The 57,457-nt window shown below is 72.7% G+C and carries 45 protein-coding genes and 5 pseudogenes (1 of these 50 cut by a window edge); 27 read left to right on the top strand and 23 right to left on the bottom strand.

The window, feature by feature from the left end:
* The first annotated feature begins 481 nt into the window (after positions 1 to 481).
* The gene (locus tag OV079_RS19625; protein WP_267770362.1) at positions 482 to 1,072 is read left to right on the top strand and encodes a hypothetical protein; all 591 of its coding nucleotides are present in this window, start codon (positions 482 to 484) and stop codon (positions 1,070 to 1,072) included.
* 48 nt (positions 1,073 to 1,120) lie between these two features.
* Here OV079_RS19625 and OV079_RS19620 read toward each other — a convergent pair whose 3' ends face one another.
* The gene (locus tag OV079_RS19620; protein WP_267770361.1) at positions 1,121 to 1,663 is read right to left on the bottom strand and encodes a GNAT family N-acetyltransferase; all 543 of its coding nucleotides are present in this window, start codon (positions 1,661 to 1,663) and stop codon (positions 1,121 to 1,123) included.
* Between the two features lie 433 nt (positions 1,664 to 2,096).
* Here OV079_RS19620 and OV079_RS19615 point away from each other — a divergent pair, with 433 nt between their 5' ends.
* Together OV079_RS19615 and OV079_RS19610 are read left to right on the top strand one after the other, a co-directional pair.
* Complete coding sequence (locus OV079_RS19615) at positions 2,097 to 3,860, top strand: choice-of-anchor L domain-containing protein (protein ID WP_267770360.1); 1,764 nt, start codon at positions 2,097 to 2,099, stop codon at positions 3,858 to 3,860.
* A 306-nt stretch (positions 3,861 to 4,166) separates the two neighbouring features.
* Complete coding sequence (locus OV079_RS19610; protein WP_267770359.1) at positions 4,167 to 4,790, top strand: cysteine hydrolase family protein; 624 nt, start codon at positions 4,167 to 4,169, stop codon at positions 4,788 to 4,790.
* Between the two features lie 117 nt (positions 4,791 to 4,907).
* Here OV079_RS19610 and OV079_RS19605 read toward each other — a convergent pair whose 3' ends face one another.
* On the bottom strand, positions 4,908 to 5,555 hold the full coding sequence (locus OV079_RS19605) for an NAD(P)H-dependent oxidoreductase (RefSeq protein WP_267770358.1): 648 nt from the start codon (positions 5,553 to 5,555) through the stop codon (positions 4,908 to 4,910).
* A gap of 70 nt (positions 5,556 to 5,625) precedes the next feature.
* Between OV079_RS19605 and OV079_RS19600 the strand changes: the two genes are divergently transcribed.
* Positions 5,626 to 6,534: a LysR family transcriptional regulator gene (locus OV079_RS19600; protein WP_267770357.1), complete on the top strand. Its 909-nt coding sequence runs from the start codon at positions 5,626 to 5,628 to the stop codon at positions 6,532 to 6,534.
* 280 nt (positions 6,535 to 6,814) lie between these two features.
* Here the strand turns inward: OV079_RS19600 and OV079_RS56075 are convergent.
* Positions 6,815 to 8,607 (bottom strand): annotated as a pseudogene (locus tag OV079_RS56075) (acetyl-CoA hydrolase/transferase C-terminal domain-containing protein).
* On the opposite strand from OV079_RS56075, the gene OV079_RS19590 reads away from it, so the two are divergent.
* The 4 genes from OV079_RS19590 (at position 8,578) to OV079_RS19575 (ending at position 11,227) form a co-directional block, all read left to right on the top strand.
* Complete coding sequence (locus OV079_RS19590; protein ID WP_267770355.1) at positions 8,578 to 8,721, top strand: hypothetical protein; 144 nt, start codon at positions 8,578 to 8,580, stop codon at positions 8,719 to 8,721. The pseudogene OV079_RS56075 and the gene OV079_RS19590 sit on opposite strands and share 30 nt — an antisense overlap.
* Positions 8,722 to 8,844: 123 nt before the next feature.
* Entirely contained in the window at positions 8,845 to 9,705 is an 861-nt protein-coding gene (locus tag OV079_RS19585) for an NAD(P)-dependent oxidoreductase (RefSeq protein WP_267770354.1), read from the top strand.
* 20 nt (positions 9,706 to 9,725) lie between these two features.
* The gene (locus OV079_RS19580) at positions 9,726 to 10,481 is read left to right on the top strand and encodes a hypothetical protein (RefSeq protein WP_267770353.1); all 756 of its coding nucleotides are present in this window, start codon (positions 9,726 to 9,728) and stop codon (positions 10,479 to 10,481) included.
* A gap of 242 nt (positions 10,482 to 10,723) precedes the next feature.
* Entirely contained in the window at positions 10,724 to 11,227 is a 504-nt protein-coding gene (locus OV079_RS19575) for a VOC family protein (RefSeq protein WP_267770352.1), read from the top strand.
* A gap of 123 nt (positions 11,228 to 11,350) precedes the next feature.
* Here the strand turns inward: OV079_RS19575 and OV079_RS19570 are convergent, their stop codons facing one another.
* Together OV079_RS19570 and OV079_RS19565 are read right to left on the bottom strand one after the other, a co-directional pair.
* A complete protein-coding gene (locus tag OV079_RS19570; RefSeq protein ID WP_267770351.1) occupies positions 11,351 to 11,962 on the bottom strand; it encodes an RNA polymerase sigma factor in 612 nt (203 codons plus the stop codon).
* Positions 11,959 to 13,695: a serine/threonine-protein kinase gene (locus OV079_RS19565; protein ID WP_267770350.1), complete on the bottom strand. Its 1,737-nt coding sequence runs from the start codon at positions 13,693 to 13,695 to the stop codon at positions 11,959 to 11,961. Before OV079_RS19565 ends, OV079_RS19570 begins: the two co-directional genes overlap by 4 nt.
* A gap of 449 nt (positions 13,696 to 14,144) precedes the next feature.
* Between OV079_RS19565 and OV079_RS19560 the strand changes: the two genes are divergently transcribed.
* The 4 genes from OV079_RS19560 (at position 14,145) to OV079_RS19545 (ending at position 19,372) form a co-directional block, all read left to right on the top strand.
* Positions 14,145 to 14,699 (top strand): hypothetical protein, encoded by a 555-nt coding sequence (locus OV079_RS19560; protein ID WP_267770349.1) that lies wholly within the window; start codon positions 14,145 to 14,147, stop codon positions 14,697 to 14,699.
* Positions 14,696 to 14,929 carry a hypothetical protein gene (locus OV079_RS19555; RefSeq protein ID WP_267770348.1) on the top strand — a complete coding sequence of 78 codons (234 nt, stop codon included), beginning with the start codon at positions 14,696 to 14,698 and terminating at the stop codon, positions 14,927 to 14,929. Before OV079_RS19560 ends, OV079_RS19555 begins: the two co-directional genes overlap by 4 nt.
* A gap of 135 nt (positions 14,930 to 15,064) precedes the next feature.
* Positions 15,065 to 16,975: a TIGR02996 domain-containing protein gene (locus OV079_RS19550; RefSeq protein ID WP_267770347.1), complete on the top strand. Its 1,911-nt coding sequence runs from the start codon at positions 15,065 to 15,067 to the stop codon at positions 16,973 to 16,975.
* Between the two features lie 756 nt (positions 16,976 to 17,731).
* Entirely contained in the window at positions 17,732 to 19,372 is a 1,641-nt protein-coding gene (locus OV079_RS19545) for an NAD(P)/FAD-dependent oxidoreductase (protein WP_267770346.1), read from the top strand.
* A 186-nt stretch (positions 19,373 to 19,558) separates the two neighbouring features.
* Here OV079_RS19545 and OV079_RS19540 read toward each other — a convergent pair whose 3' ends face one another.
* The 5 genes and pseudogenes from OV079_RS19540 to OV079_RS56070 all read right to left on the bottom strand — a co-directional run bounded on the left by OV079_RS19540 (position 19,559) and on the right by OV079_RS56070 (position 26,695).
* Entirely contained in the window at positions 19,559 to 20,947 is a 1,389-nt protein-coding gene (locus OV079_RS19540; protein WP_267770345.1) for a sigma-54-dependent transcriptional regulator, read from the bottom strand.
* A gap of 91 nt (positions 20,948 to 21,038) precedes the next feature.
* Positions 21,039 to 21,575: pseudogene (locus tag OV079_RS58200) on the bottom strand (ATP-binding protein); the annotation flags it as partial.
* A 1,404-nt stretch (positions 21,576 to 22,979) separates the two neighbouring features.
* A complete protein-coding gene (locus OV079_RS19530; RefSeq protein ID WP_267770343.1) occupies positions 22,980 to 25,736 on the bottom strand; it encodes a serine/threonine-protein kinase in 2,757 nt (918 codons plus the stop codon).
* A gap of 12 nt (positions 25,737 to 25,748) precedes the next feature.
* Entirely contained in the window at positions 25,749 to 26,078 is a 330-nt protein-coding gene (locus tag OV079_RS19525) for an ADYC domain-containing protein (protein ID WP_267770342.1), read from the bottom strand.
* Positions 26,075 to 26,695, bottom strand: coding sequence for an ADYC domain-containing protein (locus tag OV079_RS56070; RefSeq protein ID WP_267770341.1), 621 nt, complete (start codon positions 26,693 to 26,695; stop codon positions 26,075 to 26,077). Before OV079_RS56070 ends, OV079_RS19525 begins: the two co-directional genes overlap by 4 nt.
* Before the next feature lie 649 nt (positions 26,696 to 27,344).
* On the opposite strand from OV079_RS56070, the gene OV079_RS19515 reads away from it, so the two are divergent.
* Both OV079_RS19515 and OV079_RS19510 read left to right on the top strand, forming a co-directional pair.
* The gene (locus tag OV079_RS19515) at positions 27,345 to 27,536 is read left to right on the top strand and encodes a hypothetical protein (protein WP_267770340.1); all 192 of its coding nucleotides are present in this window, start codon (positions 27,345 to 27,347) and stop codon (positions 27,534 to 27,536) included.
* Between the two features lie 470 nt (positions 27,537 to 28,006).
* Positions 28,007 to 28,807 carry a PAS domain-containing protein gene (locus OV079_RS19510; protein WP_267770339.1) on the top strand — a complete coding sequence of 267 codons (801 nt, stop codon included), beginning with the start codon at positions 28,007 to 28,009 and terminating at the stop codon, positions 28,805 to 28,807.
* A 41-nt stretch (positions 28,808 to 28,848) separates the two neighbouring features.
* Here the strand turns inward: OV079_RS19510 and OV079_RS19505 are convergent, their stop codons facing one another.
* A complete protein-coding gene (locus OV079_RS19505; RefSeq protein ID WP_267770338.1) occupies positions 28,849 to 28,971 on the bottom strand; it encodes a hypothetical protein in 123 nt (40 codons plus the stop codon).
* A gap of 923 nt (positions 28,972 to 29,894) precedes the next feature.
* Between OV079_RS19505 and OV079_RS19500 the strand changes: the two genes are divergently transcribed.
* Positions 29,895 to 30,512 carry a hypothetical protein gene (locus OV079_RS19500; RefSeq protein ID WP_267770337.1) on the top strand — a complete coding sequence of 206 codons (618 nt, stop codon included), beginning with the start codon at positions 29,895 to 29,897 and terminating at the stop codon, positions 30,510 to 30,512.
* A 26-nt stretch (positions 30,513 to 30,538) separates the two neighbouring features.
* Here OV079_RS19500 and OV079_RS19495 read toward each other — a convergent pair whose 3' ends face one another.
* The 3 genes from OV079_RS19495 to OV079_RS19485 form a co-directional block, all read right to left on the bottom strand.
* Positions 30,539 to 31,198 (bottom strand): glutathione S-transferase family protein, encoded by a 660-nt coding sequence (locus OV079_RS19495; RefSeq protein ID WP_267770336.1) that lies wholly within the window; start codon positions 31,196 to 31,198, stop codon positions 30,539 to 30,541.
* Between the two features lie 443 nt (positions 31,199 to 31,641).
* Complete coding sequence (locus tag OV079_RS19490; protein WP_267770335.1) at positions 31,642 to 32,751, bottom strand: hypothetical protein; 1,110 nt, start codon at positions 32,749 to 32,751, stop codon at positions 31,642 to 31,644.
* On the bottom strand, positions 32,700 to 33,257 hold the full coding sequence (locus OV079_RS19485; RefSeq protein WP_267770334.1) for a hypothetical protein: 558 nt from the start codon (positions 33,255 to 33,257) through the stop codon (positions 32,700 to 32,702). Before OV079_RS19485 ends, OV079_RS19490 begins: the two co-directional genes overlap by 52 nt.
* Positions 33,258 to 33,733: 476 nt before the next feature.
* Here OV079_RS19485 and OV079_RS19480 point away from each other — a divergent pair, with 476 nt between their 5' ends.
* The 5 genes and pseudogenes from OV079_RS19480 (at position 33,734) to OV079_RS19465 (ending at position 38,064) form a co-directional block, all read left to right on the top strand.
* Positions 33,734 to 34,276, top strand: coding sequence for a hypothetical protein (locus tag OV079_RS19480; RefSeq protein WP_267770333.1), 543 nt, complete (start codon positions 33,734 to 33,736; stop codon positions 34,274 to 34,276).
* A 745-nt stretch (positions 34,277 to 35,021) separates the two neighbouring features.
* Positions 35,022 to 35,312 (top strand): annotated as a pseudogene (locus tag OV079_RS58195) (eCIS core domain-containing protein); the annotation flags it as partial.
* A 219-nt stretch (positions 35,313 to 35,531) separates the two neighbouring features.
* Complete coding sequence (locus OV079_RS19475; protein WP_267770332.1) at positions 35,532 to 37,151, top strand: hypothetical protein; 1,620 nt, start codon at positions 35,532 to 35,534, stop codon at positions 37,149 to 37,151.
* Between the two features lie 57 nt (positions 37,152 to 37,208).
* On the top strand, positions 37,209 to 37,598 hold the full coding sequence (locus OV079_RS19470) for a hypothetical protein (RefSeq protein WP_267770331.1): 390 nt from the start codon (positions 37,209 to 37,211) through the stop codon (positions 37,596 to 37,598).
* A 73-nt stretch (positions 37,599 to 37,671) separates the two neighbouring features.
* Positions 37,672 to 38,064, top strand: a complete 393-nt coding sequence (locus OV079_RS19465) for a hypothetical protein (RefSeq protein WP_267770330.1) — start codon at positions 37,672 to 37,674, stop codon at positions 38,062 to 38,064.
* Positions 38,065 to 38,075: 11 nt separating this feature from the next.
* Here the strand turns inward: OV079_RS19465 and OV079_RS19460 are convergent, their stop codons facing one another.
* The 3 genes from OV079_RS19460 to OV079_RS19450 form a co-directional block, all read right to left on the bottom strand.
* Positions 38,076 to 38,540, bottom strand: a complete 465-nt coding sequence (locus OV079_RS19460) for an STAS domain-containing protein (RefSeq protein WP_267770329.1) — start codon at positions 38,538 to 38,540, stop codon at positions 38,076 to 38,078.
* Complete coding sequence (locus tag OV079_RS19455; protein WP_267770328.1) at positions 38,468 to 39,478, bottom strand: GAF domain-containing protein; 1,011 nt, start codon at positions 39,476 to 39,478, stop codon at positions 38,468 to 38,470. The genes OV079_RS19460 and OV079_RS19455 overlap by 73 nt, the downstream gene beginning before the upstream one ends.
* 244 nt (positions 39,479 to 39,722) lie before the next feature.
* On the bottom strand, positions 39,723 to 40,799 hold the full coding sequence (locus OV079_RS19450; protein WP_267770327.1) for an STAS domain-containing protein: 1,077 nt from the start codon (positions 40,797 to 40,799) through the stop codon (positions 39,723 to 39,725).
* Between the two features lie 394 nt (positions 40,800 to 41,193).
* On the opposite strand from OV079_RS19450, the gene OV079_RS19445 reads away from it, so the two are divergent.
* The gene (locus tag OV079_RS19445) at positions 41,194 to 42,381 is read left to right on the top strand and encodes a trans-sulfuration enzyme family protein (protein WP_267770326.1); all 1,188 of its coding nucleotides are present in this window, start codon (positions 41,194 to 41,196) and stop codon (positions 42,379 to 42,381) included.
* 75 nt (positions 42,382 to 42,456) lie between these two features.
* Here the strand turns inward: OV079_RS19445 and OV079_RS19440 are convergent, their stop codons facing one another.
* Both OV079_RS19440 and OV079_RS19435 read right to left on the bottom strand, forming a co-directional pair.
* Positions 42,457 to 44,001, bottom strand: coding sequence for a response regulator (locus tag OV079_RS19440; RefSeq protein ID WP_267770325.1), 1,545 nt, complete (start codon positions 43,999 to 44,001; stop codon positions 42,457 to 42,459).
* Positions 43,998 to 45,992 carry a response regulator gene (locus OV079_RS19435; RefSeq protein WP_267770324.1) on the bottom strand — a complete coding sequence of 665 codons (1,995 nt, stop codon included), beginning with the start codon at positions 45,990 to 45,992 and terminating at the stop codon, positions 43,998 to 44,000. The genes OV079_RS19440 and OV079_RS19435 overlap by 4 nt, the downstream gene beginning before the upstream one ends.
* Before the next feature lie 126 nt (positions 45,993 to 46,118).
* Between OV079_RS19435 and OV079_RS19430 the strand changes: the two genes are divergently transcribed.
* The 5 genes and pseudogenes from OV079_RS19430 to OV079_RS19410 all read left to right on the top strand — a co-directional run bounded on the left by OV079_RS19430 (position 46,119) and on the right by OV079_RS19410 (position 53,408).
* Complete coding sequence (locus OV079_RS19430; protein ID WP_267770323.1) at positions 46,119 to 46,733, top strand: biliverdin-producing heme oxygenase; 615 nt, start codon at positions 46,119 to 46,121, stop codon at positions 46,731 to 46,733.
* A complete protein-coding gene (locus OV079_RS19425; RefSeq protein WP_267770322.1) occupies positions 46,730 to 48,091 on the top strand; it encodes a cobalamin B12-binding domain-containing protein in 1,362 nt (453 codons plus the stop codon). Before OV079_RS19430 ends, OV079_RS19425 begins: the two co-directional genes overlap by 4 nt.
* Before the next feature lie 400 nt (positions 48,092 to 48,491).
* Positions 48,492 to 49,883: pseudogene (locus OV079_RS19420) on the top strand (penicillin acylase family protein); the annotation flags it as partial.
* A gap of 55 nt (positions 49,884 to 49,938) precedes the next feature.
* Positions 49,939 to 50,943: a penicillin acylase family protein gene (locus OV079_RS19415; protein WP_267770321.1), complete on the top strand. Its 1,005-nt coding sequence runs from the start codon at positions 49,939 to 49,941 to the stop codon at positions 50,941 to 50,943.
* Between the two features lie 5 nt (positions 50,944 to 50,948).
* Positions 50,949 to 53,408 carry a hypothetical protein gene (locus tag OV079_RS19410; RefSeq protein ID WP_267770320.1) on the top strand — a complete coding sequence of 820 codons (2,460 nt, stop codon included), beginning with the start codon at positions 50,949 to 50,951 and terminating at the stop codon, positions 53,406 to 53,408.
* Here the strand turns inward: OV079_RS19410 and cutA are convergent.
* From cutA to OV079_RS58185, 4 genes and pseudogenes are all read right to left on the bottom strand, one after another.
* Entirely contained in the window at positions 53,392 to 53,724 is a 333-nt protein-coding gene (gene cutA, locus OV079_RS19405) for a divalent-cation tolerance protein CutA (RefSeq protein ID WP_267770319.1), read from the bottom strand. The genes OV079_RS19410 and cutA overlap by 17 nt on opposite strands.
* A gap of 42 nt (positions 53,725 to 53,766) precedes the next feature.
* Entirely contained in the window at positions 53,767 to 54,360 is a 594-nt protein-coding gene (locus tag OV079_RS19400; protein WP_267770318.1) for a hypothetical protein, read from the bottom strand.
* Between the two features lie 81 nt (positions 54,361 to 54,441).
* Complete coding sequence (locus tag OV079_RS58190; protein ID WP_420829527.1) at positions 54,442 to 54,822, bottom strand: c-type cytochrome; 381 nt, start codon at positions 54,820 to 54,822, stop codon at positions 54,442 to 54,444.
* 107 nt (positions 54,823 to 54,929) lie between these two features.
* Positions 54,930 to 55,115 (bottom strand): annotated as a pseudogene (locus tag OV079_RS58185) (c-type cytochrome); the annotation flags it as partial.
* Between the two features lie 1,020 nt (positions 55,116 to 56,135).
* Here OV079_RS58185 and OV079_RS19390 point away from each other — a divergent pair.
* Positions 56,136 to 57,457, top strand: partial view of an FG-GAP repeat domain-containing protein gene (locus tag OV079_RS19390; protein WP_267770316.1) — the 5' portion only. It continues 127 nt past the right edge of the window; 1,322 of the gene's 1,449 nt are visible here — the first part of the coding sequence; its start codon is at positions 56,136 to 56,138; its stop codon lies beyond the right edge, outside the window.

Here is a 57,457-nt window from a genome sequence, read left to right as displayed (position 1 = left end):
CTCCGATCGACCCACGCGTGATGGCATGTCTTTGTGGACATGCCTGATAGGGCATGTCTCTTGTGACATGTAAAGGGGCACGCTCCCGTCGGGGACGACGCGGCGACGGCGGACGTGGGCTCGCCCTCGCTGCTCCGACGCGGCGGCTCGCCGACGCAGGTCGGCGCCGTGAGGGCTGACGCGGCGACGTCGGCTCGCTCACGCTGGTCCGGCGCTGCGATGGCGGACGCGGGCTCGACATGGCCGCGGACGGAGTGATTCGCGGGCCGGCGCAGCAGGGGATTCACCTGCTCCGTGGATTCGCCTGTGGCGCCGTCGCGCGGGCGATCGCGGGTGATGCGGCCGCAAAGCGGCGCCGGCGGGGTTTCGTCGCAGTGGTATCGGCCGCTCGCCCGGCGCCAGCGCGCGAGCTTTCCGGTCCCTCGGGCTCCGCCGGTTCTCGTGCCGGCGCTCGCAGCGTCTGCTAGGTTGCCGCGCCACCATGACCAAGCATGCGATTTTTCTACTGACGCTGGCGATCGTCGGCTGCGGCGACTCGAAGTCGGGCGACACGGACACGGACGCGGGGACGGGCACGGACACCGGCACGGCGACCGACAACCCCACGGGCACGGGCAGCGAGACGGGCACGGGCAGCGAGACGGGCACCGAGAGTGACACGGACACGGGCGCGCCCACGGGCACCGGCGGCGATCAGCCGGTCCAGGTCGACGCGTCGGGCTGCCTCCCGCAATGCGTGGAGGACGTCGACGCCCAGACCCCGACCATCGAGACCGACTGCACGGTCTGCGACTACGATCCCGTGCAGCACACCTGCGCTTCGATCGTGAAGTGCGAGTCGGTCATGGGCGCGTGGACGATCCCCGCGGGGCAGGAGGCGTGCTTCGCAGTGCACTGGGACAGCGGCACCGATACGCCGTCGGAGATCGACAACCTGAGCCAGACCTGCCTCGACGCCGGGAGCAACGCGCAGATCGAGATCGTGCGCAACGGCGAGGCGCCGGCCGGGACCTTCCCCGCGGCGATCTGCTCGTGGTCGCCGAGCCCGGCGACGGATTGTCCGGACCTGTGAATGGCCGGTGAATCGGCGGTGTGATTGGCAGCACCGCGCGGCGCGCCTTCACGGGGCGCGCCACTCGAAGGTCTGTTCGCCGTGGTCGCCGCCGCAGAACGGCGGGTCGTCCTGGCCGATCAGGCGAAAGCCCTGCGCCTCGTACAGGCGGCGCGCGGCGTCGAGGCCGGGCAGGGTCGTCAGGTACACGCGTGAATAGCCGCGCTCGCGGCAGAAGGCCATCGCGTCGGCGACCATGCGGCGGCCGAGGCCGAGCCCGCGGGTCGCCTCGTCGAGGATGAAGAAGCGCAGGCGCGCGGCCTCGCGTCCGGCCTCGGGCCGCGGCCCGTCGATCGTCAAGGCGCCGCAGATCCGGCCGTCCAGCCGCGCCACCCACACGCGGTCGCGCGCGGGGTCGAAGCGGCGGAAGAACTCGCACTGGCCCTCGGCGATCATGACGTCGACGCGCCAGTCGGTGCCGTGGCTCGCGGTCATGCAGCGGCCGAACAGCTCCGCGACGGCGCCGACCAGGCCGGGCGGATAATCGGCCATGGTGCGCAGCTCCGTCAGCGTGGCGCGCTCCGGCGCGGCTTGTCCTCGAGCCTCGAGCATGGCCGACGATCGGCCGCGTCGGCGCGCGGGTCAAGCGGTCCGCGAGGCGTGGAGCTTCGGGAGCGCGTCGCCCGGGCCTCGATGTCGGCGCCGCGACGAGAGGTCTCGCCGCGATCGTCGGCGCTGCCGCGGCAACGGTCTCGTCCGCGGCGGCCCTGCGTACACGCGAGGGCTCACGCCGAGCGTCGACGCAGCGAGGAGCCGCTGTCTCGTCCGCGGCGGCCCTGCGCGCACGCGAGGGCTCACGCCGAGCGTCGATGCAGCGAGGAGCCGCTGTCTCGTCCGCGACGGGCGTTCGGCGACGAACAAATGGACCCGGAGCTGCCGCGAGCGGCGAGCGAGCCGACGGAGCACGCTCCGCGCTCGCGCCCGGGCGGACTCGCTCGCGCGCGAAAGGGGTTGAACGGGCGCGCCGGATGGGAAATCGTGGCGCATGACTTACGCCTTGGCCGCGCGATCGGGGTGGGTGTTCTTGGCTGTCGTCTGGCTCGTCGGTTGCGGCGACGCCGGCGGTGATTCGGATTCGAAGGGCGGAGCCGCGGGCGACACGACGGCGAGCGAGACGGCGAGCGCGAGCGAACCGACCGGCACGGCGCCCGACAGCGACAGCGACAGCGAGGGCGACGGTCCGACCGGCAGCGGCACCGACGGGTCGGCCGGGAGCGTCAGCGCGGGCAGCGACGCGACGTCGGAGCCGGGCACCGGCGGCGCGACGATGGGCGTGACCGACGGCGGGGGCGAGTGCGGCAACGGGGTGCTGGAGCCCGGCGAGCAGTGCGATGACGGCGACCTCGACGACGGCGACGGCTGCGAGTCCAGCTGTCTTTTGGGACATACTTGCGGCGACGGCAAGCACGAGGTCGGCGAGGCCTGCGACGACGGCAACACCGAGGACGGCGACGCCTGCAGCGCCGATTGCCAGGTCGTGACGCCGCCGCAGGTGTGCGGCAACGGCTCGGTCGAGAAGCCGAAGCTGTGCGACGACGGCAACCGCGGGGGCGGCGACGGCTGCGAGCCGGACTGCACGTTCACCCCGCCGGAGTGCGGCAACGGCCAGATCGAGGCCGGCGAGGCGTGCGACGACGGCAACCTGGTCGACGGCGGCGAGTTCGACTACTGCAAGAACGACTGCACCAAGCACCACCCGGCCGCTTGCGGCGCGCCGGTGAACTACGCGGTGTGCGACGATGCGATCGATCTGGCGGACAAGGGCGATCCGCGGGACGCCCTGCGCGCGATCGGGGTGTGTGACCTGCAAGCCGACGACTCGGTGGTCGTCACCGCGTTCGAGTTCGACCCGGCGGCGCAGCCGGACACCTGGCAGGTCGCGCGCGGCTTCGGCAGCTACGCGGCCGACCTCGACGGCGACCCGAACACGCCGCCGCAGCGGCTGTACGCGCCGCGCGAGGGCGAGGCCTTCTTGATGCTGTCGACCGGGACGATCGCGGCGCCCGATGCCGACGGGGTGGTGATCGAGGCCACCAACTCACAGGTCGAGCACGGGGCCAACGGCAACTCCGGCGACGACGCGCTGCCCAGCCCGTTCAAGGCGGTCGACGGCAGCAACGACGGGGCCGGCGGCACGCCGTTCGTCGGCTGCGACAACGGGGTGCCGGGCGGCGACGGCGACTGCTCCGACACGCTGCAGGCGCAGTGGCAGAAGACCAACGGCAAGGTGAACGACCGCATCTACTTCAGCTTCGAGACGGTGGTGCCGGCGGCCACGTACGGCTTCACGTTCGACTTCGTGTTCTGCTCGTCGGAGTGGCCGGGCTACGTCGGCACGGTCTTCAACGACATGTTCTTCGCCTACCAGGTCGACCCGACGCCGGACGACCCGAACGCGAACCCGCCGGTCGACGCGTACAGCGGCAACGTGGCCTTCATCCCCGACCCGAACGACGCGGACCAGGGCCTGCCGCTGACGATCACGGCGCTCGACAGCTACTTCGACGGCCCGGGCTACACGAAGGCGGAGCCGCAGCTGTGGGGCACCGGCTTCGAGGGCCACGCGTGCTCGGCGTGGTTCAGCGCCCGCGGCGGGGTCCAGCCGGGGGCGGAGATCACCGTGGGCTTCTTCCTCGCCGACATGTCCGACGCCAACTGGGCCACCGTCGCCCTGCTCGACGCGTTCCGCTGGGACTGCGAGGGCTGCGTGCCGAGCGACGTCGACGACTGCGGGATCAAGCCGCAGTGATGTCTGGACATGTTCCGAGGGACAGGTAGATCGACCCGGTCCGATGGCCGGTCGCCTGGCGGCCGCGAGTGATCCGCACCGGCGGCTCGACGCGCTGTCCGGCCTGGCGACGGCCGCGGCGCGGGAGGATCGTCGGACGCGCTCGCCGACGACCGCGTGCCCTCGACGGGTCGCGCCCCGGCTGGCGCGAGCCCCGACGTTGGTCGGGTTTTCTTCGCCGCGGTTCTCCGCCATACCCGACAGCCGACGCGACCTCGCCGTCGCGCCGCTCGTTCGCCGCCCGCCGCTCTGCCGAAGGACCATCGCATGACCGACTCGTACCCCGCCGAAAGAACCGCGCTCCTGTTCGTCGATCCGTACAACGACTTCCTCGCGGAGGGCGGGAAGGTCTGGCCGCGCCTGCGCGACGTGGCCGAGAAGGTCGGCCTGCTGGGCAACCTGCGGGCGGTGGTCGCGGCGGTCCGCGCCGCGAAGATCCGCGTGTTCATCGTCCCGCACCGCCGCTGGGAGCCGGGCGATCTCGAGAGCTGGCAGCGCGCGAACCCGTACCAGAAGAACGCCGCGCGCACGCAGGTGTTCGCCAAGGGGAGCTGGGGCGGCGAGTGGTACCCCGAATTCGCGCCGCAGCCGGGCGACATCGTCGTCAAGGAGCACTGGGGCTCGAGCGGCTTCGCCAACACCGACCTCGACGTGCTGCTCAAGCAGCACGACGTCGCGCGGGTCATCGTGATCGGCCTCATCGCCAACACGTGCATCGAATGCACCAGCCGGTTCGCGGTCGAGCTCGGCTACCACGTGACCCTGGTGAGGGACGCCACCGCGGCGATGTCCGAGGAGGCGATGCGCGCGGCCCACGAGATCAACGGGCCGACGTACGCCCACGCGATCGTCACGACGCAGGAGCTCGTGGCCTCGCTGTCCGCGCGCTGAGGGGCGCCCGGGCGCTACTCCGCCTTCACGAACCGCGTCGAGCGAACGCCGCGGGCGAGCGGCGAGCGATTCGCGGGTCGAACCGATGGGGCGCGAGCCAGTGTCGGAGCACGAGCTTCAGGGCGCGAGCGCGCCGCGGCTGGCGGCGAGGTCCGAGCGCAGCGGGCGGGCGGTGTCGCGGCAGCGGGCGTGGTCGGCGGCGGCGGTGGCCTGGACCTCGGCGAGCCAGCGCTCGCGCTGACTCGCGGTGCGGGCGCGCGTGCCGTACAGCGCCGACAGCTTGACGGGCGCGAGGCCGACGAAGCGGAGGGTGCCGTTGACGAAGGAGCCGTGGAGCGCGCGGTAGTGCCACAGCGCGTACCACCACGAGGGGCTGTCCATGGTCGTCAGGACGCGCGCCGATCGGCCGGCGAGCAGGCCCTCCGGCAGCGCCTTGCCGGGGCGGTAGGCGAAGGCCCAGCCGGGGAGGAACAGGCGATCGACGAGCGCCCGGACGACGGCCGGCGGCGAGACCCACCAGGTCGGAAATACCCACACGAGGTGGTCGGCGGCCTCGATGCGGGCGCGCAGGGCGACGAGGTCCGGCTCGAGGGCCTGGTCGCCGCGGAAGCCGCGGCGCAGCACCGGGTCGAAGCGGAGCTCGCCCAGGTCGACGAGCTCCGCCTCGCCCCCGGCCGCGCGGAACCCGGCCTGGTAAGCCCGGGCGACGGCGGCGTTGAAGCTCGCGGGATCGGCGTGGCCGAGCAGGATCAGTGCCTTCTTCATGCCGAAGAGCCTGCGGCGGCCGGCCGCGGGGCACCATGCGAAAAATTTCATACGTGCTATGCAATCTCGCATGAGTCGAGACCTCGCGGCGACGCGGGCCCTGCTGGGGGACTGGGACGCCGTGCGCTACTTCCTCGCGGTCGCGCGCGAGGGCTCGTTCTCGCGGGCGGCCCGGCTCCTGGGGACCGATCAATCGACGGTGAGCCGCCGGATCGCCGCGCTCGAGGAGGCGCTCGGGCGCAAGCTGTTCGAGCGCGGGCCGCGGGCGGTCGTGCACAGCAGCTTCGGCGCGCAACTGGTCGAGGCGGCGCTCGCGGTCGAGCGGGCGATGCTGGCGCTGCAGGACCGCGCCCACGCGAGCGAGGTGCGGGTGAGCGGGCGGGTCCGCGTCGCGTTGACCGAGGGCCTGGCGCAGCACGTGGTGGCGCCGCGCGTGCTGCCGCCGCTGCTGGCGCGGCACCCCGAGCTGGCGATCGAGCTGCACACCAGCGACGCGGCGGTCGACCTGGCGCGACACGAGACGGACATCGCGATCCGCTTCTTCCGCACGCCGCGCGGCGAGCTGGTCGGCCAGCGGGTGGCGCGGCTCGAGCGGGCGCTGCTCACGTCCCACGCGGCCAAGCGGCGGCTCCGCGGGGTGGCGGCGCGCGACTTGCCGTGGATCGCGTACGTCCACCCGAGCTTCGTGGCGCCCGAGCGGGCCTGGCTCGACGCCATCGGGGCGCCGCGGGCCACGCTCGAGTGCACGAGCGTCGAGACGCAGCTGGCCCTGGTGCGCGCGGGCCTCGGCGTCGCCGTGGCGCCGCGCAGCTACGCGGCGGTGATGCCCGAGCTGTGCGTGCTCGAGGTGGCCGAGCTGCCGCCGCTGCCGCCGCTCGAGGTGTACGTGGTCACCCGCGCGGCGATCCGCCGCGTGCCCCGGGTCGCGGCCGTCTACGAGGCGCTCGTCGCCGGGCTGCGCGCGCTCGAGGCCGGCTGAGCCGATTGTCGCGGGGCGGGTCACCGCATGGCCGATGGGACAGGCTGCGACGCGCGGGCTCGGGTGACTGGTCGCCGGCTCGGCGCGGCGCTTCGGGGGCTTATACGCCTGGCTCTCGGGACAGGTTGATTCGCGCGGCCCGGGTGAAACTTCTCCGGGTCGGAGCGGCGTTTCGCCGGACCGTACCGCCTGGCCGATGGGACAGGCTGCGTCGCGCGGGCGAGGGAGCGCGCCGAGGTGGCCATGGCGAGCGCGCGCGCGCGGGCCCGCCTGCGGCGGCTCACGCGGTCATGCGCAGGGCGAGGCCGAGGAGCCGCGACTGCAGCCACTCCTGGGGGCCCTGGGGGCGGTCGAGCTGCATGCGCTGCAGCGCCTCGACGTCCTCGCTGGCCGCGCCGGTCATCGCCCGCACCGCGATCTGCAGCTTGTGATCGGCGTGCGCCTTGAGCCAGCCCAGCGCCTTCGCCAGCCGCTGCTCGACGGGCGTGAAGTCGCTGCCGAGCGGGTAGTCGGGCAGCGCGCCGGCGGCCCGATGCGGGGCCAGGCGCTCGCGCAGGACCTCGGGCGTGTTCTCGGCCCAGCGCGCCGGCGGCTCGAAGCCTCGCCGCAGCTTGTCGTTGGCCCGGGCCGCGGCGACGAGGCCGGCCTGGAAGCGGGCGTCGGCGATCGCGATCATGGCGATCGCGCAGTCTTCGTCGGCGCGGCCGCGCAGGTCGGCGACGCCGTACTCGCTGACGTAGAGGTCGCGCAGGTGGCGGGGGATGGTGATGTGCCCGTAGCTCCACACGACGTTGGAGGTGGAGCGGCCGCCGCTGTCGCGAGTGGCGCGCAGCATCAAGACCGAGCGCGCTCCGGGCAGGGCGTGGGCCATGGCGACGAAGTTGTACTGGCCGCCGACGCCGGAGACGACGCGGCCGCTGTCGAGCGCGTCGGAGGTCGCGGCGCCGAGAGCGGTCGCCATCATGCAAGTGTTGAAGAAGCGAGCGTCGCGGCGCTGCAGCCGCTTGAGCGGCTCGTCGCGGCCGTCGAGGTCGTTGATCGCGCTGACGCGGCGCATGCCGATCGCGCGTCGCTCATCATCGGGCAGCCCGCGCAGCCAGGCGTAGAACTCGGGCGAGCCGAGGTAGAACGCGCCGTGCAGGTACTCGCCGTCGCGCGCGAGCCGGGCCCGATCGGCGGCGTCGGCGGAATCGTCGGCGAGGCGCTGCATCAAGGCGAGGTCGTCGACGACCTTGCGCCCGACGACGCCGACCTGCACGAGGCGGCGAAAGCCCTCGTTGACCATCTCGCTGCAGCCGTACAGGCCGGCGCCGAACGGCGCGAGCGCGGGGTCGTCGGCGCGCGGCGAGCCGAGGTCGCGCAAGATCCGGCGGTAGGCCGCGTTGTCGGTGTGACGCAGCACGAGCGCGTGGCTCAGCGCGTCGGCCAGGGCGCCGATGCCGATCTGCAGGGTGCCGCCGTCCAGCACGAGGGTGCTGGCGTGAAAGCCGATCGCGTAGTCGGCGTCGCCGACGGGCTGGCGCGGCAGGCCGAACAGCGGCGGGTGCGGGCCCGGCGGGGTGACGACGACGTCGAAGAGGTCGGCCGGGACCGCCGCGCTGCCGCCGAGCCAGGGCAGGGACGGATCGATCTCGGCGATCATCAGCGGGCGCGGCTGGCCGCGCGCGGCCAGGGCGTCGAGGGCGTCGAGGGTGACGTCGGTGTTGCACGACAGCGACAGGCGCGTCGGCTCGCCGTCGCCGGGCTCGCGCGCGACCTTCTGCACCACGACGTTGAGGCCGCGGTCGGCCAGGGCGCGCGCCACGTGGGTGTAGTTGAGGCTGGCGTAGCGCCGCTGGGCCGCCGGTGCGCCGAGCAAGGCGCCGGACTGCAGGTAGAACTCCTCGACCTCGATGTGCGGCGGCAGGACGTCGCGGCGCAGGGCGTCGACGTAGGCGAGGCGGGGGAAGTCGTCGCCGAAGTGACGGCGCACGAACAGGGCCAGAAGCGCGCCTGCAGGCCGTCACCGGGATCGGGCGGATCGAGCGAGAGCGCGGTGTAGAGGTGGAGCGGCCGCGTGGGGTCGGCGGCGATCCGGTGGTACAGCGCGTTGAGCAGGCGGTGCGGCTTGCCGAGGCCGAGCGGGGCACCGACGTGGAGCGGGCCGGGCACGCGCGCGAGCAGGAGCTCGACCGCGTCGTCGAGTGAGGCGAGGGACGTCGGCGCCGGGCGCATGGGGGAGCGTAGCGTCTTCGCCGGGCGCTGCCGTCGCGCCGCGGCCGGCGGGCGCGGGCGCTCGCGGGGCGGCCTGCGCGGGTGTAAAACCCCGCCATGATCGCGTTCCTCGGCACCGGACTCCTCGGCGCGGGCTTCGTGCGCGCGCTCCTGCGGCGCGGCGAGACCGTCCACGTGTGGAATCGTTCGCCCGCGAAGGCCGAGGCGCTGACGGCCGACGGGGCGCGGGCGTTCGCCGATCCGGCCGAGGCGGTGCGCGGGGCGGAGCGGGTCCACCTGGTCCTGTCCGACGACGCGGCGGTCGACGAGGTGCTGGGGCGGGTGCGGCCGGCGCTCGCGCCGGAGGTGATTGTCGTCGATCACACGACGACGTCGCCGACCGGCACGCGCGCTCGCGTGGCCCGGTGGGACGAACGCGGGCTGCGCTTCGTCCACGCGCCGGTGTTCATGGGCCCGCAGAACACGCTCCACGCGACCGGGGTGATGCTCGTCAGCGGCGAACGTGCGCGCGTCGCCGCGGTGACGCCTCACCTGGAGCGCATGACCGGCAAGCTGGTCGACCTCGGCGATCGCCCCGACCAGGCGGCGTGCATGAAGCTGCTCGGCAACCTGTTCCTCATGTTCCTCACCAGCGGGGTGGCCGAGGTGTTCAACCTGGCCCGCGCGCTGGACGTCGAGCCGCGCCAGGCGGCCGAGCTGTTCGCGTTCTTCAACCCCGGCGCGTCGGTCGGCGCCAGGGCCGAGCGCATGCTGGCCGGTGACTTCGAGCGCGCGTCGTGGGAGCTGGCGATGGCCCGCAAGGACGCGCGCTTGATGCTCGACGAGGCGAGCCAGGCCGAGCGGACTCTGGCGGTGCTGCCGGCGATCGCGGCGCTGATGGACGCGTACCTCGCTCGCGGCCACGGCGGCGACGACTGGACGGTGATCGCCCGCGACGCGGTGACGCCGTCGCGCTAGTCCGTTACGCTGAGGAGCCCATGGACCCGGTCGTCTACCCCGTCCGCACCCCGATCGCGTACTGGCTGGTGGTCGGCGCGCTGTTCGGGCTGGCGGCCGTGGCGGGCTATTTCTGCGCGCTCGCGCTGGCGCAGGGCCTCTATTCGTGGAAGATCGTCGGCCTCGGCGGCCTCGTCGTGGCGGCGCCGGTGGTTTATCTGCTGGCGACGCCGGAGTACCGCGCGCGCGGCGAGCTCCGCGTCGGCACTGCATCCGTCGAGGTCCCCGACGGACGCGGCGTGCCGGTCCGCTTCACCAGCGCGCGGCTGGAGCTCACGGTCCACCGCGTGATCGTCCGCTACCGGTTCACGGTGTTGCCGGTGGCCGAAGTGTCGCGCGGCATGGTGATCGAGCTGCGCGAGGAGCCCGGCGGCGACGGATCTCGACGCTCGCCCTCGTCGAGCCGCGGCAGGGCGAGGCGCTGGTCGCCGATCTCGAGCGCGTGCGGCGAGGCCTGCCGCCGGAGGGGCCGCGCGCGCCGGAAGAGCCGCCGCCGCGGCGACCCGAGCGACCGCGCGACGAGCACGAGGCGCAGCTCGACCGCGAGCTCGCGGCGATGGACTGACAGCGGGACGCGTGCAAGTCGTGGGGCTGCACGCGGGACGGCGGCCGCGAGGCCGTGCGTGGGCGGCGCGAGCAGGAGTCACTGCGGCGCCGGGCACGTGCGAACTCGAGTGGGCGGCGCGAGCAGGAGTCCTGCGGCGCCGGGCACGTGCGAACTCGAGTGGGCGACGTGAGCAGGAATCACTGCGGCGCCGGGCACATGCGAACTCGAGTGCGTGCCGCTGCTGCCCGGGCCGGTGGGGAAAGGCGCAATTCGGGCGCTGGGCGGGCTCTGCCGGGGGCCGCGAAGATTTTTTCGAGCTCGGGTGTCGGCCGTGTCGAAAGCGGCCGCGCAGAAACGACGATGTCGTGAGCACGGCCGAGGAGCCGTCCAGGCAGGGCCGGGTTCATCCCACGCGATTACGAAGGAATCATCATGGCAGCCACGATCAAGCAGCGGATCTCCACCTTCCTCTGGTTCGACCATCAGGCCGAGGAGGCGGCGAACTACTACACCTCGATCTTCCCCGACTCGAGCATCGGCAAGATCACGCGCTACAGCGAGGCCAGCAGCGTCCACGGCGCGCCGAAGCCGGGCTCGGTGATGACGGTGGGCTTCACCCTCGACGGCGTCGAGTTCGGCGCGCTCAACGGCGGCCCGCACTTCAAGTTCACGGAGGCCATCTCGCTGGTGGTGCACTGCGCGACGCAGGCCGAGGTCGACCACTACTGGGACCGCCTCGGCGAGGGCGGCGACCCGCGGGCGCAGCAGTGCGGCTGGCTCAAGGACAAGTTCGGCGTGTCGTGGCAGATCGTGCCCGTCGAGCTGTTCGAATTGCTCGAGGATCCCGATCCCGCCCGCGCGCAGCGGGCCACCGCGGCGATGATGCAGATGAGGAAGATCGACATCGCCGCGCTGCGCAAGGCCGCGGCCGGCTGAGGCTCGGTGGGCCGGGACCGACCGGCGGCTCGTCCAAGAGCTTCGGCGGAGCCCGCCGCGACGGCGGACGACGGCGACGCGCGCTCGCGCGTCGTTCGCCGCGCGAGCGTGGAGCCGGGTCGGTCACAGCTCGGCTCGCAGGGAGCGGGCCCAACCTTCGAGGTCCTCGAGGGTGCTCTCGAGCAGCGCCGGCGCGGCGCGGAGCCGTCGCAGCTGGGCGGCGAGCAGCTCCTTGGCCCGGCGCAGGCGGGTGCGCACGGTGCCTTCCGGCTCCCCGAGCACCGCGCCGATCGCCCCGGCGGTCATCTCTTCCCAGAACGACAGCTCGAGCACGACCTGGAACTGGAGCGGCAGGCGCCGCAGCCCCGCGAGCAGGAGCCGGTGCTCGGCGCGGCGCGCCAGCGCGGTGCTCGGCCCCGGGCCGAGATCGTGGACGCTGACCTGCTCGACGTCGACGGGCCGCCGCGCCCGCTCGGCGTACAGCTTCTGCAGCTTGTGATAGGCGATCCCGAGCAAATAGCCGCGCAGGCTGCCCTCGCCGCGGTAGCGCGCGGGCGCCTCGAGGCAGGCCACGAAGGTGGTCTGGACCAGGTCGTCGACCTCGTCCTCGGACCACACCTTGGCGCGGACGAACCGCGCGACGGCGCGGAAGTGGCGATCGAACAGCGCGGCGCCGGCCCGGCGATCGCCGGCCTGCCAGGCCGCCAGCAGCTCCCCGTCGGCGCGGTCGCTCACAGGGCCGCCTTTGCGCAGGCCTCCGCGTGTCCCAGAGAACATGCCCGATCGCGCATGACCTTCGGGCCAGCAGGGTCGAGCGCCGCGGCCTGGTCGCACAGCCAGGCGTAGCCGTGCGCGCAGCCGGCCTCGGCGAGCTCGCGGCGCCGCGCCTTCGACTCGGGGGTCCCGGCGATCCCGGCCTCGAGGTCCATGTATTCGCCGACGATCAGCGCGTGCTTGCAGCAGTCGGGCTCGCCGGCGAGGCAGGCCCGGGCCTGCGCCTCGGTGCCGATGGCCTCGCAGCGCGCGAGCGGTTCGCAGCCGTCCGGGCCGCCGTTGCGGGTGCCCGCGGGGCACGGCGCGGCCGTCGCGATGGCGGCGCAGTAGCGCCGCTCGAGGCAGCTGAGCGCGTGGACCTGGTCGGCGCTCAGCGGGGCCTCGCGGGTCGCCGCGGCCAGCTTGCACGCGGCCGTCTCGCCGCTGCGCAGGAGCAGCTCGATCGCCTCGAGCTTGGCGGCGAGGTACGGCGCGCTGTCGGTCGGGTGCGCCTTCATCCGCGCGCGGACGGCCGCGAGGGCGGCCTTCGGGTCGCCCGTGAACGGCAGCCGCGGGAGGCACAGCGCCGGCGCGGCGGCCCACAGCCGCTCGACGAGCGTCGGGCTGGCGGGCGACGCGGCGCTGTCCTCCGGCGCGGGTTCGGGCGCCGCGCCGGCCAGCTTCGCGGCGACGGCGGCCGCGACGAGCACCCCCGCGATCGCCCACGGGGCGGTGCGCGGCCGCAGGAGCCGCGCGAGCGCGGCGATCAGGGCGGCCATGTCGGGGAAGCGGCCCGCGGGGTCGCGCTGCAGGCCGCGCGCGAGCACGGCGCGCAGCGGCGCCGGCACCCAGCGCGGCGCCGGGCGAGCCTCGTGCTCGAGGACCGAGCTGCGCAGGCTCGCGAGGTCGGCGCCGGCGAACGGCCGCGCGGCGCAGACCGCCTCGTACAGCGCGACGCACAGCGCGAACTGATCGGCGCGGGCGTCGACGGGCGCTCCGGCGAGCTGCTCGGGGGCCATGTACGCGGGCGTGCCGGCGAGCTCGCCGGCGCGGGTGCACAGCGGCGATTCGATGTCGTCCGTGACCGCGAGCTCGGCGGCGGCGTCGAGCGTGCTGGCGATGCCGAAGTCGGCGACGCGGACCCGACCGTCGCGCCCGACGAGCACGTTGTCGGGCTTGAAGTCGCGATGGACGAGACCCGCGGCGTGAGCAGCCCCGAGGCCGCGGGCGGCCTCGATGAAGCGCTCCAGCACGGGGCGCAGGTCGGGACCGCCGCGCTCGACGGCGGCGAGCCGCGGCAGCGCGCGGCGCCACAGCGGAGGCGGGCGCACCGGGTGACGCGCGAGCCAGTCGGTCAGGGTCTCGCCGTCGACGTACTCCATGGCGACGAAGAGCTGGCCGTCGTGCTCGCCGATCTCGTGGATTGAGACGACGTTGGGGTGGGCGAGCCGCGCCAGCGCCCGCGCTTCGCGGCGGATCCGCTCGCTCGCGCCCTGCAGGCCGGCGTGCATCAGCTTGATCGCCACGGGGCGCTCGAGCGACGGATCGTACGCGAGGTAGACAGTGCCCATCCCGCCGCTGCCGAGCCGGCGCTCGAGCCGGTAGTCGCCGACGTGCGGCGGCGGCGAGGCGTCGAGGTCGCCGAACAGCCGCGCCTTGACCCGCCGCTGCAGCAGCCGATCGGTGAGCTCGGTGTTGGTGTCGGCGGGGAGCATCTCGAGAGGCGAGGGGACGATACCGGGGCTCGCAGTGCTGCGTCCCGCGAGGCGGCGGAACAATTGGATTATTTTCGCGCCCTGATTTTTTCGGGCGGGCCCGAGAAGAAAATCCAATTGAACCGGCGGCCTCGCCGGACCTCCCGGGTGCGAACTGTCGGGCGAGGCGCCCGGCGGTCGCTGGAGGATCATCATGACGCCCCTGCTTGCCCCTGTTCTGAGGATGCTGTCGTCGCGCCGGCCCCCGCGCGGCTCCCGAACTTCCGCGACCACCCGGCCGCCGCGGAGGTCGCGATCGTGGATGGTCGCGGCGGCGGTCGCGGCGATGCCCACGCTGGCCCAGGGCGAGGCAGCGCCCGCACCCGCTGTCGCCGCAACCCAACCGCGATGTGAGCCGCTGCCTCCGTTCCTCGACGGCAAGGACGCGTTGACCGCGGCCGCGCGCGCTGGTGGCTCGCGGCAAGACGCTCCGGATCGGCAGCCCCGAGCACACCGACGTCAAGATCGAGGTGATGACCCTGTTCGCCCGCGCCGGCGACCTCGAGATGTGCAAGCTGCTGCGGAAGACGCAGAAGACCCCGGCGCTGTCGCAACGGCAGTCGCACGCGATCGCCTGCGTGCAGCAGCAGTTCTGCCGGCCGATGACGCTGCCGGGCGGCTGCCCGGCGGGGATGCGCAACGAGGGTCCCGAGGGATGTGCTCCCATCCGCAGCTGCACGGCCGCAGGCAGCGACGCGCAGGCGGCCGCGTGCGAGGCCGGCGAGGCGAGCTGCTGCGCGCCGGCGCTGCTGATGCTGGAGATCGCCGACGCACAGGCGGGCATGCCGACGCCCGAATCGCTCGCCACCCGGCGGACGCTGGCGAGGATCGGCTGCGACGCCGGCCACGCGGAGCTGTGCCTGGAGGCGAGCGCGCTGGGCGTCGGGACGGCGGCCGCTCGGCGCGAGCGAGCGTGCGCGCTGGGACACGTCGAATCGTGCCGGCCGCTCGCGCCGAACCCGTGAGAGTCACGACGGCCTCGCGCGCGAGCTTCGAGCTCACGGCCCGGCGAGCAGTGGTTCACGTCGTGCGCGACTGCTTCTGCAGCACGGAGCTCACGGCCCGGCGAGCAGTGGTTCACGTCGGGCGCGACTGCTTCTGCAGCACGGAGCTCACGGCCCGGCGAGCAGTGGTTCACGTCGTGCGCGACTGCTTCCGCGAGCCGCACGACGCGAAGTTCGTGGGCCGTCCGTGACCTTCACGGTCGTGCCGCAGCGAGCACGTGGCGAGCCTCGGAGCGCCCCGGAGGATCGAGGCGCGCGGGTTCGGTCGCGCGTGCGTGCTTTGGAGCTTGACGGCTCGCAGCGGCTCGCGCCTAGACTCGCCGACGTTGACGCGGCTCTCCGACGAGCAAGTGGCGGCCATCCGCGCCCGCCCCGAAGACGATGGCCCGCGGCTGGCGCTCGCGCGGCAGCTGCAGCAGCGCGGCGACCCGCGCGGCGAGTTCATCGAGCTGCAGTGCGCCGCGGCCCGCAGCGAAGACGAGGACGCCCGCGACGAGCTCACCGCGCGGGCGGAAGTCCTGTTGGCCGCCCACGAGGACGAGTGGCACGACGAGCTCGGCTTGCGCATCGGCGAGGCGACCTGGGCGCGCGGCTTCGTCGATACCGTGTCGCTCGTCCCGGGTCGCGTCGATGCGATCGGCGAGCGGCTCGCCCGCGGCGCCCCGGTCCGCGCGCTGCACCTGCGCGGGCTCGGCGACGACGGCGACGCGCTCGAGTCGGTGATACGTGACCCGCTGCTCGCGGTGGTCACGGCGCTCGACCTGTGCGCCGACCTCAACGACATCGGCCCCGACGGCGCGTACGTGCTGGCCGAGGCGACCCACCTGACGCAGCTCCGCGAGCTGCGGCTGCGCGAGAACACGATCGGCGAGGAGGGCGGGCTCGCTCTCGCCGGGGCGACGCACCTCGCCGGGCTGACGAAGCTCGACCTGCGAAGTTGCCAGGTCGGCACCGAGGGCGTGCGCGCGTTGGCAGCGGCGACGCACCTGGCGAACCTGCGCGAGCTGTGGCTCGGCTGCACGTTCTTCGACAGCGGCCGCGAACCCTGCGGCGACGAGGGGGCGTTCGCGCTGGCCGCGGCGCGCCACCTGAATCAGCTCGTCACCCTCGACCTGCAGTGGAACGACATCAATTTGCCGGGCGGACGCGCGCTGGCAGCGGCGCCGCAGTTCGCCGGCCTGCGCGAGCTGTGGCTCGGCGCCAGCTTCCTCGGCCCGCTCGGCGCCGAGGCGGTGGCGATTGGCATGCCGAACCTGACGTTGCTCGATCTGTACGACAACGAGATCGGGCCGAAAGGCGTGGGGTCGATCGTCAAGCGGCTGAAGCACCTGCGGACCCTCGACCTGAGCCACAACGGCCTCGGCATCGAGGGCGTGGAGATCATCGCCGGGGCCGAGTCCCTCGCGGGCTTGCGCGAGCTCCGGCTCCCCTACAACAAGCTGGACGACGAGGGGGCCGCTGCGCTGGCGAACGCCCGCCACCTGACCCGGCTCGAGCTCCTCGACCTGCGCGACAACGACATCGGTCCGGACGGCATCGAGGCCCTGCTCGAGGAGGCGTGGCTGGCCCGGCTCGAGCACCTGTTCCTCGACGACAATCCGCTGGGCGACAGTGCAGCGGAGGCGCTGGCGACGGCGACGCACATGACCCGGCTGAAGCAGCTGCGCCTCACGCACTCGGGTCTCGGGCCGGCGGGAGCGCGGGCCCTCGCCTCGGCGTTGCACCTCGCCGGTCTGCGGGAGCTCTTCGTCCACCGGAACCGGCTGGGGGACGAGGGCGTCGCGGCGCTCGCGTCGGGGCTCTGGACCCGGCTTCGCAAGCTCGTCCTCGCTCACACGGGGATCGGCGACGAGGGGGCGCGTGCGTTGGCCGGCGCGCCGCTGCTCGCCGGGCTCACCGGGCTCGATCTCAGCGGCAACCAGATCGGCGACGATGGCCTGCGCGCGCTCGCGGCGGCGCCCATGGCTGCGTTGAGCGAGCTGTGGTTCGACGACAGGAACCCCGTCACCGCGGCCGGGGTCGCCGCGCTCGCGGCGGCGCCACACCTCCGCCGTCTGCTCCGCCTGCACCTGGACAACCGGGAGCTCCGGCCGGCGGATCTTTGTCCGCTGGCGGGTGCTCCGTGGCTTCACTCGCTCCACTCGCTCCACGTCGGAGCGAGGTTCGCGCCCGACGAGCTGTACGAGCCGCTCGTGAGCAAGTTGTGGGCGGTCGCACCGGATCTGGTCATCCTGTGATCTGCGGCGGGTGCGACGACGAGGAGGTCGCGGCACGGTCGCGGAGCCTCGGCCGCTGCGGGATCGGCGACGCGCGGGCGCGCGTGCGGGCGGCCCATCCGCTGCTCGCCGATTTCACCGGGCTCGATCTCGGCGCCGACGCGATCGGCGACGTGGGAATGCGCGCGCCGGCGGAAGCGCACCTGGGGGCGCCGGGCGAGCTGGGGTCCGCGGTAACCCCATCGGTGCCGACGGTATTGGCGCTCGGGGGCGCCGCACCTCCGCGGGATCGAGCGGTGCACCTGACCGCGGAGCGCCCTCGCCCGAGGCGACAGGTCCGCTCGTTCGTGCGCCTGGCCGAGTTCGCTGCAGCGGCTCGTCCTGGGCCCGGGCGACGCGCGCGAGCGGCGAGGGAGGCGTTGCGCGAATTGAGCGCGGAGCTGCAGGTCGACTGATTCGCCGGACACTCGACCGCTGCGGCTCGAGTGCCACGATTTGGGTGGTCGCGGCAAATGGGTCGTCGTGTGGGCGGGTGGGTGCGACGGCGATAGGTCTTGGCCTGGCGATCAGGTCCGCGTTCCACCGGCAGCGGCGGCGATGTTCGGAGGCGATCGAGGGGCGAAAGCCGACCCTTCCGGCCGGGCCGGGGCCGCGGGACGTTGACTGCGCGCGGCGCATCTCGGAAGATTCCGCGTTCTGCATGACCCAACGAGGCGAGTCGAGTGCGCGGGCGATCTGCCACGATTCGCCGATTCGCTAAACCTTGGAGAGGCTCTCGTGGATTCACAAACCTACGATGTCGCCATCCTCGGCGCCGGGATCGCCGGCTCGACCCTGGCGGCGATCCTGTCCCGTCAGGGCTTTCGCGTGTTGCTGCTCGAGAAGGGCGCCCACCCGCGCTTCGCCGTCGGCGAGGCGATGCAGCCGCAGAGCTCGATGCTGCTGTGGATCCTCGGCGAGCGGTTCGACGTGCCGGAGCTCCAGCACCTGAGCTGCACGCAGAAGATCTTGCGCCACGTGACCCGCAACGTCGGCGTGAAGAAGACCTTCGGGTTCCTCTACCACGACGAGGGTCAGCCGCAGGACCCGAACAAGGGCCACCTGCTGGTGCCGCCGCCGACGCCGCTGGCCTCCGAGAGCCACCTGTTCCGCTCCGACATCGATCACTACGTGGTGAAGGCGGCGATCAAGTACGGCACGGATTACCGCGAGCGCACCGACGTCGTCGACTTCGAGCTCAACGACGACGGCGTGGTCCTGCGCACCGCCGCCGGCGAGGAGTTCCGCGCCCGCTATCTGTGCGACGGCACCGGCCACAAGTCGCTGGTCGCCGAACGGATGGGGCTACGGCCGGAGGTGCCGCCGCTGCGCACCCAGTCGCGCACGATCTTCACCCACATGCGCGGCTTCCAGCGCTACGACGATATCATGGCCCCGCACGAGCGGCCCGGCCTGACGCGCGGCTACTACGAGGGCACGCTGCACCACGTGATCGACGGCGGGTGGTTCTGGATCATCCGCTTCGACAACGTGCCCGGCTCGGAGAGCGACCTGACCAGCGTCGGCCTGACGCTCGACATGCGCAAGTACCCGCAGCGCGGCATCCCGCCGGAGCAGGAGTTCTGGGAGGTCGTCAACCGCTACCCGAGCATCGCCCGCCACCTGCAGGGCGCCGAGGTCACGCGGCCGTGGGTCGGCACGGGCCGCCTGCAGTTCACCGCGACCGACAGCGTGGGCAAGCGCTTCTTCCTCCTGTCGCACGCGCACGGCTTCATCGACGCGCTGTACTCGCGCGGCATGATCAACACGTTCGAGACGATCCACGCGCTCGCGCCGCGGCTGATCCAGGCGCTGAAGGACGACGACTTCGACCCGGCCCGCTTCGAGTACCCGCGGAAGCTGCAGGACGCGATGCTGGCCGACAACGATCGCATGGTCCACAACTCGTTCCGCTCGTTCGCCAACTTCGAGACCTGGAACGCGTTTTTGCGGGTGTGGCTCATCAACATCCTGTTCGGCGACCTGCGCATGTTCCGGGTCTGCCTCAAGTACCTGGAGAGCGGCGACAAGGCGGACTTCGCCCTCCTCGACGCCGACCCGCTGCCGCTGGAGCCCGCGCCCGGCGAGGATCCGCTCGAGGACATGCGCCGCTTCACCGACACGACGTTCGACCGCTGGGAGGCCGGCGAGATCGACGCGGAGCAGGCCGCGACGCTGGTGTTCGAGCTGCTCGGACGCTCGCCGCTGCCGCCGATCCACCCGTGGGGCGACCCGGCTGCCCATCACACCGACGTGCTGCCGGAGAAGCTGAAGCAGATGATCGCGTGGGGCAAGACCGAGGCGAAGTGGCCGCTGAACCGCTGGTTCGACTTCGACCTGAAGTACCTCGAGCGGCTGCGCCCCGACGAGGCCGCCTGACCCGCTCGCCCGGTCGCGCCGGGTGATCGTCTGTCCCGAGGGACATGTCCGAGCATTTCGGACATGTCCCTTCGAACATCCGCTCGCGCGCCCCGGCGGCGGGCGGCTGCGGAATGAACGGACATGTCTTACGGGACATGTCCTTCGTCGCGTCGGGGCGACCGAGGGCGTGCCCCTCCGGACAGGTCACTCGCCGAGGCCGTAGCGCTTGATCTTGTCGTAGAGGGTGCGCACGCCGATCCCGAGGGCCTCGGCGGTGCGGATCCGGTTGCCCTCGAAGTGGCGCAGGGCGGCCTCGATCGCGTCGCGCTCGAGATCTTGCAGCGGGCGCGGCGGGCCGTCGTGCCCGGGCTCGCCGGCGGCGACGGGCGCGGCGGGCGGAGCAGGGGCGGCGGCGACGGGCGCGGGCGTGAAGCCGAGCCCGGGGATCGCCAGCTCGCCCTCGTGCAGGGTGTCGCCGTCGGCCAGGATCGCCGCGCGCTCGAGCGTGTTGGCGAGCTCGCGGACGTTGCCCGACCAGCGAGCGCGGCGCAGCAGGGCCCGCGCCGAGGGGTCGAGCTTCAGCGGCTTGCGCCCGAGGTTGGCGCAGGCCTGGGCGAGCAGGCGCTCGGCCAGCGGCTCGATGTCCTCGCGGCGGTCGCGGAGCGGCGGCAGGACCACCGGGAACACCGCGAGGCGGTGGAACAGGTCCTCGCGGAAGCGGCCCTCGGCGATCATCGCCGGGAGGTCGCGGTTGGTGGCGGCGATCCAGCGCACGTCGGCGCGCAGGGTGGGGCCGCCGCCGAGCCGCTCGAAGGTCCGCTCCTGCAGCAGGCGCAGCAGCTTGGCCTGCAGCGGCAGCGCCAGCTCGCCGACCTCGTCGAGGAAGAAGGTGCCGCCCTGGGCGACCTCGATGCGGCCGCGGCGACGCGCGTGCGCGCCGGTGAAGGCGCCCTTCTCGTGGCCGAACAGCTCGCTCTCCAGCAGCTGCTCGGCCAGCGCGGCGCAGTTGACGGCCACGAACGGGCCGGCCTTGCGTCGACTCATCCCGTGGACCGCCCGCGCCGCGATCTCCTTGCCGGTGCCGCTCTCGCCGATCAGCAGGACCGTCGCGTCGGTGACCGCGACCTTGCGCAGCGCGGCGACCACCGGCTGCATCGCCGGCGCGCCGAAGGTCAGCTCGGGCGCGGCGTCGCTGCTGCCCTGGTGGGCCTCCTGGAAGTTGCGCAGGGCCCGGCGCTCGGCCGCGCGGCGGATGAGCAGGCGCAGCTCGGCGAGCGAGCCGAGCGGCTTTTGCAGGTAGTCGAACGCGCCGAGGCGCATCGCCTCGACCGCGGTGTCGACGTCGCCGTGGGCGGTGAGGATGATGCACTCGACGTCGGGCTGGCGCTCGCGCAGGCGGCGGAGCAGCGCCATGCCGTCCATGCCGGGCATGCGCAGGTCCGACAGCACGACGTCGAAGCCCTCGCGCTCGAGCAGCGCCCACGCGGCCTCGCCGGAGGCCGCCTGCGCGACCTCGTGATCGTCGTCGGCCAGCGCCTCGGCCACGAACTCGCGGATCCCCGGCTCGTCGTCGACGACCAGCACGTGCGCCATCAGTCACCCTCTCTTTCGGCCGGCGGCAGCCCACGCGGAACACGGAGCCGCCGCCGGGCCGCTCCTCGACGCTGGCCTTGCCGCCGTGGCGCTCGCACACCCGCGAGACCACCGCGAGCCCCAGGCCGGTGCCCTGGGTGCGGCCGGTGACGAACGGATCGAAGATCCGCGCGCGCAGCTCGGCCGGCACGCCGGGGCCGCGGTCGGCCACGCGGAAGGCCAGGCCGCCGTCCTCGCGGCGGATCGCCAGCTCGACCGTGGCGCCCGGCGGGCTCGCCTGCAGGGCGTTGCGCACCAGGTTGACCAGCGCCTGCTCGACCCGCTGGGCGTCGAGGTACCAGCCGGCGGGCGCGTCCGCGTCGTCGAGCACGACCCGCGCCGGATCGGTGAGCTCGACGGCTCGCCGCGCGATCGCCCGCGGGTCGCCGGTCGCGGCCTTGAGCTTGCCGGCGCGCACGAAGTCGAGGAGGCTGGTCGTCAGCGCCTCGAGGCGCACCGCCTCCTCGACGATCCGGCTGGCCTTGGCGCGCCGGCGCTCGTTGTCGGCGAGCTGCTCCTCGAGCAGCTGGGCGTGGCCCTTGAGGCTGGCGAGCGGGTTGCGGATCTCGTGGGCCAGGACGGCGGACATCTCGCCCAGCGCGGCCAGGTGGCGCCGCTCGGCGTGGCCCGCCTCGGCGGCCTGGGCCCGCTGCCGCTGGCGGTGCGAGACCCAGGCGGTGACGACCAGCGCGACCGCGACCGCGAGGCCGACCACGAGGTCGCGCAGGGCCTGGCGGAAGAAGGCGGCCGCCAGGCGCGGTTCGAACTCGATCACGACCCGCGGCGGCGGCGGGCGCACGCCGGGCTCGACCCCGGGCGGCGGCCTCTCGCCGGAGCGCGGCGGCGGGCCGAGCAGGCGCTCGAAGCGGGCGACGTTGCCGTCGCCGGCCAGGTTGTCGTCGATCCACGCCAGCACGCCGCGGCGGTCGTCGGGTCGCAGCGGCCGCTCGACGCTGACGCCAGCCTCGACCACCACGGCGTCGTCGGGCGCGAGGATCGCCAGGTAGCGCAGGCCCTCGTCGCGGCCGTCGACGAGGATGGCCTCGAGGTCGGCGGCGGTGGCCCAGCGGCCGCGCGGGAAGTCGCGCTCGACCAGGCGGTGCAGCACCTCGCCCTCGCCGCGCACCACGGCCTCGCCGATCCGGTAGGCGTTGACGAAGGAGGCGACCGACGACAGCGCGAGCAGGCCCGCGAGCGCCCCGGCGACCGCGAGCAGACCCCACGCGCCAGCCTTGCCGAGATCGGGCATCCGCGGGCCGAGGGTAGCGGATCCGCGGTCCGCGGGCGGCCCGGCGCCGGCTGCGGCAGGTGGGGCGAAATCGCGCACTGTCGCCAGAGCCCCCGGTGGGGGCCCGTGGGAGGCGGTCTTCGCGGAGAGGCTGAGCCCGCCGAGGCCGCGCGCGGCGAGATCGGCGACGGCGCGCAGCGAGGAAGAGGCTGATGGATCGGGGTCGCCCGCCGCAGACGTGGGGCGCACCGAGACGGCCGCGGCGACGGATTGCAGCGGTGCCGGGCGCGGGCGGCTTCGCATGCCGGATGTCTCGGAGGACATGTCCGATCGCGCAGGCGAGCGCGGCGTCGGGGCGCGCGCGTCGGGCGGGCCGTCTGTCTCGAGGGCCAGGTCGATGCGGGCGGAGGTCGTCGCTTGGTGATCTGTCTCGGAGGACAGGTCGATACGGCCGCAAGTCGTGGCGATGCGCGGACATGTCTCGTGGGACAGGTCGCCGCGGGCGGAGGTCGTCGCGTGGTGATCTGTCTCGGAGGACAGGTCGCCGTGGCTGGCGGTCGCCGAGATTCGGCCGCCTGTCTCGCGGGACAGGTCGCCGTGGCTGGCGGTCGCCGAGATTCGGCGGCCTGTCTCGCGGGACAGGTCGCTGCGGGCGGCGGTCGTAACGATTCGGCAGCCGGTCTCGCGCGGCGGGTCGATCACCGGGGCCGGCGTCAGGAGGCGGTTCGCAGGTGTCTCGAAGAACATGTCCCGAACTCCAGCCCCTCAGGGCCGCGCCCCCGGCAGGGCCGCCAGGCGGGTCGCGCCGCCGGCTCCGGCGCGGCGGTACAGCTCGCGGGCGGCGGCCCGCAGCTCCTCGACGCGGGCGGTGGCGGCGGCGTCGGTGCGGCTCAGCGCCTCGGCCAGGGTGACCCTCGCGCGCGCGAGCAGCAGGTGCGGCGCGCTGGCGAAGTCGTCGGCGGCGCGGGCCGAGAGCGTGGCGATGGCCGGCTCGAGCGCCGCGATCGCCTCGCCCGGGCGCCCGAGGGCCAGCAGGGCGCGGCCGAGGCCGACCTGGGCGTCGGCGATCCGCAGGGCCACCCACCGGCGCTCGCGCTGCGGCGAGGCGCCGGCGATCGCGGCCTCCAGCGGCTTCAGGGCGGCCTCGGGCCGGCCGCGCAGCAGGGCCGCGTAGCCGCCGGCGAGCTCGGAGAGGGCGGTCATCGGCGCCACGTCGTCGGGGTGCAGCGGGCCGGCCAGGCAGGCGGTGGCCTGCTCCATCGCCGTCGCCGCGGCCTCGGCGTGGTCGAGGTCGTCCTCGGCGTGGCCGAGGCCGAGCCAGCACACCGCGCACACCTCGTACGGCTCGCCCGGGCCGCGGAACTGCGGGCACACCTCGGCGAACACCGCCTGCGCGGCCGCGGGGTCGAGGGTGTGGTCGGCGGCCATGCGCCGCAGCTGGCGCACGTACGGGTGGCGCTCGCCCAGGAGGCCGCCGAGCCCGGTCAGCGCGGCCGCGAAGCCCTCGGCGCGCGCGCCCGGATCGGCGGTCACCAGCGCCAGGTTGGCGTGGTAGCTCCAGCGCTCGATCGGGTCGGCGTAGGCGGCCGCGTCCCCGGCCGCGACCGCGGCCTGATAGCTCGCCAGCGCCAGCGCCGGCTCGCCGCGCGCCCCGTGGACGGCGCCGAGGTTGTTGGCCAGCAGCGCCGCCAGGTCGGGGCGGTGACCTGTCCTTTCGACCATGGCCTCGGCGACACGTCGCTGCGCCAGCGCGGCGTCGGGCTGGCCGAGGCCGACGCCGTCGACCCACACCAGGCGCGCCAGCGCCTCGGCCGCGACCGCGTCGACCCGGGCGGCGAGGGCGAGCACGTAGGCGTCGTCGAGGCTCGTGCGCGCGGTGGCCAGGTCGTAGGCCAGCTGCGCGGTGCGTCCGGCGGCCAGTGCAGTCTCGGCGACCAGCGGGCGGTAGGCGAGCCGCTCGGCCTCGGCGCGCACCGCCGCGAGCTCGCCCGCGGCCGGACCGAGCTCGCCCGCGTCGGCCAGCACGCGCGCGCGGGCCAGGCGGGCCCGCAGCTCGTCGACCGCGGCGGCGACCGCCGGATCTGCGGGCGGCGCGACCTCGGCGGCCATCGCCACCGGATCGCCGCACAGCGCCGGCGACGGCAGCTTGGCGACCACCGCGGTGGCCTCGCGCGCCACCCCGGGACCGCCGCGCGCCAGGACCTCGGCCGCGCCCGCCAGCGCCGCCCGTCGCTCGCCGAGGCAGCGCATGCCGGCGTCGAGCAGCCGGCTCGATCGCTCGCCGCGCTGATGGCCGAGGCAGACCTCGCGGTACACCGCGGCCCAGCGCGCGCCGTAGTCGTCGAGCGCGGCGATCACCTTCGGCGCGACCTCGGCCGGCAGCGCCGCGGTCACGGCCTGGCGCTGCGGATCGCCCCACACCTCGGCGGCCTGCGCCTCGCCGGCGTCGCACGGCGAGACCGCCGAGGCCGGCGCCAGCGCCCAGCCGAGAGTCATCGCCACGCCGCCGAGCGCGGCGGCCCCGAACCACTTGCGCCGCTGCGCCGCCGGATCGCGCTCCAGCGCCCGCAGCAGCGCGTCCATGTCGGGGTAGCGATCGGCGGGGTCGGGCCGCAGGCCGCGGCGCAAGCGCGCGAGCAGCCACGCCGGCGCGCGCGCCCCCGGCGGCGGCTCGCGGACGCGGCCGGCGAGGATGTTGTCGGTGAGGCCGAGCAGGGTGTCGCCGGCGAACGGCCGCGCGCCGCACAGCGCCTCGTACACGGCCACGCAGAAGCTGAACTGATCGCTCGCGGGCCCGGCCGGCTTGCCCAGGTGCTGCTCGGGCGACATGTACGCCGGCGTGCCCATCACCGCGCCTTGGGCGGTGAGCCGCGCGCCGACCAGGCCGTCCGTGCGCGGCCCTGGGCGCTCGCCGCCCTCGTCGTCGCCGCGGGCGAGCCCGAAGTCGGCGACGCGGGCCCGCCCGTCGCTGCCGATCAGCACGTTGTCGGGCTTGAAGTCGCGGTGCACCACGCCCGCGGCGTGGGCCGCCGCCAGGCCGCGGCCCGCTTGCAGATACACGCCGAGGATCTCCCGCCACTTGCGCGGCCGCTCGGCGGCCCACTCGCCGGCGGTGCGGCCCTCCACGAACTCCATGGCGATGAAGAACTGGCCGCCCTCGACCCCGGCGTCGTGGATCTGGACCACGTTGGGGTGCGACAGGCGGGCCATCGCCTGGGCCTCGCGGAGGAACCGGGCCTCGTCGTAATCGGGCGCGAGGTCGCGGCGCAGCAGCTTGACCGCGATCCTGCGATCGAGCTTGGGATCGAAGGCGGCGTGGACGACCCCCATGCCGCCGGCGCCGAGCTCGCGCAGCAGGACGAAGCGGCCGATCCGCCCGCGCACCGCCGGGTCGGTCGCCGGATTGAGGGCAGGCGCCGCCTCGCGGACCACCGCTCGCGCGCCGCTGATCGCGGTCTCGGCGAGGTCGAGCGCGGGCGCGGGCGCCGGGCCGGACAGCAGGGTGGAGCGGTCGAGGGCCACGCCGAGCTCCGATCAGGGCAGCATGGTCCGCCACTCGACGCCGGGGCCGAACGAGCCGTTGCCGCTGCACGCCGGGACCGCGCAGTGAATGCTGGCAGGATCGGCGTAGCGCGGGTCGTCGAGGCAGAGCGCGCCGTCGGGGCCCCACTTGGCCTCGAGCGAGTTCTCGGCGACGCCGGGGACGACGCTGCCGCTGGCGTTGCGCCACGCGACCGGGGTGCCGTCGACGGTGTAGGGGGTGCCGTCGCCGCAGTAGTCGGCGGTGACCATGCGCAGGGTCGCCTTGCGCTGCTCGAGGTCGGCGTGCCGGGCCCCGCTCGGCGCGTAGTCCATCATCTTCATCTTGAACGCGCCCTCGGCGACGCAGGCGATCGTGAACCACCGGCCTTGCCCGGGGTGATGGCGTTGGTCTCACGGTCGTAGGTCTCGCCGTAGATCAGCGTGACCATGTCCTTCTTGTCGTCGCTGGTGTTGGGGCAGACGGGCTGCGTCACGTTGTCCTGATCGTTGTACTGCATGCGATAGACGCTGACCATGGCGCCGCCCTGCGACCACGAGGGCATGCCGCCGTCGAAGCCGACGATCCGCAGCTGGACCGGGCCGGTCGGGGTCATCAGGCTCAAGATCTTGCCGACCAACTGCGGGCCCGTATACGTGATCTGGCCGGTGTTCATGTTGCGCGCGATCAGCTCGTCGCGGCCCAGGTTCATGTCGGGCTTGTAGTGATTGCCGTTCTGCGGGTTGAAGATGTCGACGAAGGTGACGCCGCCGGCGTTGGCGACGCCGTCGAGGTTGAGCTCCGTGATCAGGGCGTCGTTGACGGTCGGCGAATTGAGGGAGCAGCCGATGCAGCCGCCGCCGCCGCCGGGGCGCAGAGCACGGCGCCGTCGTCGGTGAGGTCCGCCGGGTCGTCGCAGCCGGCGGGTGCGGCGAGGGCGAGCGCGAACACGGGAAGCCACGGGCGCAGACGGGACGAGACGGGGTGCATCGACGGGTTCTCCACGGTGACGCGGACCCCTCTCGCAAGCGCCGGGCTCGCCCGGGCGGCGAAGAATTGTCGTGTGGTGTCGCGGCGCCGGTCGGCGTGGCGGCGAGGGCCGCCGACCCCCGGCAGAGCTCGCCGGCCGGCGGAGCGGCGGTTTCTGCCGACCGCCGGCAGAACCCGCCGCCCGGCCCGCCCGGCCGCAAAGGTGGACGCTGCGCGCGGGCGCGCGAGCGCCGGGCTGCGAGTTTTCAAAGGGGGCAGAGGTCGATGGAGTCGCGACCTCGCACGCGCATCGCCGGTTGGAGCGAGCGCCGGCCGCGAGCGTCGCCGGCCACGACGGTGGAGACGAGAAGTCCCGGAGTCATGTTCGATCGGTCATGCTCGCGAGAGCACGCAGATCGAGCGCCGGACGCGGCGGGCCACGGCCGCGGCGGCGGGGACGAGGATTCATGAGACATGTTTTTATCAACACAAAAGTCCGAGCGCCGGTCACGGTCCGCGGCGGTGGGGACGAGGATTCATGAGAGACAGGAATCGGCCGCGCCCGGCGACGAGTTCACCGACGAGACCCATCCCTCGGCCACCTATGAATGCGTGGTCCCCGACGAGAGCGGCGGGGTCTATTGGGGGGCGGCGGCGAGGTCCGGATCTACTGCCTGGCCTGCTGCGAGGGCTTCAGCGACTATCGCCGCGTCTGGGACTCCCCGGTGGATCCGGTCCAAAAGCCGGACGGCTGGTGTCGCAGCAAGGCGCGGAGGTACTGCCACCGCTACAACCTCGATGATTACGGCTCGTGCTACGGCGAGAGGTATTGACGCCGCACGAACGACGCCGCGGTCACGGGAGCGCGTGATCCGGGGCCGCGGCCCGCGCTGGTCGCCGCGGTCCGGGCGAGCTCGCAGCGCCGACCCGCGCTGCGATCACCGGCCGGGTCGCAAGGCCGGCGAGTCACCCGACAATTTGCGGGCCCCCGTGGGCGGACACACCCCCCTGGGTCCGTGGATTGTCCATATGTGCGGGTGGCGAGGTGCAGCGAGTGGGTCGGCCCTGCGCCGATTGCACGGGCCTGTCCGCGCGGCAGTCCCCCGAGGTTCGCGGTCGCCGCAGCGATGCCGGCAATCATGGCAGTGCACGCGGTCGCCGCGGGCGGCGATCGGCGCATTCACGGTCCTAGGATTCGCCCCGAAGGATGACCTCCGGGCGAACACCGTCACGACGAATTCGCAGCGTAATGATTGCGCCGCCGCGGGCGCCGACGGTCGCCGTCGCGTACGCTGAGGCCCCGATGATCGACCCTTCGGCGGAGGCGCTGGGGCGCGCGTTCGTGGTCTTGCAGGCGGCCATGGACGCCTTGCCGTACAGCATGTTCTGGAAGGACTCGTCGCTGCGTTACTACGGCTGCAACGCGTCGTTCGCGGCGCTGGCCGGGCTGGCGACGCCGGCCGAGATCGGCGGGCGCGACGACTTCGACATGCCGTGGCCGCGCGCGCAGGCGGAGAAGTTCCGCGACGACGACCGCGAGGTGCTCACCACCGGGGTCGCCAAGCTCAACATCCTCGAGGTGCTGCGCGTCGACGGCGAGGACCGGTGGGTCGAGACGCACAAGGCGCCGCTGCGCGACCGCGCGGGCGCGCTGCTCGGCCTGGTCGGGTGGTTCCACGACGTCACCGCGCGCAAGCTGGCCGAGGAGGTGGCCGCGCGCGCCCACCAGGAGGCCCTGCAGGAGCTCGCCACGCCGCTGCTGCCGGTCGCCGACGGGGTGGTGGTGATGCCGCTGGTGGGCACCCTCGACGAGACCCGCGGCACGCAGGCGACCCAGATTCTGCTGGCCGGCGTGGCCGAGCACCGCGCCCACACCGCGATCCTCGACGTCACCGGGGTGCGCGAGATCGACACGCACGTGATCGAGGGCATCGTCCGCGCCGCCCGCGGGGTCCGCCTGCTCGGGGCGGAGGCCGTGATCACCGGGATCCGTCCGGCCGTGGCGCAGGCGATCGCGGCGCTCGGGATCCCGCTCGAGGGGGTCGTCGCGCTCGCCGACCTCAAGGCGGGCGTCGCCCACGCGCTGCGGCCGCGGCGCGGGTGAGCCTGGTCTCTCGGGCATGTCCCGGGGACATGGCCTTCGCGTCACTCGAGGTCGAGGAGGCGGAGGTCGTAGCGCGGGTCGACGCCCGACGGCGCCGAGAACTGCGCCTCCCACGCGGCGAATTCGGGGCACTGCATCACCACCTCGAGGTTGGCGTCGAGCACGACATCGTAGTAGTCGAGGTAGGTCTCGCCGACCCCGCCGGCCGCGCGGAAGTGCAGCAGCGACGCCGCGGCGACCAGCGCCTCCTCGAGCTCGAAGCGCGCACGCCTGCATGTCGCCGCGGCGGAAGTACAGGTCGTTCATCGCCGCGTCGACGCTGTTGAGCCGGTCGACGTAGCGGTGCAGCAGCTCGTGCACCAGCGTCTCGGCCACGCCCTCGCGCATGTAGCGGAGGAAGTTCTCGTCGTCGCCGGGCTTGTCGTAGATCGGCCGGCTGCCGACCTGGTCCGACGCGCCGAGGATCGTCTCGCGGTCGATCGAGATCGCCGGCACGTTGCTGTAGAGGTCGAGGCCCTGGTCCAGGGTCGGCGCCGTGTCGAGCACCGTGATGCCGGCGGCGATGTAGAGCGGGGTGGTGTCGAACGAGATCACCACGCTGCGCGTCCGGTTCTTCCACCCGAGGCCGTCGATCGGCGCCTGGGCCGGGAACTCCGCCGTGTCGACCAGCAGCGCCTGGTAGGTCGCCGGGTGATCGACGCGCAGCAGCTCGAGCGCGCGCACCGTGAAGAAGACCTCGAGCTGATCGCGGGCCTCGTCCTGCTCGGTCATGACGTAGATCGATTCGCCATAGCGATAGACGTGCCGCTCGCCGTCGAGCCAGGCGATGTTCGACGGCGAGATCACGTCGTCGGTCGTGAACGCCCCGGTGGCGTTGGGGTGCAGGTAGCCGAGGTACTCGAGCGGCACGCCGTCGAGCGTGAACTCGTCGCACAGGAGGCTCGTCTCGCCCGGCCCCGGCTGATCGTCGGCGCCGCAGCTCAGCAGGTCGCACTCGATCCACAGCAGGTCGTGCTTCGCGAGCAAGTCGGCCGCGACGTCGGGCACGACCCAGGTGGGCTCGCAGACCCCCGATTCGGTGTCCCCGGTGCTCGTGCTCGTCGTGCTCGTGTCCGCGGTCGTGGTGCTCGTGCTCGACTCCGTGGTCGTGGTGCTCGTGCTCGCCTCCGCGGTGGTGCCCGTGCTCGTGGTGCTCGTGCTCGCCTCCGTCGTGGTGCCGCTCGCCTCCGCGGTGGTGTCCGTGCTCGTCGGGCCGGGGGGTTCGACGGTGGTGGTCGGTCCGGGCTCGGTCGTCGTCGTCGCGTCGCTCGTCGACGTCGTGCCGGCCGAGCCGTCGGAGTCGGTCTGCGCGGACGGGCCGCCGCAGGCCGGTGCCGCCGCGAGCGCGAGCGTGAAACCCAGGGATGAGAGAGAGCGCTGTGAAGTTCGCATGAGTCGCTTCCTGCCGCGACCATCGACGCTACACCGTCCCATCCGTCGGCGGAACCACCCTGCCGGTCGAACGGTGGGGGCTCCGACCGACACGCACGCCGGTGTTGCGATCGGTCGCGCGCTGAAGGGTTGGCTCCGAGCGATTCTCCGGGCCGGAGGCGTGGCGCGCGGGCCGAGCTCGCGGCCGGGCGTCGCGTCTGCGTCATGGGCCTGGTACAGATATGTACTCGAGGACATGGCGAAGCGGACATGCCGTGGGGGGCATGTCCGATAGGACATACGTGGGGAGGCGGGTCCGCTTCAGCCCACGTTCTCGCGCGGAAAGAAATGCGCGTACGGCTGGGCCTCGACCAGCACGCGGGCGAACGACGGGCGCGTTTCGAGCCGCTCGAGGTAGGCGGTGAGCGCGGGGAGGCGGCCGCGCAGGGGCGTCACCTTGTCTGCGTAGTACAGGGCCGGGGCGGCGGCGCAGTCGGCCAGGCCGAATTCGCCGGCCGCCCACTCGCGGCCCTGCATGCGGGCCTCCAGCACGCCGTAGGCGGCGTCCAGGGTGCGCCGGGCCTCGGCCACGCCGAACGGATCGCGGCAGTCGGCCGGGCGGATCCGGTCGCCGACGATCTTCTGCATCGGCGTCATGACGTGGAGGTCGAAGAAGCGGTCCCAGGCGCGGACCTCGAGCGCCGCCTCGGCGTCGCCCGGCAGCATGCGGTGCGCCGGCGCGGCGTAGCGGTCGAGGTACTCGATGATGACGCTGGTCTCGGGGACGGTGCGGCCCGCGGTCGCGTCGACCAGGACGGGCATCTTGCCCATCGGCCACAGCGCGTAAAACTCGGCGCGCGCCCGCGGGTCGGCGAGGTCGAGGTGCTGGTAGGTGAAGCCGGTGCCGGCCTCGTAGAGGGCGGTCAGGACCTTCCAGCAATAGGAGGACAGGGGGTGGGCGTGCAGCGTCAGGTCGGGCATGGGGGAGCGGCTCCACTATCACGCCCGCCAGGGCTGTCAACGAGGATGCCGCCGTCGGGGCCGCGACCGGCCTCGGCGAGCCGCGCAACACGATAGGCGGGAGGGTAGGCCTGCTGAATCGCGGTGGGGTCACGCAGGTCGCAGGGCCGCGGGAGGGCCGAAGTAGAGCGGGCTTCGTGGGTCGCGCGCCGAGACATGGCGGATGGGACATGCTCCGAGGAGCAGGTCGTGGCCACGAACTTCGGGCGAGCATGGGGAACGACGCGCTGCGAGGGTGCAGGTCCATCGGTCACGTTCCCTCGCAAGCGCGCTGTCGTCGGCGCCGGCGACAGCGCCGTCGTCGCGCGATCGTCGGCGCGGGCGAGAGCGCCGGGTCGCCGGTCGCGCTTCAAGACATGCTCGAAGGGACATGCCCGCATGAGCATGTCTAGAGAGCCATGCCGTCATTGCTCGACGAGGATCACCGGCGAGGCGGTGAGGTCGAGGCCGAGGAGCCCGCCCTCGGGGGCCAGCGGGGTCGAGGTGCCGGTCTGGCTGGAGTCCCACGCGTGCAGGTCGAAGCTCTTGTCGGTCGGCAGGTCGAAGTGGGCCTGCGCCGACTCGTCGGTGCCGAGCGCGTAGGCCCAGGCGACGATCGCCTGGCGGTCGTCGGGCAGGCGGAACGCGTAGGCGCGCACGTCGGCGGGGGCGCCCAGGGCGGCGGTCGCGGGCGGGTCGGCGCGCGAGTCGGCCAGCAAGGTGTTGAGGGTCCTGGCGGCGACGCCGGTGACCGAGGGCACGGCGTCCTCCTTGGCGCCGAGGTCCTTGATGTCCTGATAGAGGCCCATCTCGCCGAACGGCTCGCCGGGGTCGCCGTCGCTGAGGATGAACCAGTCGGCGCCGATGAACTTCTCGGCCTGGGCGCGCGCGAACACCTTGATGTAGAAATTGCGCGCGTACTCGACGCCGCCGGGCTGGCCGTTCAGGGCGGTCTTGGGCGCGCCGACCTCGGTGACGTTATAGGGCCGCTCGGGCACGCCCGCGGCCGCCATCTTGGCGGCGAAGGCGTCGCGCGAGGCGAAGAAGCCGTCGGCGCCGGCGTCCGGATTGCCGGGGGTCCACAGCGGGTAATAGTGGTAGTTGAGGATGTCGAAGTAGGCCGCGCCGGTCTCGGGGAAGTCGGCCGAGACCGCGCCGCCGTCGGGGTTGTCGGTGTAGCGCAGGAGGGCGTCGAGGAAGTTGGGGTAGCCGATCCCGCCGAGAGCGATCTTGGCGTCCGGATCGGCCAGCAGCGCGGCCTCCTTGCTGACCCGCAGCATGCGCACGTAGTCGAAGATCGAGCCGCCGAAGCGCACGAGCTGCTCCTTGGTCGGCGGGTCGGTGTCCCACGTCTCGGTGTAATTCCAGTCGGCGACCCAGTCGGGCTCGTTCCAGATCTCCCACATATCGACGTGGTCCTTGTACGTGCTGACGGTCTTGTACACGTATTCGGCCCAGTAGTTGTTCGGGTTGATCGCGCCGTTCACGACCGCCGGCTCGTACAGGTTGGCCGGGATGTAATGCGCGAGCTCCACTCGGGGGTGCCGTCCGGCGCGGTCGAGTGCTCGGCGATCGGCGAGGTCAAGAAGGCGATGTGATGGTCGAGGCCCATGTCGGCGTAAGCGGCGATGTCGGAGACCTCGATGTCGTAGCCCCAGGTGACGAGGTGCCGCTCCGGCAGGGAGACGCGGATGCTGTTGCAGCCGACCTGTCCCGCGAGCCAGGCGCCGTCCGGGTCGGGGAAGCTGGGGTTGCGCACGCCGATGTTGATGCCGCGACGGAACGGGCCGCCGAGCTCGTTCGGGTCGGGCGGGTCGCCGGTGGTGCCGTCGGTGGTGGTCACGGGCGGGGTGGTGTCGCTCGACTCGCTGGTGCCGTCGGTGCCGGTCGGCGCGGTCGGCCCGCTGGTGGTCGGCGGCTCGTCGGTGGTGGTGCCCGGCGTGTTGCCGGTCGAAGGCGCGCTGCTCATCGTGCTCGCCGCGCCGGTGCCGTCGGTCGTGTCGGTGTCGTCGCCGCCGCCGCCGCCGTTGCACGCGAGCATGCAAGCCACCGGCGCCCCCCAAAGCCATGCTGAACGTCGCATGGACCGATCCAAACACAAAACGCCGAGGCTGTCGCCCGTGGACGCCCGGCGGGCCCGATCGGCGATCCACGCGGGCGGAGCGGGAGGGGAGGGCGCTCGGCGAGTCCCTCAGCGCGTGTGCGGACGCCGAGGTCGTGAAGCCTCAGTCGATTTCGCGCGCGGCGGTGAATGATGAGAGTACGGCACTGAATCGAGGAGGGCAGGGCTTGGGTCAACGTGGTGGCGAGCGTCGACGCGTCGGCGCGGTCGCAATGCACCGTTCACGCGGGGCCGCGGCGACGAGTCCGCCGGAACGGCTCGGGCGAGCCATGAAGGTAAGGTGGCGGCCGGGAACCGCCGATCCTCGGGCCGGCAGAAAAAATGGGGTGCCGCTCAATTGCTTGGGTCGGAGCGGTCACTGGACAGGCGAGGAGAACGCCGCGGTGAATTTCGCCATGACCGAGAAACTCAGTCTTTCCTGTTTTCGAATCGACCTCGCCCGCAAGCTGCAGATCCTGATGCCGCTATTGGCCCTGTCTGCCCCGGCCTGTGACGATATGGACGAGGCTCCCCTCGACGCCGAGCTCGAAGCGGTGGCCGACGAGGACAAGCTGGAGCTCGTCGCCGAGCCCGAGGATGCCGAGGAGGCCGAGGATGGCGAAGCTTCGCAGGCGCCCGGGCTCGGCCCCGACGAGCTGCAGGCCGCGCCCGGCGACCCGCTCGCGGCGAAGCACTCGATGTGCTGCGAGATCGAGTACGGCGACCCGTTCGAGGTCTACGCCCGCATCGTCAACCCGGGACCCACGTTCCTGACGGACTGCAGCGACATCTTCGCCGGCTCACACACGATCCAGTACAAGGTCAACCACTACTACGGCAGCCCCGCGCCGTTCACCGGGTCGACTGCGCCGATCCCGTTGGGCACGACGCGAGTGATCCCGCTGTCGCACCCCGGGTCGCTGGGCGCCCTCAGCTGCGAGGCTTGGTGGGAGAACTGATTCGCAGGAGAGTCATGCCGGCCGGCGCGATCGCTGTGGGTCGCGCCTGGTCAGATCGTGGCGCGGCGCCGGCGGCCCGGGAACGCTCCGGTGAATGGAGCGGATCATGACGAAACATTCTATGAGCATAGGCTCGGCGTATTCTGTCGGGGTCACAGAGCAGCGAGCAGAGCGGCTGGAAGGATTGCTCCACTCTGGCGTGAGGAGGCCGGTGGGCCTGTTTGACGCGCGAACACGGGCCTTGACCCGGTGCTTCGGCGCAGATAGCCTGAAAATGGATCGCACGCGAACCGTGCGCCTTCGTCGCGGGATCTGGGCCGTCGAGGGCGCTGTAATACGGGGTTGCCTTCGCCCGCCTCGCGGCGTCGCGCAGGTATGCTGCGAGGTGATCGAGGAGCTGCTCGATGTCTCATATGTCCTCGCTCAGCCGTCGCCCGGCCGCTGCGACCTCCCCTTCGAGGCCGTCGGCCCTGCGTCTCCCAAGTCCGCTGAAGGCCCGCGAGGAGCTGGCAGGGGCAGCGTGGGCCGCGGACCCTTCGGCATCGCTGGACAATCGGGAGACGACCTCGGCGCTCGATGCAGTGGCCGGACTCTCACCGGAGCGAGCGCCGACGCTGTCGGGGCCGCCGGACGGCCGGCTGGGCCGCGAAGGAGCGCTCCGTTCCGCGCGGTCGTCCCCGCTCCCCGGGGGAAAGCTTCAGAGCGAGCATTCTTTCGAGTTGTCCCGCGGCTCGCATGATTTCGCATCTTCGCCGATGCGGCCCGCGCTCGGCGACGAGCGCTCGTCGCCCTGGTTCCCGGTGCGCGGGGGTCCCACGGCGCACGCTCGATACCGCCCCTGCGAGAGGCCCTGGAGCGGGCGCTGGGGGCCGATTTCTCCGCCGTACAAGTTCACGTCGGTTCGCCGCGGGCCACCGAGTTCGGCGCGCTCGCATTCACCCAGGGGCACGACATCCACGTCGCTCCGGGCCGGTGGACGCCGCATACGACGAGCGGACGGCGGTTGCTGGGGCACGAACTCGGGCACGTGATGCAACAGCGCGAGGGGCGAGTGCGTTCCGATGCTTCGCGCCTGGGGTTCGGACTCAACGACGAGCCCCGGCTCGAGCGCGAGGCCGACGCCATGGGAGAGCGCGCAGCGCGGGCCCTGGCTGCGATGCCGGCCACGCCTGCGTCTCCGTGGGTTCCGGCCCTCCGTCCGTTCGCGGCCAGGGTATCGCCGAATGCGCCGATCCAGCGAAAGCCCGATCCTGCAGTGGTAGATCCTGCGACCGAAGTCGACCGACCGCTCCCGGGGATCAACAAGCCCGGGTTCATCGACAACGACGACGGTGTCAACATTCGTTCGCGTCCGGCGGAGCTCGGAGGAATCAAGCTGACGAGGACTCCGCTCCCTCCGGCCACCCGTGTATTCGTCAGCGGGCGGCACCCGGAGGCGCCGGAGTGGTGGTACGTCACCACCAGGCTCGCCTCGACGTTCCTGCGCGGGTACGTGCAAGATTTCCGCGTCAATACCGACGTGCCGGAGCCCGGGGCCAGGTTGTACCAGATCGCGGAGGGAGACACCGTGGAGGGTCTGGCCCGGCGCGAGTTCTCCGCTCACGTCACCGACGGGCACGATCTTCGCTACTACGAGAACGTCCTGCTGGCGGTCAACCGCGACAAGGACCGCGCCGGCCTGCGAGGCAGCTTTCAAGCGCCGAACATCCTCGGCGAGGGCGCGAACAACATCCAGCTCGAAGCGGGCCGGCGGATCTGGCTCGTCAGTCCGGCGCACGCGCTGGCCCTCAAGTCGGAGGTGCCCGACGGCTCGCTGACGAACGGTCTGGTCGCCAAGGGTCGGCGTGCCCTCGGCCACATGCAGGACATCCTGCAGAGCGTCACGGATTCGCCGCTTTACTTGGGCGTCGTCGCCGGCGAATACGCCGAGGCGATCACGGCCCACTTGCCCGAGATCATCGGCGTCACCGCCGCATTCATCTTCGCCGAGGCGGCCTCGGCGTTCCTGGCCGCGACTCCGACCGGCGTCGGCCAATTGGCCGCGCTCCTCATCCAGCTGATTCTGGCCGCGATGGGCGCGACGGCAGCCGTGGAGGCCGGCGCGCAGGCCCTGCGGCACGCGGAGAAATGGCTGACCACGGCGTGGACCGCCGGCGGCGACGCGAAGCAGATCGAGGCGGCCAGCAAGGAATTCCTCAAGATGCTGGTGACGATCGCCATGGCGGCGCTCGCGGTCACCGGTGTCCGCGGCAACCTCGGCCGCGCGGCGAAGATCGACAGCGCGATCACGGTGCGGCTGCCCCAGCTGGCGATGGCCGAGAGCGTGAGCTCGGGCGGCACGATCGGCCTCGGTCGACCAGTGCTCATCCCCGGCAGCCTCACGACGACCGGGCCCGTGTTGACGCGACCGACGCTCATGTCGGCGATCGGGAGCGGCGGCGGCAAGTCGAGCGCGAAGGCGGAGGCGGAGGCGGCGGCGGCCAAGAAGCGAGCAGAGGCGGAGGCCGCTGCGAACAAGGTCGCCGAGAGCGCGGACATCGAGCGTATCCTCAGGCGTGCGCCGGACGCTGACGAGGCCGCGCTCTTCAAGGGACGGAAGGTCCGAGAGATCGAGGAGATGGTGAGGCTGATCGGCACGTGGGCCAAACGGACCTACGACTCCCCGGCCCACAGCGTGCGGGACCACGCCGGCCGAAAGCGGTTCGACCCGCTCAAATACCTCCGCAAGGCCGCCGAATTCAAGCGCAAGGGCGCTCATAAGACGGGGCCCAAGGAGGGCGGGGATGTGGTCAAATACGAAAGAACCGATGGCGAGTTCCTGGAGGTCGAGGCCTCGACGGGCAAGATCGTCACGTACGGATTCAATCCGCGCTGAGGGCGAGTGCTTGAGAACGGCCCGCGACTGCGCCAAAGTACGGCAGAGAGGCTCGACATGGTCCCCGAGGACAAGCGGAAGCAACTGGAAGAACTCTATGAGACTTCGTTTGCGCTCTACCAGGCCAGCGGGCCCGATCGTGGCCGGGTTCACGCGATCTGGTGGGAGCGAGACGACGACGACGATCCGCTGGGAGTGATGGAGCTTCTCGCCACGGATATCGGCGGCTATGTGTCGAGGCTCGTCGGCCGCCGAAAGTTCGACGATCTCGAGCAGGCGATCCCGCACTTGCGACGGATGGTCGTGCTCGACGACCCCACGCTCCAGCGATTCGGCCGGGAGCACGCCGCCGAATATCCGGACCTCATGCGTTACCTGCAGATCCTGGAGACGTGCCGCTGCGAGGCGCTCGCCATCCTCGAGGCTGCGCGGGCCTCTCGAGCCTGACCAGAAGGGCACCAGGGCTCAGGCTCGTGTCGATCGTGCGGACCGTCATCGTCCTCCTCGCGGAACGCTCGACATGATCCCCGAGGACAAGCGCAAGCTCCTGGAAGGGCTCTACGAGGTCTCGTTCGAGCTGTATCGGGCCAGCGGGCCCGATCGTGGCCGGGCTCACGCGATCTGGTGGGAGCGGAGGGACGCCGACGACGATCCGCTGGGAGTCATGGAGCGGCTCGCCACCGACATCGGCGGCTATGTGTCGAGGATCGTCGACCGCCTGGAGTTCGACGACCTCGAGCAGGCGATCCCGCACTTGCGACGGATGGTCGTGCTCGACGACCCCACGCTTCAGCGATTCGGCCGGGAGCACGCCGGCGAATATCCGGACATCATGCGTTACCTGCAGATGCTGGAGACGTGCCGCTGCGAGGCGCTCGCCATCCTCGAGGCGGTGCGGAACGCGAGAGCCTGATCGCGCGAGGGTCAGCGGCGCGTCGCATTGCGGGTCGCGTGGGCGATGCCTTCTTGCAGGGTGGGCAGGGTGACGACGCCGCGGAGGTCCACGTCGAGGCCGACGAGGGTGCGGGCGACTTCGGGGCGGATGCCAGTGAGGATCGGTTCGACGCCGAGCAGGCGGACGGCCGCGGCGGCGCGCAGGAGGGCGGCGGCGACGGCGGTGTCGGCGTGCGGGACGCCGGTGACGTCGAGGATCGCGTGGCGGGCCTTGCGGGCGGCGCAGCCGGCCAGCAGGACCTCGATGACCTGGTCGGCGCGGGCGCCGTCGAGGGTGCCGACGATCGGCATGGCGACCACGTCGGCGCCGAGCGGGATCAGCGGGGTCGAGCGCTCGGCCAGCGCCTGCGCCTGCGTCCGGATCAGCTCGTCGCGGATCTGGGCGCGCTCGGCCTCGGCCCGGTTGCGCTCGGTGATGTCGAGGTAGACGACCACCGCGGCGAACATCTCGCCGCCCTCGTCGCGCACCGGGGCGGCTTGCAGCTCGAGGGTGACGATGCCGCCGCCCTCGACCTGGCTGATGACGTCGACGACGCCGGCGTGCGGCTCGCCGGTGGCGAGGGTGCGGTAGAGCGGAGCTCGTGGTACGGGATCGGGTCGCGCGTGCCTTGCCGGTAGATCGTGAAGGCCTCGTAGTAGACGCGGCCGTCGTCCTCGATCCGCTGCTTGCCCATGGTCTCGACGCCGATCTGGTTGGCCAGCAGCGGCTTGTGGGTGCCGGCCTCGGCCAAATAGACGCCGATCGGCAGGTTCTCGAGCACGGCGGTCAGCATCCGCCGCTGGCGCTCGGCCTGCCGCAACGACTCCTCGCGCTCGGCCAGCAGGCGCCGGCTGGCGAGGAACGAGGCTAGCCCGTAGGACAGGGTCTTGAGGACAGATCGTTCTTCGCCGGTGAACTGCCGCGGGGCCTGGAAGTGGGCGACGACGACGCCGATCACGCGGCCGGCGGCCTCGCTGTGCAGCGGCAGGAAGACCTGGGCGCGGATGCCGTGGCCGAGGATGAAGTCGCGGTAGACGGCGTCGCAGCGCGGGTCGGCGGCGATGTCCTCGAGGAAGACCGGCGCGCTCTGGTCGTACCAGAGCTGCGAGATCGAGAGGTGCGAGCGGAGGTCGATCTCGCCGTCGGCGGGGGCGGCGAGCTCGGTGCCCGCGAACCACTGGGCGACCGGGCGGGCCAGGATCGGGACGCCGTCCTCGAACACGCTGGTGAGGTGGAGGTTGATGGCGAACGGGCCAAGCGGGCGCAGATACACGAGCGCCGCCGAGAGCAGGTCGACCTCGCTGCGCGCCTCGGCGAGGCCGGTGAAGACTGTGGCGAGGATCTGCGCGGTCGAGGCGGACAGCTCGACCGGGGAGGCGTCGGCGTGGGACATACGAGCTCGCCGAGGGTAGCCCGGCTCGCGACGGCGTTCACAGGTCCACGCGCGTACACTTTGCGCGGGCGCGCGCGGGGCCGTGTTCGCGTGGAATCACGGCAGCGTGCGTCCTGCGTGCGCGACGGTCGGCGGCGGAGGACCGCGAGGCCGCTCGCGGCGGGTTGCTCGCGCTCGGTGGCGGCGGCCGCGGGCGGCGTGGAGGATGCCGTCTCGCAAGGTCGACGCTGCGGCCCGCGGGCGCTCAGTGGCGGCGACCGCGGGCGGCGTGGAGGATGCCGTCCTGCAAGGTCGAGAGGGTGACGAGGCCCTTGAGGTCGACGTCGAGGCCGACCAGGGCGCGCGCGACGTCGGGGCGGATGCCGGTGAGGATCGGCTCGACGCCGAGGAGCCGCACGGCCGCGGCGGCGCGCAGGAGGGCGGCGGCGACGGCGGTGTCGGCGTGCGGGACGCCGGTGACGTCGAGGATCGCGACCCGGGCCTTGCGCGCGGCGCAGCCGTCCAGCAGGGTCTGGACGATCTGGTCGGCGCGCTCGCGGTCGAGGGTGCCGACGATCGGCATGGCGACGACGCCGTCGCCGAGCGGCACGAGCGGGGTGGACCGCTCGGCCAGGGCCTGCGCCTGGGCCCGGATCAGCTCGTCGCGGTACGAGGTCCGCTCGGCCTCCAGGCGGTTGCGCTCGGTGACGTCGGTGAAGGCGACGACGGCCGCGAACATCGAGCCGTCGCCGTCGTGGATCGGCGCCGAGTTGACCTCGATGGTGACCCGATCGCCGGTGGGGCGCACGATGTCCATCGCGCCCTGGCGCGGCTGCCCGGTGGTGAGCGTCTGGACCAGCGGCAGCTCCTCGGCCGGCATGGCCTCGTCGAGGCCGACGCGCATGCACTGATACACGTCCTGGTAGTTGTCCTGGTGCGCGTTGGGGTCGACGCCGCGGCCGAGCATCTCGGCGCCGAGGTTGTTGACCAGCAGGACCTTGCCGGTGCCGGCCTCGGCGAGGAAGACGCCGACCGGCAGGTGATCGAGGATGGTGTTGAGGGTGCTGCGCTCGCGCTCGAGGGCGCGGAGGGCCTCGCGCTGGCGCAGGAGGTGGCGCCGCGCGACCAGGAAGGCGGCGAGGCCGTGGGCGAGGACGCCGAGGACGTCGCGCTCGTCGGCGACGAGCTCGCGCGGCTCGGCGAAGTCGAGCCGCACGGCGCCGACGACGTCGAGGGCGTCGCAGTGCAGCGGCACGATCGCGGTGGCCGCGACCCCGGCGGCCTGCAGCGCGGTCCGGGCGGCGCCGCAGCGCGGGTCGGTAGCGACGTCGGCGACGAACACGGGGCCCTGGCGCCAGCGCAGTTCCTGCGCGTCGATCGCCGGCCTCGACTCCAGGGGGCGGACCCCTCGGGCTCCCAGCGAGCCAGACGCCCGCCGCCGTCGTCGAGCAGCTCGACCCCGCGGGGCGCGAGGGCCCGGAAGATGGGGCCACACGCGGTCAGCAGCTCGGCCTCGCTGCCGGCGCGGGTGAGGCCGGTGAAGACTTGCGCCAGGGCGGACTCGAGGAGCGGGGTGGCGGAGGAGACGCGATCGAAGGAGCTTGGGGCCATGAGACCTCGGGAAGTTCCCGGTGGCCAGGCTCCCATGGATCCACCATGTCCGGCTCGGTTATTTTCGCGCGAGGGGCGCGGTTCCGCGCGTTGCAAGGGCCGGCCCGATGCGCGACGGTGCGCTCGTGACCGGGCCGTCTCGCCTCTCCACGCTCGCCGTCCACGCCGGGGAGCGCCATCCGAACCCCGACGACGCCATCGTGCCACCGATCGCGTGCACAGCGACCTACACGTTCCGCGACACGGCGGAGGTGCGGGATCACTTCGAGGGCCGGGTCCGGCGCGAAGAGTACGGGCGCTACGGCAACCCGTCGGTGGCGGCCGTGGAGCGCAAGCTGGCGGCGCTCGAGGGCGCGGAGGACTGCGCGCTGTTCGGCAGCGGGATGGCGGCGATCTCGACGACGCTGTTCGCCCTGGTGCGGAGCGGGCAGCACGTGGTGCTGACGGCCGACGGCTACCGGCGCACGCGGCAGTTCGTGACCGGGTTCTTGCGCAAGTTCGGGGTCGAGTCGACGCTCGTGGAGCCGGGCGACTACGAGGCGCTGGCGGCGGCGATCGTGCCGGGCAAGACGCGGGTGCTGCTCGGAGAGTCGCCGACCAACCCGTACCTGCGGGTGGCCGACCTCGACCGCCTGGCGGCGATCAAGGCCCAGCACCGCGGCTCGGGCCTGAAGGTCGTGATCGACGCGACCTTCGCCACGCCGGTCAACCTGCAACCGCTGCGGCGCGGCGCCGACCTGGTGCTGCACGCCGGCACCAAGTACCTCGGCGGCCACAACGACCTGCTGGCCGGGGCCGTGTGCGGCGACGCCGGGCTGGTCGGCGCGGTCAAGGACCTCCGCGGCATGCTCGGCGGGGTGCTCGACGGCCACAGCGCCTACCTGCTGCACCGCGGGCTCAAGACCCTCACGCTCCGCGTCGAGCGCCAGAACGCCAGCGCGCTGCGGATCGCCGGCTTCCTCGAGGCCCACCCGGAGGTCGAGCGCGTGTTCTACCCGGGCCTCGCGTCGCACCCCGACCACGCCGTCGCCCAGGCGCAGATGCGCGGCTTCGGCGGGGTGGTCAGCTTCCTCGTGCGCGGCGACCTCGACCGCACCTCGCGCTTCATCGACCGCTGCGAGGTGCCGCGGATCGCCCCGTCGCTCGGCGGGGTCGAGAGCCTGATCGAGCAGCCGGCGCTGATGTCGTTCTACAAGCTGTCGACGGCCGAGCGCGAGGCCGTCGGGATCCGCGACAACCTGATCCGCCTGGCCGTGGGCGTCGAGGACGTCGAGGACCTGATCGCCGACCTCGACCAGGCGCTGCGCGGCTGAGGGACAGGCGCTCCGGGACATGTCCGGAGGGGCATGTCCGGACGGGCATGTCCTTGTGGACATGCCCCAAAGGCCTCACGCCTTGGGCTGCACGCCGGCGACGATCCGGCGCAGGTTGGCGAGCTTGATCGGCTTGACGACGTGCTCGTCGAAGCCGGCCTCGTGGGCGCGCTCGCGGTGCTCGGGCGAGCCGTAGCCGGACAGGGCGATCAGCACCGGGGAGTGGCCGTCGAGCTGGGCGCGGACGCGGCGGGCGACCTCGTAGCCGTCGATGCCGGGCAGGCCGATGTCGACGAAGGCGACGTCGGGCCGCTCGGCGAGGGCGGCGCGGACGCCCTCGAGGCCGTCGGCGGCCTCGGAGACCTCGTGGCCCTGCAGCTCGCACAGCTTGCGCAGCATCTTGCGGCCGTCCTCGTTGTCGTCGACGACGAGGATCCGGCGGCGGCTCGGGGCCGGCGGGGGCTCGCTCGCGGGGGCGGCGACGAGCTCGCTGCCGGCGTGCAGCGGCAGGCGGATCTTGAGCTCGGTGCCGAGGCCGAGGCCGTCGGAGGCGGCGGCGATCGTGCCGCCGTGGAGGTCGATGAGGCCCTTCGCCAGCGTCAGCCCGATCCCGAGCCCGCCGTGCGAGCGGTCGAGCGAGCGGGTCGCCTGGGCGAACAGGTCGAAGATCGCGGGCAGGGTGGCGGCGTCGATGCCGATGCCGTGGTCGCGCACGACCAGCTCGGCCTGGCCGCTCGTGACGGCGAGGCGGACCTCGATGGTGGTGCCGGGGTCGGAGTACTTGCTGGCGTTGTCGAGCAGGTTGGTCAGGACCTGCTCGATGCGCCCGCTGTCGGCGGACAGCGGCACCGGCCCGGCGGGCAGCTCGAGGCGGATCGTCTGCCGGCGCGGCTCGGCGACCCGCTGGCGCATGACGTCGACCACGCGCGCGACCACGGCGGCGAGGTCCATCGGCTCGCGGTGCAGCTCGATGCGGCCGCGAGTGACGCGCGAGACGTCGAGCAGGTCGTCGACGAGCCGGGTGAGGAGGGTGAGCTGGCGCTGCATGATCTCGCGCGTCTGCCGCTCGAGCTCGTCGTGCGGCGGGAAGCGGTCGAGCACCGGCAGGCCCATGTGCAGCGCGGCCAGCGGGTTGCGCAGCTCGTGCGCCAGCATGGCCAGGAACTCGTCCTTGCGGCGGTCGGCCTCGACGAGCAGGCCGTTGCGCGCGACCAGGGTGGCCTCGGCCTCGTGGAGGCGGAGCAGCGCGCGCACGGTGGCGATCAGGTCCTGGGGTTCGAAGGGCTGGGTGAGGTAGCCGTCGGCGCCGGCCTCGACGCCCTCGACGCGGTTGTCGGAGGTGACGAAGGTGGCCGAGGTGTGGAGGATCTTGATGTCCTTCGTCCGCGGGTCGGACTTGAGCCGGCGGCACACTTCGAAGCCGCCGATGTCGGGCAGGCGCACGTCGAGCACCACGAGGTCGGGCTTGTTGCGCGGGTCTTGGGCGAGGGCGATCGCCTCGGCGCCGGTCGAGGCCTCGATGGCCTGCATGCCCGCGTTCTTGAGCATCTTCGAGACCATGTAGCGGTTGGCCACGTGGTCGTTGACGTTGAGGATCAGGGGTTTGCGGGTCTCCCTCACGCTCCACCTCGTTCGCTGCCGGGCGGCCGCTCGCGGATGCCCGCGTGACGGAGCGCGTCGCGGATGCGGTTGATCGCGAGCTCGCGCGACAGGTGCTCCTTGGAAAGGATGGCCTCGGTGCTCTCCGCCAGCCGCTGGCGCTCCTCCATCGGGAGCGCGTGCGAGGTGACGACGATGACCGGGATCGGCCGCGTGCGCGGGTCGGCCTTGAGCTGGTCGATCACGTCGAACGCGGTCATGTTCTCGAGCAGGAAGTCGAGCAGGATGACGTCGGGCCGCTCGCTCCGCGCCAGGTGTACGCCGGTGTCGCCGTCGGCCGCCTCGAGCAGCTGATACGGCGTGGTCTCGAGGAACTTCTTGATCAGGTAGCGCGCCGCCGGCTCGTCGTCGACGACCAGGACCTTGGCCCCGCGGCCGGAGGCGAGCGACTGCAGCTTGCGGATCAGCTTGTCCTCGTCGACCGGCTTGAGCCAGAACTCGTCGGCGCCGAGGGCCCGCGCCCGCGACTCGCGGTTCATCACCGTGCACACGAGCACCGGGATGTCGTTCGTCTGCGGGTCGCGCTTGACGTCGGCGAGGAAGTTCCAGGTGTCCTCGCGCTCGAGCATGACGTCGAGCAAGATCGCCGAGGGCCGGATCTGCTTGAGGACCTTGCGCGCGTCCTCGGTGGTGCGCGCGGGCAGGACCTGGAAGCCGGCCATCGCCAGGTAGCGCTCGTAGACGAACACGGCGCTGCGATCGTCCTCGACCACCAGCACCGGCGCGCGCGTCGGGTCGGGCTTCCTCGCGGCCTGCTCGAGCTGGCGGTAGGCGTCGATCTCGGCGTGCTCGATCGGGACCGTGACGGTGAAGCTCGAGCCGTTGCCGGGGGTGCTCTCGAGCTCGATGCGGCCGCCGAGCGCCTCGGTGAGCTTCTTGGCCAGCGGCAGGCCGAGGCCGGTGCCGGTCGCCGCGCGCTGGAGGGCGCCGTCGATCTGCACGAACTCCTCGAACACCCGCGCCTGGTCGTCGGGGGCGATGCCGATGCCGGTGTCCTCGACGACGACGCGGAGCTCGTCGTCGACGACCGCGGCGGACACGCGGACCACGCCGCGCTCGGTGAACTTGAGCGCGTTGGCGATCAGGTTGCGCAGGATCTGGGCCAGCTTGCCCTGGTCGGTCTCGAGCGCGACGTCGGGCGCCGGCTCGAACACCAGCTCGACGCCGTGGTCGTCGCGGAGGAGCGGGCGCATGGTCCCGCGCAGCGCCGCCCAGAAGTCGCGCAGTCCGAAGCGGGCGGCCCGGATCGGGATGTTGCCGGCGTCGAGCCGCGACAGGTCGAGCATGTCGTTTATCATGCGCGACAGCTCCTCGGCCGAGTCGCGGATGAAGGCGACCTGGGTCTGCTGCTCGTCGTTGAGCGGGCCGTCGGAGGCCGACAGGAGCAGGCGCGAGAGGCCGAGGATCGAGTGCAGCGGGGTGCGGAACTCGTGGCTGACGCCGGCGACCAGGCGGCTCTTGATCTCGGCGGAGGTGCGCAGGCGGTCGGCGTGTTGCTCGAGCTCGTCGTGCAGCGCCCGGATCGCCTTGTTCGACTCCTCGAGGCGGGTCTTCTGCCGCGCGAGCTGGCGGTTGAGGTTCACGATCTCGGTGACGGCGCGGGCGGCCTCGTGGACCGAGTCGGCGTAGTCCTGCGGCACGAAGCTGCCGACCAGGGCGACGCGCCCGTCGGCCGGCCGGGCCGAGACCGACAGCGTCACCGGCTTGCCCGCGAGCACCAGCGCGAGCTCCCACGCGGTCACCGGCTCCGCGGCCGCCTGGCGCAGCAGGTCGTCGAGCTTGGGCTCGCAGCCGGGCACCACCGCCGCGCGCAGGTCGGCGCCGGCCTGGAGCCCCTGCTGTCGGGCTCGCGGGTCCGCCCACTCGATGCGGCCGTCAGGCGCCACGACCAGCGCGAGCTCGCGGCTGAGCGCTTCGATCGTGGCTGCGAGTGAGTCGGTAGGGACTTGCATACGGCCGAGCGCGGAGGCTCTCCCCTGTGTGGCTCATACACAAGCTCTCGTCGACCCGTGACATAAAAATGTTAGCTAAGTCACCCCTCGCTTGACCCGGCGGCGAGTGCGGGGCACGGTGGGATCGTGACCGCGGCCCGCGAACCGCTTCGCCGGCTCAAGGACGGCACTGCGGACCTCCACCAACAGGCGGAGCTCCACGTGCGGATCCTCGACGCCGATGCGACCTTGACCGATTACCGCCACTACCTGGCGGCGATGCTCGGTTATCACGCGCCGCTCGAAGACGTGCTGCAAGCGCACGACGGGCTCCGCGCCGCCGGCTTCGACGCCGCAGCGCGGCGCAGGGCGCCCATGCTGGCGGCCGATCTCCTCGCCCTGGGCGACGACCCCAGGGGCGCCCCCCGATGTACTTCGTTACCGTCGGTGACCTCGCTGGCGCGCGCGCTCGGGGTCGCCTACGTGCTCGAGGGCTCGACGCTCGGCGGGCGCTACATCCTCGCCAAGCTGCCGCCGCCGCTGGTCCGCCTGCGCGGGCGAGCGACCGCGTTCCTGACCGGACACGGCGCCGAGACGGGGTCCCGCTGGCGGGCCTTCGCGGCGATCGTGGCGCGCGAGCTGGTCACCCCGGCCGCCGAGGACGAGGCGGTGTTCGGCGCCCGCGAGACGTTCGTGCGCCTCATCGACTGGTTGGCGCCGCGCACCCGCGCCGCCGGCGAATCGCTGCAGGAGGCGTCATGACCCCGGCGCTGACCGAGCTGCGCGACTGCTACCTGCGCGCGCAGCTGGCGGGCGATCGCCGCGAGGCCGTGCGCCTGCTGCTCGAGGACGGCCTCGGCGCGGGCGTGGGGATCGACGATCTGCAGGTCCACGTCATCCGCGCCGCCCAGAACGAGATCGGTCGGCTGTGGCAGCTCAACCGCGTGAGCATCGCCCAGGAGCACATGGCGACGGCGATCTCGCAGCTCTCGCTGGCGGCGCTGTTCGAGCGCGCCACGCCGAAGGCGCCGCTCGGCAAGTCGGTGCTGCTGGCGTGCGTCGAGGGCGAGCTGCACGAGCTGCCGGCGCGCCTGGTCGCCGACGCGCTCGAGCTCGCGGGCTTCGACGTGCGCTACCTGGGCGCCAACGTGCCGACCGGCAACCTGGTCACGGCGGTCCGCGAGGAGCAGCCGGATCTGATCGGCCTGTCGGTGACGATGAGCTTCAACCTGCCGGCGCTGCGGTCCGCGGTGGCCGGGGTGCGCGAGGTCAGCGACCGACCGGTGTTCATCGGCGGGCACGCGACGCTGGTCGCCGAGCCTCGCGGGCGAGCTCGGGGTGACGCAGGCGGGCGACAGCGCGAGCGAGCTGGTGGCGACGGCGCGCCGTCTGGTGGGGGTGGAGCCGTGAGCCGCCACGAGGCGCTGATAGGCCAGCTCGGGGCGGCCTGCGACCGCCTCACCGAGCGCGTGCTCGGCGAGATGTACGCCGACCCGTTCTGGCGCGAGCGCTTCGGCGCGCGTGCCGACAAGCACGGCCGCGAGGACGGCCGCTTCCACGTGCAGTACCTGCAGCAGGCGCTGGCCGACGACGAGCCGGCGGTGCTGGAGAACTACGCGCGCTGGTTGCAGCAGGTGCTGACGGCCCGCGGCATGTGCACGCTGCACCTCGCGGAGAATTTCGAGCGCCTGGCCGCGGCCGTGGCCGACGAGCGGTGGCCCGACGGGCAGGCCGCGGTCGACCTGCTGCAGGCGGCCAAGACGGCGCTGGCGTACCCGAACGGGCTGGCGGGCGAGGTGCAACGCCGCGCCGACACCATCGTCCTCGCGGCGGCGGTGGCGCTGGCCGAGGCCGGCGACGAGGAGCCGCTGCAGGTCGCAGAGCTCGCCACCCTGGTGTCGTACTGCGCCGACGCGCTGGCGCTGACCTCGCCGCGGGCGCTGGCCGATCACGTGGCCTGGCTCGCTGGTTACCTCGACCGCCGCGGTATCCCGCGGGCCCGGCTGGTGCGCCGCATCGAGGCGATCCGCACCGCGATCGAGCAGCAGCTCCCCGGCGAGCCCGCGCTCGCCGAGCTGTTCGCGGCGGCGCTCGCGGCGGCCCACAGGTCTGCTGTCTGATGGGGCATGTCTCGTGAGACATGTTTCACGGGCCATGCGATCGGCTCGCCGACGTGAAGTCGATACATGTCTCATGGGACATGTCCATCTGGCCATCCGCGCAGCTCGCGGGCCCGGCACGCGGGGCGCCGCCGGGTGAAGTCGGCGTCGACGGGGGCCGGCCGAGGCCGTCGCGGCCGGCCAGGCCCCGCGTGAGGAACCGACGCAAAGCGGGGCCGCGGGTCGGCCCGCCCGCGCCGATCGGACGAGGCCCACCGGCAAAAGCACGGGATCGCCCGCGCCGTGGGCTCGGGGCCTCGCGAGGACCGGCCCTGAATGGTGGCGCAGAGACGGCGCTGCGCGGTCCGGCGAGGGCGGCGCGCTTGCGCGGCTCTGCGGCGGCGCGTTAGCCTGACGGGCGATGTTGCGCAAGCTCGCCGTCCTCGCGCTGGCCCCGCTGTTCGCCTGTGGTTCCTCCAATACCACCACCACCGAGACGGACGGAGCGAGCTCGACCGGGGACAGCGACACCGCGGAGACCGCGGGCGAGCCGACCTACCGCGCGACGATCCGGCGCACCAGCTTCGGGGTCGCGCACGTCCAGGCCGACGACCTCGGCAGCGCGCTGTTCGGCCAGGCCTACGCGTTCGCGCAGGACCACGCGTGCACGCTGGCCGACCAGATCGTCAAGGTCCGGGCGGAGCGGGCCAAGTACTTCGGCCGCGGCAACGGCGACGCGCACCTGACCTCCGACTTCGCCTACCTCGCGCTCGAGGTCGGGCTGCGGGCGCAGCGGATGTGGGACGCCGCGCCGGCCGACGTCAAGGCGGCGATCGAGGGCTACGCGGCCGGGTACAATCAATACCTGCGCGACACGCCGCCCGGCGACCTGCCGCCCGATTGCGCGGGGGCGCCGTGGGTGCGGGAGATCGAGGCGCTCGACCTGGTCCGCTATTACGTCGACCTCGGGCTGCTCGGCAGCAGCAATCAATTGGCGGGCTACATCGGCACGGCGCAGCCGCCGGGCTCGCCGCTGACGGTGCCCGGCGGGCCGATGGAGGGCCTCGGCACGCTGACGAGCGGCGGCTTCGGCAGCAACGGCTGGGCCCTCGGCGCCGACAAGACCACCGGCGGCGGCGGCATGGTCGTGGCCAACCCGCACTTCCCGTGGACCGGCGAGCTCAAGCTGTGGGAGAGCCACGTGACGGTGCCGGGCGAGCTCAACATCTACGGCGTCGGCCTGATGGGCGTGCCCGGGGTGCTGATCGGCTTCAACGACGAGATCGGGTGGACGCACACGTTCTCGGCGGGCACGCGGTTCACGTTCTACAAGCTGACCCTCGACCCGGACGACCCGACCGCGTACCTGTACGACGGGACGTCCCGGCCGATGACCGCCAAGACCTTCGAGGTCGAGGTCGCCGGCGGCGAGAAGGTGACGCGCACGCTGTGGTACAGCCATTACGGGCCGATGCTCAACGTCGACCCGATCGGCTGGTCGACCGACGTGGCGCTGACCTACCGCGACGCCAACATCGAGAACCCGCGGATCATCGAGCAGTTCCTCGGCATGGACAAGGCGAAGAGCCTCGACGAGTTCAAGCAGGTCTACCAGACGGTGCAGGGCATCCCGTGGGTCAACACGATGGCGGCCGACAAGCACGGCAACGCCTGGTACGCCGACGCGTCGGCGACCGCCCAGATCTCCGAGGCCGCGATCGCCGGCTGGCGCGCGGCCGTCGAGGACGACTTCCTCACCGGCCTGCTGTACCAGCAGGGCGGCCTCGTGGTGCTCGACGGCAGCGACTCGACGTACGAATGGCAGGACAGCGGCGACGCGCGCGCCGGGGCTGGTGCCGTTCGCCGCCATGCCGCAGCTCGACCGCCGCGACTTCGTGTTCAACGCCAACGACTCGTACTGGCTGGCCAACCCGGCCGCGCCGCTCGAGGGCTTCTCGCCGCTGCACGGGTCGGAGCGCGCGCCGCAGTCGCCGCGCACGCGGGTCAACGCGATGCTCCTGCAGAACGAGCCGCCGTTCGTGGCGGCCGGCGAGGACGGGACGTTCTCGCTGGCGGAGATCGAGGCGGCGATCCAGGGCAACCACTCGCTGACGGCCGATCTCGTGCTGGACGAGCTGCTGGCCCGCTGCGACGCCCAGCACCTGGTCGAGGTCGCCGGCAGCGTCGTCGACCTGCGCACGATCTGCCAGCTGCTCGGCGCGTGGGACCGGCGCTTCGATCCCGACAGCGTCGGCGCGGTGCTGTTCCGCGAGTACCTCGCGGCCTACGGGGCCGACTCGGTGCTCGACCGCGGCTCGCTGTTCAGCGTGCCGTTCGACGTCGACGACCCGATCCACACCCCGCACACGCTGATCGCCCCGGCCGAGGGCAAGGTCGACGGGGCCCTGGTGGCGCTCGGCGAGGCGGTGATCAACCTGAAGACCGCCGGGGTGCCGCTGTCGGCCCCGCTCAAGCAGCTGCAGCGAGCGCCGCGCGGGGGCGTCGAGATCGGGGTCCACGGCGGGTTCGCCAAGGAGGGCATCGCCAACGTGGTGGGCTATAACGCCGGCCTCAACTCGACGCTGCTGCCCAAGGTGTCCCGGCCGACGCCGATCGACGGCACCGCCGGCCTGACCGAGCGCGGCTACGTGGTGAACTACGGCTCGTCGTTCGTGATGGCGGTCGAGCTCCTGCCCGAGGGGCCGCGCGGCGAGGCGTTCCTGACCTACTCGCAGTCGGAGGACCCGCGCTCGCCCCACTTCCGCGACCAGACCGAGCTGTTCTCGCGCAAGCAGTGGCGCCCGCTCTTGTTCCGCGAGGCCGACATCGCCGCCGACCCCAACCTGCACGAGACCGTGGTCGAGGGCGGGTGAGGCCGATGCGTCCGTTCTTCCTCTACGCCGGGATCGCCCTCGTCGCGGGCTCGACGCTCGCGCTCGAGATCTTGCTGACGCGGATCACCAGCGTGATCGCGTGGTACCACCTGTCGTTCTTCGTCATCGCCCTGGCGATGCTCGGCATGACCGCGGGCTCGATCTACGTGTTCATGCGGCCAGGTCGCTTCGGCCAGGCGGTGGTGGTCCGCCGGCTCGCCCGCAGCTCGGCGCTGTTCGCCGCGCTGGCGCCGCTGGCGGTGGCATGGACGATGTCCGGGCCGCTCCTGCCGGTCACCGATCTGATGGGCTTCTTCGCCCTGCTCGGCTTCGGCGCCGCGCTCGCGGTCCCGTTCGCGGCCGCCGGGGTGGCGCTGACGCTGGCGCTGACGCGCACCGGCCTGCCGCCGGGCCGCGCCTACGGCTGCGATCTGCTCGGGGCGGCGGCCGGCTGCGGCCTGGTGATCCCGCTGCTCGACGCGGTCGACGCCGCCAGCGCGGTGCTGGTGGTCGGCGCGGTCGCGGCGCTGGGCGCCCTGTCCTTTGCGACATGTGACGAAGAACCTGGCGAAAGGCGCAGGTCCCTCGGGACATGTGCCGGGCTGGCGCTGGCGCTGCTGGCGTTCGCCGGCTTCAACGCGGCCGCCGAGGCGCCGCCGCTGCGCCCGGCGTGGGTCAAGGGCCTGCGCGAGGACCCGCGCGAGTTCATGCACGTGGCCTGGAACACGCACTCGCGGGTGACGGTGGGCGCCGAGATCGCGCTGCCGCCGTACCTGTGGGCGCCGGGGCGCAACATGCCGCTGGAGGCGCGGGCGCCGATCCAGCAGCGGGTGCTGAAGATCGACGGCGCGGCCGCGACGATGATGGCCGAAGGGTCAGGTTCGGACCACGCCTACCTCGACTGGGACCTCAGCACGTTCGCCCACCGGCTGCGCCCGACCGGGCCGGCGGCGGTCATCGGCGTCGGCGGCGGCCGCGACGTGCTGGCGGCGCTGCGCAGCGGCCACGCGCCGGTGGTCGGGGTCGAGCTCAACGCGGCGATCGTCGACCTGCACCGCCGCTCGATGGCCGACTTCTCGACCATCGCGGCGCGCCCGGGCGTGGAGCTGCACACCGACGAGGCGCGCAGCTTCTTCTCGCGCGACCGCCGGCACTACGACGTCATCACGATGTCGCTGATCGACACCTGGGCCTCGACCGGGGCGGGGGCCTACAGCCTGTCGGAGAACGGGCTGTACACGGTCGAGGGCTGGCTGGTGTTCCTGCGCCGCCTGGCGCCCACCGGCGTGTTCACGGTGTCGCGCTGGTACAAGAAGGAGTCGCCCGGCGAGACCGCGCGCATGGTGGCGCTGGCGATGGAGGCGCTGTGGCAGCTCGGGGTCGAGAAGCCGCGCGCGCACCTGCTGCTGCTGCAGATCGAGAGCGTGGCGACGCTGCTGGTGTCGCCGACGCCGTTCAGCAAGGAGGACCTCGACCTGATGCAGCGCGAGGCGGTGCGGATCGGCGTCAACATGGTGCTCACGCCGCGCCGCCTGCCGGCCCAGCCGCTGCTCGCGGAGCTCGGCGCGATCGAGGACCGCGCGGCGCTGTGGCAGTGGGCGTCGCAGCAGACGCTGGACCTGACGCCGCCGACCGACGACCGCCCGTTCTTCTTCAACATGCTGAAGCCCGGCACCTGGCTCGAAGGCCAGGAGGACGTGAGCCAGCTCGACCTCGGGTTCCTCGGCAACCTGCAGGCGACCCAGACGCTGGTCTACGCGACGCTGGTCAGCCTGCTGCTGACGCTGGGGGCGCTGCTCGGACCGCTGGTGGCGCGGCCGCCGGCGACGCGCGAGGGAGAGCGCGAGGCGCCGGCGACCGGCGGGCTGGCCCCGGCGACGCTGGCGGCAGCGCTGGCCTACTTCGCGCTGATCGGCCTCGGCTTCATGTTCGTCGAGATCGCGCTGCTGTCGCAGGTCGGGGTGTTCGTCGGCCACCCGACGCTGTCGCTGGCGGTGGTGCTCGGGGGCATCATCCTGTCGGCGGGCGTGGGCAGCCTGATCAGCGGCAAGCTGGCAGTCGAGCGCGGCGGCGCGATCGCGTGGCTGTTCCCGCTGATCCCGGCGCTGATGGTGGTGGCGGTCCGCCTGGCGACCGGCCCGGTGACGGAGAGCTTCGCCGGCGCCGAGACGGCCGTGCGCGTGCTGCTGTCGATCGCGCTCATCGCCCCGCCCGCGCTCGGGATGGGCATCTGCTTCCCGCTCGGCCTCCGCCTGGTCGAAAGGGCAGGCGGACACGCGGTCACGCCGTGGCTGTGGGGCATCAACGGGGCGTTCGGGGTGTGCGCGAGCGGCCTGGCCCTCGGGACATCCATGACCTGGGGGATCTCGACGACCATGGCCGTCGGCGCGGCCTGCTACCTGGCGCTCGTCGCCTGCGCGCGCAAGCTCGTGCGCGCAGGAGCTCCGCTCAAGCCGGGCGCGTGACGGCGCGCAGCCACTGCAGGTAGGGCTCGCCGCAGGTGCTCGGCTGGAGGGCGACGACCTTGGGCGCCGAGTAGGGGTGGACCTCGGGGATCGCGGCGTAGAGGGCGTCGAGGCGATCGGGGGTGGTCTCCATGACGACGAGGGCCTCGTCGTCGCTGCAGATCTGGCCCTCCCACCAGTACCGCGAGCGCACCAGCGGGATGATGTTGCCGCAGCCGACGAGGCGCCGCTCGAGCAGGGCGAGGAGGATCTTCTCGGCCTGGTCGGGAGGACAGGTCATGAGGATCACGTGGATGTCGGGTGCGGCGCCGGGCATGGCGCGAGCTTAGCGCAAGAGCGGGCGAGGTGCGGGAGGGCATCAGCAGACGCAGCTGCACGGCGCCGGCGAATCGGGAAACTCGGTGCTGCATTGCTTCCAGCCGTCCGGCTCGACGCCGCAGGTGCCGCCGGGGTTGTTCACGATCTCGAAGGTGCCGTCGCCGAGATCGCGGATGTACACGCGCTCGAGATCGGGGCAGCCGCTGTCGAAGCAGCCGTCTCCGCCGTAGCGCCCTTGCACGCAGCGCGAGGGGCCGGCGAAGACGTCGCAGCCGCCGTCCCGGCTCCACTGCGCGACGAGCTCGACCCATACGCAGTCCGAGTGACCGCTGCGCCCGATAATGGCCTCGCAGTCGACCTGGTCGAGCTGCTCCTCGCAATCCCCGACGGGGAGGGCTCCAGTGGTGCTGGTGGTGGTGGTGCCGGTGTCTTCGGTGCCGGTGGTGCCGGTGGTCGAGGTCGTGCCGGTGTCCGTCGCAGCATCCGTGCTCGTGGACGACGAAGTGGTGGGAGCGTCCGAGGTGGTGGTGCCGCCGGAGGTGACGGGCTGACTCGTGCCGGAGGTGCTGGAGCTGCCGGTGGAGGCGTCGGTGCTGCTCTGTTTGTCGGGGCCGCAGGCGAGCAGCGCGAACACCAGGATCGATAATGAATGATGCGAGCGAGGCATGCGATTAATGCGGCGAGCTTACGCGCGACGGCTCGCCCGGGCCAGCGCTCACAGCGTCTTCAAGTACTCGATCACGGCGGCGCGGTCGCTCGCGTCGAGGGCGTCGCCGAAGGTGTGGCCGCCGTTGCCGTAGCCGGGCTGGGTGGTGTCGTAGATCCGCTTGCGCAGGTCCGCCGAGGGCTCGCCTTCCTGGCCGTGATCGAGCGCCTCGTGCTTCCAGCCGAGCGCAACGGGGTCGTAGTCGGTCGACTGGTGGCTGCGGGTCCAGGACTGCGGGCGCGAGGCGCTGTCGAGCAGCGCGGCGACCGTCGGCACCGAGCCGTTGTGAAGATACGGCGCGGTCGCCCAGATGCCGTCGAGCGGCGGCGCGACATAGCCGACCTGCGGCTCGAGCCGCGAGACCTCGCCGTAGAACCCCTTGTAAACCAATCGACGTAGCGGCCGGCGAACTGCGAGGCGTCGGTGGCGAGCGCGGCGTCGGTGGCGATGACGTCGAGGTCGACGAGCAGGTTGGGGTAAGTGGGCTCGGCGCCGTAGGTGCCGTGGCAGCCGGCGCAGGTGGCGGCGAACACCTGCTGGCCGGCGGCCGCGAGCGCGGCGTCGACGGCGAACGGATAGGCGGGCGGCTCGAGGGTGAGGAGGTAGGCGCGGATGTCCGGGAAGTACTCGTCGATCGCGCGCGCCTCGTCGATGTCGTCGGTGCACAGCGTCGATGCGGCCATCATCGTCCGCGCGTGGTCGCCCCGGCCGGCGCCGACGTAGAACATCGCGTGCTTCTTCTTCATGTGCCACCACGGCGGGACGTCGACGGGGGTGACGACGACTGGCGGCAGGTCGAGCAGCGGCTCGTCGAACCATTCCATGGTCCACGGGTCGCGGTGCGAGAACAGCACCGCGGCGATGTTGTCGGCCGGGTTGGCGCCGAGGGTGAGCGTCTGCGTGTACGGCTCGACCGCGTTCAGGCGGGCGACGAAGCGCTGCAGCTCGGCCTTCTCGGCCGGGTCGTCGAGGAGCAGGTCGGCCAGCGCCGCGCTGCCCCCGACCTTGACCGTGAAGTCGGCGCTGGCGTTGCCGAGGCCGATGACGAGCTGGCCGTCGATCTCGCCGGCGTGACATTGTAAGCAGTTGGCGCTGACGAGCTCGACCCCGCTGGCGCCGACGAAGGCGGTCTTGTCATAGGGAAGGTTCGCGTTCTTGCCGTCACGCCCGGGCAGGCGCAGCTCCTCGGGGGCGTCGGTGAAGACCTGCGAATAGGCGGTCCAGGGGATCCCGCAGCTGACATAACCATTGTTGACGAGGGCGTGATATCCGGCGTCCGGATCGCCGTCGCGCTGCGGGTCGGCGGGGATCGGGTGCAAACCATCGGGCGAGTCGCCGGTGGTCGGTGCGCCGGTGGTCGAGACGTCGGTGGTCGAGGCGTCGGTGGACCCGGCGCCGGTGGTCGAGGCCTCGTGCGTCGTCGCGCCGGTCTCGCCGGCGGTCGGCTCGCTGCCGCCGTCGGTCGCCGCGACGGGGCTCGTACACGCGAGGGGGAGGGTGCACACGAGCGCGAGGCGGCGGGACATCGTCGCATCGTAGCGGATCTGGCGGTGGCGGCGACGCGGCAGCCGGCCCGCGCGCGGGAGTGACATGTCTCCAGGGACATGTCCGTTCGAGCGACCGGCATGCGCGCTGGCGCGCTGCAACGCCGGCGAGCGCGTCCGCAGTTGATGGCCGGATGGGGGTCCGGGTAGCCTGGGAGAATGATGCGTTCGCTCGGCGTGGGGGTCGTCGTCGGTGTGGTGGCTTGCGGCCCGACCCCGCCGCCGGAGAGCGACACCGAGGGCGGCAGCTCGGACAGCTCGGGCGGTGGATCGATCTCCGGCGTGCCGATGACCAGCGGCGGACCGACCTCTCCGCAGCCGAGCACCGACCCGACGATCACCACGACTCCGGCGCCGACGACCGGGGCGGTGACGACCGACATCGAGCCGACGACCACCGGCGAGACGGCGACGTCGTCGCCGACGACGCCGACCTCGGCCACCACCGATTCGACGACTTCGGCCGAGGACTGCGGCGGCGGCTCCGACTGTCCTTCAGGTCAGGTGTGCGTCGCGGGCGCCTGCGTCGGCGTGCAGGAGCTGCCGAGCTGCGGGGTGTTCTCGGAGGTGACCTCGATCTTCCCGCTGGTCCACGCGCCGACCTCGCTCGTGGTGGCCGACCTCGACGGCGACGGCGACCTCGACATCGCCACGGGGGCGCCGCAGGTCTCGGTGATCGAGGTGCAGGTCAACTCGGGGTCCGGTGATTTCTCGCCCGGGTCCGTGATCGCCTTGATCTCGGCGACGGGCGAGCTGCACCTGGCCGCGGGCGACCTCGACGTCGACGGCGACACCGACCTCGCGGCGGCGCAGCAGGTGGCGAGCGACGTGAACGTGCTGGTCGGTCAGGCCGGGCAGTGGACGGTGAAGCCGAAGCTCGAGGCCGCGAGCGGGACGCGGCGCGTGCACTTCGGCGACGTCGACGACAACGGCGGCGCCGGCGGCGACCTGCTGACGATCAGCGAGACCAGCCCGACGATCGGCACGTGGCTCGGCGACGGCCTCGGCAACTTCGCGCAGGGCATGCCGGCCGACGTGCCGGTCTCGCTCGCCGTCAGCGTCCTCGACGTGTCCGGCGACGCGCTCTCCGATCTGGTCGGACCGACGAGCCTCGACGGATTCACGACCGCGCGCGTGTTCACCGGGGTGCTGGGCGGCGGCTTCACCGAGTCGGTGGCGCTCTCGGCCGGCGGCTCGCCGATCTCGCAGGCGCTCGCGGGAGAGCTCGACGGCCCGGTCGGCCACGAGATCGTCGGCTTGACGCAGGACGACGAGGGCGGGCTGGTGGCGGTGTGGCGCGCCGAGCAGCCCGGCGAGTGGCTCGCGGTGCCGCGGCTCTGGCGAGCGCCGGCGGTGCTCACCGGCGGGCTCCTGGCCGACTTCGACGGCGACGGTCTGCTCGACCTCATCGCCGGCGGCGACGCGGCGTCGGTCTCGGTGCTGCGCGGCGACGCCGACGGCGGGTTCTTCTGCTCGAACAC

Source organism: Nannocystis pusilla, from assembly GCF_026626665.1.
GTDB lineage: Bacteria > Myxococcota_A > Polyangia > Nannocystales > Nannocystaceae > Nannocystis > Nannocystis pusilla.
Note: the sequence above shows the minus strand (reverse complement) of the source record. Positions and strands in the feature narration are given on the sequence as shown.

What these genes read in the sequence shown, in the direction of transcription:
- OV079_RS19605 (WP_267770358.1), bottom strand. Translation starts at nt 5,555, where the DNA reads ATGAAGAAGGCACTGATCCTGCTCGGCCACGCCGATCCCGCGAGCTTC.
- OV079_RS19585 (WP_267770354.1), top strand. Translation starts at nt 8,845, where the DNA reads ATGATCGCGTTCCTCGGCACCGGACTCCTCGGCGCGGGCTTCGTGCGC.
- OV079_RS19525 (WP_267770342.1), bottom strand. Translation starts at nt 26,078, where the DNA reads ATGAAGATGATGGACTACGCGCCGAGCGGGGCCCGGCACGCCGACCTC.
- OV079_RS19485 (WP_267770334.1), bottom strand. Translation starts at nt 33,257, where the DNA reads ATGCTCGCGTGCAACGGCGGCGGCGGCGGCGACGACACCGACACGACC.
- OV079_RS19610 (WP_267770359.1), top strand. Translation starts at nt 4,167, where the DNA reads ATGACCGACTCGTACCCCGCCGAAAGAACCGCGCTCCTGTTCGTCGAT.
- cutA (WP_267770319.1), bottom strand. Translation starts at nt 53,724, where the DNA reads ATGCCCGGCGCCGCACCCGACATCCACGTGATCCTCATGACCTGTCCT.
- OV079_RS19600 (WP_267770357.1), top strand. Translation starts at nt 5,626, where the DNA reads ATGAGTCGAGACCTCGCGGCGACGCGGGCCCTGCTGGGGGACTGGGAC.
- OV079_RS19625 (WP_267770362.1), top strand. Translation starts at nt 482, where the DNA reads ATGACCAAGCATGCGATTTTTCTACTGACGCTGGCGATCGTCGGCTGC.
- OV079_RS19410 (WP_267770320.1), top strand. Translation starts at nt 50,949, where the DNA reads ATGCGTCCGTTCTTCCTCTACGCCGGGATCGCCCTCGTCGCGGGCTCG.
- OV079_RS19615 (WP_267770360.1), top strand. Translation starts at nt 2,097, where the DNA reads ATGACTTACGCCTTGGCCGCGCGATCGGGGTGGGTGTTCTTGGCTGTC.
- OV079_RS19510 (WP_267770339.1), top strand. Translation starts at nt 28,007, where the DNA reads ATGATCGACCCTTCGGCGGAGGCGCTGGGGCGCGCGTTCGTGGTCTTG.
- OV079_RS19435 (WP_267770324.1), bottom strand. Translation starts at nt 45,992, where the DNA reads ATGCAAGTCCCTACCGACTCACTCGCAGCCACGATCGAAGCGCTCAGC.
- OV079_RS19540 (WP_267770345.1), bottom strand. Translation starts at nt 20,947, where the DNA reads ATGGCGCACGTGCTGGTCGTCGACGACGAGCCGGGGATCCGCGAGTTC.
- OV079_RS19495 (WP_267770336.1), bottom strand. Translation starts at nt 31,198, where the DNA reads ATGCCCGACCTGACGCTGCACGCCCACCCCCTGTCCTCCTATTGCTGG.
- OV079_RS19415 (WP_267770321.1), top strand. Translation starts at nt 49,939, where the DNA reads ATGCCGCAGCTCGACCGCCGCGACTTCGTGTTCAACGCCAACGACTCG.
- OV079_RS19470 (WP_267770331.1), top strand. Translation starts at nt 37,209, where the DNA reads ATGGTCCCCGAGGACAAGCGGAAGCAACTGGAAGAACTCTATGAGACT.
- OV079_RS19455 (WP_267770328.1), bottom strand. Translation starts at nt 39,478, where the DNA reads ATGTCCCACGCCGACGCCTCCCCGGTCGAGCTGTCCGCCTCGACCGCG.
- OV079_RS19425 (WP_267770322.1), top strand. Translation starts at nt 46,730, where the DNA reads ATGACCCCGGCGCTGACCGAGCTGCGCGACTGCTACCTGCGCGCGCAG.
- OV079_RS19580 (WP_267770353.1), top strand. Translation starts at nt 9,726, where the DNA reads ATGGACCCGGTCGTCTACCCCGTCCGCACCCCGATCGCGTACTGGCTG.
- OV079_RS19575 (WP_267770352.1), top strand. Translation starts at nt 10,724, where the DNA reads ATGGCAGCCACGATCAAGCAGCGGATCTCCACCTTCCTCTGGTTCGAC.
- OV079_RS19480 (WP_267770333.1), top strand. Translation starts at nt 33,734, where the DNA reads ATGACCGAGAAACTCAGTCTTTCCTGTTTTCGAATCGACCTCGCCCGC.
- OV079_RS19465 (WP_267770330.1), top strand. Translation starts at nt 37,672, where the DNA reads ATGATCCCCGAGGACAAGCGCAAGCTCCTGGAAGGGCTCTACGAGGTC.
- OV079_RS19620 (WP_267770361.1), bottom strand. Translation starts at nt 1,663, where the DNA reads ATGCTCGAGGCTCGAGGACAAGCCGCGCCGGAGCGCGCCACGCTGACG.
- OV079_RS19565 (WP_267770350.1), bottom strand. Translation starts at nt 13,695, where the DNA reads ATGCTCCCCGCCGACACCAACACCGAGCTCACCGATCGGCTGCTGCAG.